Genomic DNA, 56,899 nt, shown 5'->3' on the forward strand with positions numbered 1-56,899 from the left:
CCAAACCGGAGCCCAGCCTCCGGCTTTTTTGTTTTTGATTGATGTACATCAAGCAACATGGGTATGGCGCAATCCGAAAAAAGCGGTATAATCCCGCGATTTTTTTGCGGATGCCACCTCAGAGGAGAAAGAGAATGAAGATTGTGGAAGTGAAACACCCACTCGTTAAACACAAGTTGGGCCTGATGCGTGAGCATGACATCAGCACGAAGCGTTTTCGCGAACTGGCTTCTGAAGTGGGTAGCCTGCTGACCTACGAAGCGACCTCTGATCTGGAAACGGAAAAAGTGACCATCGAAGGCTGGAACGGCCCGGTGCAGGTTGAGCAGATCAAAGGTAAAAAAATTACCGTTGTGCCAATCCTGCGTGCGGGTCTGGGCATGATGGAAGGCGTGCTGGAGCACGTCCCAAGCGCGCGTATCAGCGTGGTAGGTATCTACCGTAACGAAGAGACGCTTGAGCCGGTCCCATACTTCCAGAAGCTGGTCTCTAACATTGATGAGCGTATGGCGCTGGTAGTTGACCCGATGCTGGCGACCGGTGGTTCGATGATCGCCACCATTGACCTGCTGAAACAAGCAGGCTGCAGCAGCATCAAAGTGCTGGTGCTGGTCGCGGCGCCGGAAGGTATCGCGGCGCTGGAAAAAGCGCACCCGGACGTTGAACTCTATACCGCGTCTGTCGACCAGGGACTGAACGAGCACGGGTACATCATCCCGGGGCTCGGCGATGCCGGCGATAAGATTTTTGGGACTAAATAATCGAATAACGATAAAGAAGCCGACTTTGATAGTCGGCTTTTTTTTGAATAAAAACCAACAATGACACTCAGAGGAAAACACTATGACGCGCCGTGCTATCGGGGTGAGTGAAAGACCGCCGCTTTTACAGACAATCCCGCTTAGTTTGCAGCACCTGTTCGCCATGTTTGGCGCAACCGTGCTGGTGCCAATCCTGTTTCACATTAACCCGGCTACCGTGCTGCTGTTTAACGGCATCGGTACGCTGCTTTACCTCTTCATCTGTAAAGGCAAAATCCCGGCCTATCTCGGGTCGAGCTTCGCGTTTATCTCCCCGGTACTGCTGTTGCTGCCGCTGGGTTACGAGGTCGCGCTGGGCGGCTTTATCATGTGCGGCGTGCTGTTCTGCCTGGTCTCCTTCATCGTGAAGAAAGCGGGTACCGGCTGGCTGGACGTGATGTTCCCGCCTGCGGCAATGGGGGCAATCGTTGCCGTCATCGGCCTGGAACTGGCGGGTGTCGCGGCGAACATGGCTGGGCTGCTGCCTGCGGACGGTCAGTCACCGGATTCTAAAACCATTATTATTTCGCTGGTGACGCTGGGCGTGACGGTTTTCGGTTCCGTCCTGTTCCGCGGCTTTATGGCGATTATCCCGATCCTGATCGGCGTGCTGGCGGGTTACGCGCTCTCCTTCGTGATGGGCGTTGTGGATACCACACCGATTGCCGAGGCACACTGGTTCGCGCTGCCGACCTTCTACACCCCACGCTTCGAATGGTTTGCTATCTTCACCATTCTGCCTGCTGCACTGGTGGTGATTGCTGAGCACGTTGGCCACCTGGTGGTGACGGCGAACATCGTGAAGCGTGACCTGATCCGCGACCCGGGCCTGCATCGCTCCATGTTTGCCAACGGTTTCTCCACCATTATCTCCGGTTTCTTCGGCTCCACGCCAAACACGACTTACGGGGAGAACATCGGCGTAATGGCGATCACCCGCGTCTACAGCACCTGGGTTATCGGCGGCGCGGCGATCATCGCTATTCTGCTCTCCTGCGTCGGCAAACTGGCGGCGGCGATCCAGATTATCCCGGTTCCGGTGATGGGCGGCGTTTCCCTGCTGCTTTACGGGGTGATCGGTGCGTCCGGTATTCGCGTGCTGATTGAATCCAAAGTGGATTACAGCAAGGCGCAGAACCTGATCCTGACCTCCGTTATCCTGATCATCGGCGTAAGCGGCGCGAAGGTGCACATCGGCGCGGCAGAGCTGAAGGGGATGGCGCTGGCGACCATCGTCGGCGTGGGCCTAAGCCTGATTTTCAAGCTGATCTCGGTCATTCGTCCGGAAGAAGAAATCCTGGACGCTGACGATAGCGAAAAAGCACCACATTGATCCTTTAACCGGGCGGACGATCCGCCCGGTTCTCTCCTTGCTGGTTCCGTGTTAAACTCCATTCCGATTTTATGTAAGATCTCTGGTTGAGGTATTTCTGAACGGACCGGCACAGCTCTCTCTGCCACTTTATCTCCCTGACGACGAAACTTTCGCGAGTTTCTGGCCGGGTGATAACCCCTCTTTACTGGCTGCACTGCAAAACGTGCTGCGCCAGGAACACAGCGGATACATCTATATCTGGTCACGCGAAGGCGCGGGACGCAGCCACCTGCTGCATGCCGCCTGTGCGGAACTTTCGGCGCGCGGTGACGCGGTAGGCTATGTGCCGCTGGATAAACGCACCTGGTTTGTGCCTGAAGTGCTGGAGGGCATGGAACATCTCTCCCTGGTCTGCATCGATAATATTGAATGCGTGGCGGGAGACGAGCCGTGGGAAATGGCGATCTTTAACCTCTACAACCGCATTCTGGAGTCGGGCAAAACCCGGCTGCTGATCACCGGCGATCGTCCGCCGCGTCAGCTCAATCTGGGGCTGCCGGATCTGGCGTCTCGTCTGGACTGGGGGCAAATCTACAAGCTGCAACCGCTGTCGGATGAAGACAAACTCCAGGCACTTCAGTTGCGCGCCAGACTGCGCGGATTTGAACTGCCGGAAGACGTAGGGCGCTTCCTGCTCAAGCGTCTGGATCGGGAGATGCGCACGCTCTTTGATACGCTCGATCAGCTCGATCGCGCCTCCATCACCGCCCAGCGCAAGCTGACCATTCCGTTTGTGAAAGATATTCTTAAGCTGTAGTTATGCCGGGTGGCGGCTGCGCCTTACCCGGCCTACATATGGCACCCGTAGGCCCGGTAAGCGCAGCGCCACCGGGCTAAAGATCCCCCATCAGGTGCTCAACCAGCAGCGGAATCGGTCTTCCCGACGCCATGCTTCTGCCGTTCTCACGCCACAGCGCCGTCCCGCTGATATCCAGATGTGCCCATGGGATCGCCGGTGGACAGAAGTGATGCAGCAGCCACGCCGCCGAGGCGCTTATCGCCGCATTGTTAGTCGGCGTATTGCACAGATCGGCAATCGCGCTGTCGGTCTGCTTTTTCAGCCGTGCGTCCAGCGGCAGAGACCACACCTCGTCACCGCTCCGTTTACCTGCCTGCGTCAACGCGGCGCGCAGCGGTTCATCCTGGGTCATCAGCCCGCTCAGCTCATACCCCAGCGCTTTCACCACTGCGCCCGTCAAAGTCGCCATATCAATGATGTAGCGGGCCTGCGGGTACCGCTGGCTGGCCCAGGCAATGGCGTCAGCCAGCACCAGCCGGCCCTCGGCATCGGTATTGTTGATTTCCACCGTAATGCCGTTGCAGGCCATCGCCACCGTGCCGGGCTGCATGGCGTCGGGGCCGATGGCGTTTTCCGCCAGCGCCAGCACGCCCATGATGCGCACCGGTAATTTCAGCTCCGCAACGGTCAGCATCAGCCCGAGCACGTTAGCCGCGCCGCACATGTCATATTTCATGGTGTACATGCCCGCGCCTTCCTTCAGCCACAGGCCGCCGGTGTCAAAGGTAATGCCTTTTCCCACGTAGCAGCGCACCGGGCCATCAGACACGCCGTTATAGTGAATAGCCAGCAGGCGCGGCGGGCAGGTCGCCCCTTTGCCAACGGCGTGCAGTAGCCCCAGCCCCTGCTCAACAATTTGCGTTTCATCCAACACTTCGCAGCGCAGGGCAGGGCTGGCGGCACACAGTTTTTGCGCCTCTTCCACCACAAACTGCGGCGTGCAGCGGTCGGACGGCATATCCGCCAGACGTCGCGCCGCAACCATGCCGAGCGCAATGGCCTGCTGCTGGCGGAAGGTCGTCTCCAGCTTCGCCTGCTGTTCCGGCAGGCAGAGGGCAGCGATGCAGGTAAGACGCAGCGCTTCGTCCGTCTTCTTCAGCTTCAGGTCACTGAGCCTGTGCGCCTGATTAAAGAGAAAACGCAGTACCTGCGCCAGCACCACATCGTCAATATCCGTCACGTCCAGCACGAGTTCGGCGCTGGCGGGGGCGGCAAGCAGCGGTCGCAGGGCGGTGAGCAACCCCTCGGTCAGGGCGTCAAGCCAGAGCGCGTCCGGCAACAGGGTGATGCGGGCAAACGGCGCGCAGCCAAAGCGTGCGTCCGCGACGGTGCTCTGCTGGCGCATTTCAGCGACAAGAGCGCTTTCCGGTAACAGGGAACTGTCAGCGCGCGCAATCAAATGGCTCTGCGGCTTCGCGTCTGAAAGCGCGTTGATAAACTGGTACGTGATCATCATAACTCCTCAATCGGTGCGCGGATCCGCGCGGCATAGGCCTGCATCCACTCCTCATCTACCGCGTGATAGTGCGTTTTCTCCCGCAGGCGTTCAGTACGGAAAACGGTGAGGGGCTGGCGAGCCGTCGCCACCACAAACGAGAAGGTTTTTATGTTAGTCGCGGCGCCAAATTCGCCCTGGTTGTTCATGCACACCACGGAGAGATCGCCCGCGCGACCGAAGCGCGACATCAGCTTGTCTTCCAGTTCGAATACGACTGAATCCGCCGCCTGCTGCGGCGTCATCCCTTGCGCCATCCGGCGAACGATTTCGTAGCTGGTACAGCCCTTCATCAGGTCTTCACCGACGCCTGTGGCGGTGGCCGCGCCGGTTTCGCTGTCGCAGTAAAAGCCGGAGCCGATGATGGGTGAGTCACCGAGGCGACCACGTTTTTTCATAAACAGGCCACTGGTGGAGGTGGCGACGCTCATCGAACCCTGTTTATCAAGGCCAATGATGCCGACGGTGTCATGTCCGTCGTAGGGGCTTAACCCCTTATCCAGCGTTTCGCGGCAGCGCTTGCGATAGTGCTGCATGGCGCGATCCGTGAGCATAGTTTTGTCGGCAAAGCCCTGGCTCAGCGCCCATTCGCGCGCGCCCTGGCCGACCAGCAGGCTGTTATAGCGTTGACGGCTGAGCGCGTGCGCCACGCGCACCGGGTTGGCGATATCCACCAGATTCCCCACGGCGCCGAACGCCAGCGTGTCGCCGTCCATATAGGCCGCGTCCAGCTCCACCTCGCCGTTCTCGGTCGGCAGGCCACCGTAGCCGACGGATTTATACAGCGGAAAGTCTTCCACGGCAGCGACGGCATCGACCACCGCCGAAGCGACCGGTTTTCCCGCCGCCAGGGCAGACGCGGATTCCGTTACCCCTTCAAGTGCCATTCGCCAGGTTGCGATAATTCCCCACATGCTTTACTCCTGTTTTGCAAGGGTGGTGTCGGGTTGCGTAGCGGTAGTCAGCTCCGCGGCGCGGTACTGTTTATCCAGGATACGCATAAAAGGCAGGTACAGCATGGCGCCAATCAGCAGGTTGATCAGCTGCATCACGCTGCCGCTCAGGTGCCCGGTGACGATAAAGCCGCTGATAACCGGCGGCAGGGTCCAGGGAATAAACACCCCGGTGGTGACGGCGACCGCGCCAATTTTCATCGCCGTATACTGCACGGTGACCAGCACCAGCGGCACCAGATTAAACGGGATGAGCATGATCGGGTTCATGATCACCGGCAGGCCAAACAGGATCGGTTCGTTGATGTTAAACACTGAGGCTCCTGCGCCGAGGCGCGCCACCTCTCGCATGTTTTTGCTGCGGGCGAAAATCAGCATCGCTATCACCAGCGACAGCGTGGCGCCCGCGCCGCCCATCCAGATCATGTCAAAAAACTGTTCGGTGATGATGTGCGGCGGCGTCGTTCCCGCCTGAATCGCGGCGATGTTGTCGGTCTGGTTTTCCATCCACAGCGGGCGAATAATGCCGTTGATCATCGAACCGGAGTTAATGCCCACTGACCACAGAATGGTGATACTGAATACGGTCATCAGCGCACCGAAATAAGAGGTACCGTAGTGGCGCACCGGGGTGGCAACCACTTCATAAATAAACTGGTGGATGGTGTGGTAGTGGGTGTTTTCAAATATGATGCGGATAATAAGCACCAGAATCATCACCAGCAGGGCCGGGATCAGCGCCGCGAACGACTCCTGCACCGCCGGAGGTACGCCGTCCGGCATTTTGATGACCAGCTTTTTGCGCTTCAGCCAGCAGAACAGTTCCGTCCACAGCAGGGAACCGATCATCGCCACAAACAACCCTTTGCTGCCAATCCACTCCACCGGCATCACGGTAATGCCGCCGTTTTCCGCCACTTTGATAAAGGGCGTCAGGATCAGGAAGGCGACCAGCGCCAGGATGCCGCAGGAGATGCGGTCCTCGCCATAGTGCTCAGCCAGGCGGTAGGCCACCAGGAAGCTGATAAACAGCGACATGGTTGAGAATACCGCGTTGAATGGAATCTCTATAATCGCACTCCAGCTCTCACCAAAGGCCTGAGACATAAACTGCTGATAGGCCTGATTCGGGAAGGAGGAGATCACCAGCAGGATGGAGCCGACGATGATAAACGGCATGAATGAAACGTAGGCCCCACGAATGGCCCCAAGATGACGCTGCTGGGCCGTTTTCGCCGCCAGCGGCATCAGTTTTGCTTCAAGAAATCCCAGAACATTGTTCATTGTGAATTCCGTACAAGATTGAGAGGTGTTGTTTATGTTATGTCTGTGGATTATCAGTGAAGCGCGGCGAGCGAAAGGTGAAATCGGTCACAAAGCATTCGCTGCTCTACTATAAATCTCATAAGATTAGTTTTGGAGAGAGACGCGATGGAAATCAAACTGCATGCTAACGCCACCACCACACCGCGTATCCGTCGCTATCTTCAGCAGTCAGATAAAAGCGACAGAGAGCTAGCTGTTGAACTGGGGATCTCGGTCACCACCGTCAGGCGCTGGCGCAACCGCGACCAGGTTTCGGATAACCACACAACGCCAAAAGTGATACACAAAGCATTGAGACAAGAGCAGGCGGCACTGATAAATGCCCTGCGGGATATCACTGGGGCACCGCTGGATGAACTGCTGCTGCTGGTGAATGACGGACTCGGGATCGCCGTTTCCCGCGCGACCCTGAACCGCTACCTCAAACCGGCTTCGGTAAGACAAAAGGGGGCGTCGTTGCAGGGCAAAAAGGCGCTGAAGGCCGGTATCATGCCGCAGAAGCTACTTCTGCATCATCAGCCGCTATCGCTGCATATGGACGACGGTGGGGAGCAACACCTGCTCTGGGCGCGTGAACCCGTCAGCGGCTGGTGCTACGCCCGGCTTTATGCCGGTGTCTCGCCGCAGTTGCTGACCCGCTGGACGAACGAGGTGCTGGCTGCCTGTCCGGCTGATATTCAATCTATTGAGACTTTTGGGCTAGAAGTGAACTTGCCGGAGCATAACGTCATCGTAAAAGTGCATTCACAGTATTATCTTGCCCTTCAGGTCACCGTGCCGTTACGTGAGATCATTCCGCGCGTGAATAGTGAACCGGCGGGAGAACTGTTGATCCAGTTGTGTGAATTTTTCAACCGGGGAAAAGCGCAGAAAAAGCTGGGGGAGAGTACGCCGCAGGCGTTTCTGGAAGCGCTGCGGCGTAACGATTAGACGATCCCGAGTACGTCTTCCGGCGGACGGCCGATACGCGCCTTGCCGTTCGCCACGACAATCGGGCGCTCAATCAGCTTTGGATTGTCGACCATCGCCTGAATCAGCCGATCTTCAGTGAGACTGGTATCGTTCAGATTGAGCGATTTATACAGATCTTCTTTCTGACGCATCAGCTCGCGTGCGCTGCCCATGTTCAGCATCTTCAGCAACTGGCGGATCGTCTGCGCGTCCGGGGGCGTCTCCAGATACAACACCACTTCCGGATCGATGTCGTTAGACTTCAGCAGATTCAGAGTCTCGCGGCTCTTGGAGCAGCGAGGGTTATGGTAAATTTTTACCGCGTCTGTCATGACTTCTCCTTTATTACATCTTCTCGTACGGCTTAAAGCGTTGTTGCAGGCCACGCAGCTGGTCGATTCGCGCATCGTAGCGGGCCTGTTGCAGGCTGCCGAGCTTCACCTGTGAGCTGGCGCTGCTTAGCAGGGAAATGGCCTGATCGAGGCGCCCCGCCAGCGCCAGACCTTCCGCACGCGCGGCCAGCTCCTGATCGCGATTACCCAGTTGCCCCTGGGCCTGGGCGAGCAGCTCCCAGCCGTTCTGGTCATCTTTATTGTTAAAGGTATAGCGGTTCAGAATGGTCACCGCCTCGCCGGGCTGGCCGCCCTGTAAGTAGGCGTTCGCCAGGTTAAGTTGCAATACCGGATTGTTGCGAATGTCTTTCGCCCCTTTCAGACGGTTGATCGCATCGGTCGCTTTTTTCTGTCCTAAATCGATATCGGTTGCGAGGTCGAGATACCACGGATTGTCAGGCGCCGACGCCAGCAGCGGCTGTAGCGCTTTACGCGCTTCATCGTACTTGCTGGCCTCCATCGCCTGGAGTGCCTGACCATACTGCGCGGCGTTCTTCTCGCGCACGTTGCCTTTCGCCAGCGCGTCCAGCAGATCGCTGGTGAGCTGATTACGTCCGGAGTTGTACATGCCAAGCGTTCTCACTTTGGCCATGTAGAAATCCTGCGAAGACTGCACGACGACCGGACGCATCTGGTTAGCACGGTTACGCGCATCCGAGAGACGACTTTCCGGCAGCGGGTGGGTCAACAGAATTTCAGGCGGGCGCGACGAGTAGCGTGCCTGGTCGAGCAGTTTTTCCAGGAAGCTCGGCATGGCCTGCGGGTCAAAGCCGGAACGCTGTAAAACCTGAATGCCGATGCGGTCTGCTTCCTGCTCGTTCTGCTGGGTAAAGCTGATCATCCCCTGACGCGTCCCCGCCAGCGTCCCGGTAAGCGCCGCCATCCCGGCCTGCGGGCTGGCCATCGCCAGCAGAATAGAGCCCAGCGCGCCCACCCAGGTCAGAGGGGCGTTACGCTTCTGATCTTCCATCGCACGCGCCAGATGGCGCTGGGTGACGTGCGAAATTTCGTGCGCCATGACGGACGCCAGCTGGCTTTCGTTATCGGAATAACGGAACAACGCCGAATGCAGCACCACGTTCCCGCCAAAGAAGGCGAAGGCGTTGATTTCGTCGTTATTGATTAAATAGAAGTGGAAGGGCGTTTTTACCGAGTCTGCGTGCGCCACCAGTCGCATCCCCAGACCGTTGATGTACTGCACCAGCAAAGGGTCGTTAATCAGCGGAGCACTGCCGCGCAGCTGGCGTACGTAATAATCACCCATCTGCATCTCCTGCCCGATGGAGAGCGTGCTTCCTGCCGTGGTGCCCATGTCCGGCAATGAATCGGACGAGTCAGCGAAAGCGGGCAACACCTGACCCACCGTCACGGCGGCAATCAGTGTCGCAACCAGTGTTTTTCTCAACTGCCTGAACATAACCACTGTCCTGTATGTTGGATGTGCTAATTTGACCGATGAACCCGCATAACGTTCATCTCCGCTGCTCTGCGAGTGTAGCCGTGTTAAGAGATGAAGAAAATCCCATTCATCAGGGTTTTGCGAAACCTGACAGTGAAACAAAAAGGAAAGTCTTTTTTGTGACAGTTAGATACAATTCACCGTCTCACTCCCGCCATTCGATTCAGGGAAGGGTTGTATGCTCGAAATGTTAATGCAGTGGTATCGGCGTCGGTTTAGCGATCCGGAAGCCATTGCTTTGCTGGTCATTCTGGTTGCCGGATTCGGTATCCTGTTCTTCTTTAGTGGCCTGTTGGCACCGCTTCTGGTGGCAATTGTGCTGGCGTATCTGCTGGAGTGGCCCACCGCGCGTCTGGAACATATCGGCTGTTCCCGTCGCTGGGCGACCAGCATTGTCCTGGTGCTGTTTGTCGGCATTCTGCTGCTGATGTCCTTCGTGGTGATGCCCATCGCCTGGCAACAGGGGATCTACCTGATCCGCGACATGCCCGGCATGCTGAATAAACTTTCTGATTTTGCCGCCACGCTGCCGCGCCGCTATCCTGCGCTGATGGACGCCGGGATCATCGATGCGATGGCCGAAAACATGCGCGCCCGCATCATGACCATGGGTGACTCGGTGGTGAAATACTCTCTGGCCTCGCTGGTGGGGTTGCTGACGCTGGCGGTTTACCTTGTTCTCGTGCCGTTAATGGTGTTTTTCCTGGTCAAAGATAAAGAGCAGATGCTGAATGCGGTGCGCCGCGTGCTGCCGCGCAATCGCGGTCTCGCCGGTCAGGTCTGGCAGGAGATGAACCAGCAAATCACCAACTACATTCGCGGCAAAGTGCTGGAGATGATTGTGGTGGGCGTGGCGACCTGGATTGGCTTCGTGATTTTCGGGCTGAACTACTCGCTGCTGCTGGCGGTGTTGGTCGGATTCTCGGTTCTGATCCCGTATATCGGCGCGTTTGTGGTGACCATTCCGGTAGTCGGTGTGGCGCTGTTCCAGTTTGGTCTGGGTACGGAGTTCTGGAGCTGTTTCGCCGTATACCTGATTATTCAGGGACTGGACGGGAACCTGCTGGTACCGGTGCTGTTCTCAGAAGCAGTTAACCTGCATCCGCTGGTGATTATCCTGTCAGTGGTGATTTTCGGCGGGCTGTGGGGATTCTGGGGCGTGTTCTTCGCCATTCCACTGGCGACGCTGATTAAAGCCGTGGTCCACGCGTGGCCGGATGTGCCGGCGGTGGAAGAGAAGTAGATTTAGTGCGGGCTGATGCCCTCACCCCAACCCTCTCCCACGGGGCTGAGGGATCCCCAGTAATTTTTTTATGCAGAAGCAATAAAGTTGCTTTCTAAATGACTGAGGGCTGTCAGCGATGCTCTGGTCCGGCTGTAAATCGCTGAGGCGTTTCCTGCAGGCCGGGGCGAGGCGCAGGGATGCGCCGAGAGGGCGGCTTTACAGGGACGTTGCCTCCGCCCGTACCCGATAAGCCGGAAGGAATAAGCCGAGGGCACCGCGAAGCGGCGATTTACCGCCGGGAGCCCGGGTCGCCAGGGTGGTGGCGACTGAGCCACCCTTGCACGTTCACCGGTCATATCGTTACAGAGTAGCAAGGAACATAAAGTGAACGGAATGACCACCACCGCCGTATGTTCCCCTCACCCTAACCCTCTCCCCGTAGGGGCGAGGGGATTGCTCAGTGCTCGCATTAATTTGTGGGGAACCCTCAGCCCACGGGGAGAGGGGGCAAACACTAAAAACGGCAACCTGGGTTGCCGTTTTGCTGTTTATCAGGCGCTTTGTTTCAGCCAGTTCAACACCACGTCGTGGTGGTTGCTGGTTTTGAAATCATCAAACACGTGCTCAACTTTACCGTCAGCGTCAATCAGGAAGCTGATGCGGTGAATACCGTCGTACGTTTTGCCCATAAAGCACTTCTCACCCCAGACGCCAAACTGCTCGCAAACCTGGTGGTCTTCATCGGAAAGCAGCGTGAAGTTCAGCAGCTCTTTTTCCGCAAAACGTGACAGCTTCTCTGGTTTATCGGTGCTGATGCCCAGCACTTCCACACCGACCTTTTTCAACTCATCCATGTTGTCGCGTAAACCGCAGGCCTGTACGGTACAGCCCGGGGTCATGGCTTTCGGGTAGAAATAGACCAGAACACGCTGTCCCTGGAAGTCGGTCAAATTTACTTGCTCGCCGTCTTGATCCGGTAAGCTAAATTTCGGTGCGATATCACCGGCTTTCAGTGGGTTCATTACTCAACTCCATCCTGTTCGTGCTGCGAATAATCGACGACGCTTATACTGCCTTGCGCGTGTAATTCTGTACAGAGGGCTTTGAACGCTTGCTCGATATTTGACGCATCCTGCGAGGCAGGGCTGTGGGCGGTAATTTGAATAAACAGCGTCGGGATGGCGTTTTCATCGCCAGGCTGCGTGCGGGAAACCAGTTCGGCAATGTTCATCTGATGGCTGTCAAACAGTGCCGTAAAACGTTCAATCAGATGAGGTGAATCAGGCACTTCAACCTGTACCCAGACTGTGGCAGGCAGAGCCGGACGCGGGCGCGCGGTGGTGCGCTTCATCACAATCAGTAAATCCAGCTCTGCGCCTTTCAGCGGCAGGGTAGATTCGATGAGGGTAATGGCATTCCATGTTCCGGAAAGCAGCATGATGAACGTGAATTCTTCGCCAAGCATAGCCAGCCGGCTGTCTTCGATATTGCAGCCGCAGCTGCTCACGTTGCGAGTGATGGTATTCACGATACCCGGCCTGTCAGCACCCAGCGCAGTGATAACCAGGTAATGTTGTGATGAGGTTGTCAAACCTGTTCTTCCTTTGCGTGGTTAAGTCTTCCTAAGGAAAGCATAAAAAAAACATGCATACAACCGCCTGAGAGCCTCAGGTCGCTTGCTTTTATTACAGTTCCAAACGTAACATTGAGGCTCTTGTTCGCACAGAGGATGGCTCATGTTCACGGGAAGTATTGTCGCGCTTGTTACACCGATGGATGAAAAAGGTAATGTCTGCCGGTCAAGCATGAAGAAGCTCATTGATTACCATGTCGCCAATGGAACCTCGGCGATCGTTTCGGTAGGGACTACCGGTGAATCCGCCACGCTGAGCCACGAAGAGCACGGCGATGTTGTGATGCTGACCCTGGAACTGGCGGACGGGCGTATTCCGGTCATCGCGGGTACGGGCGCAAACGCAACGGCAGAGGCCATTAGCCTGACTCAGCGTTTTAACGACAGCGGCATTGTTGGCTGTCTGACGGTGACCCCTTACTACAACCGCCCAACTCAGGAAGGTTTGTTCCAGCATTTCAAAGCCATCGCTGAACATACTGACTTGCCACAAATTCTGTATAATGTGCCGTCCCGTACCGGTTGCGATATGCTGCCGGAAACCGTTGGCCGTCTCTCGAAAGTAAAAAATATTATCGGGATTAAAGAGGCGACAGGGAACTTAAGCCGCGTTCATCAGATCAAAGAGCTGGTTTCAGACGACTTTATCCTGTTGAGCGGTGATGATGCGACCGCACTGGACTTTATGCAGCTCGGTGGTAACGGCGTGATTTCCGTGACGGCGAACGTGGCGGCGCGTGATATGGCTGACATGTGCAAACTGGCCGCAGCCGGTCACTTTGATGAAGCTCGCGTGATTAATCAGCGTCTGATGCCGTTGCATAATAAATTATTTGTCGAACCCAATCCGATCCCAGTGAAATGGGCATGTAAGGAGTTGGGGCTTGTAGCAACCGACACGCTGCGTCTGCCAATGACACCGATTACCGACCATGGTCGTGAAATTGTCGCTGGCGCGCTGAAGCATGCCGGTTTGCTGTAAAGTTTAGGGAGATTTGATGGCTTATTCAGTACAGAAGTCGCGCCTGGCCAAGGTTGCGGGTGTTTCGCTTGTTATGCTCCTCGCTGCCTGTAGTTCAGACTCGCGCTACAAGCGCCAGGTGAGCGGTGATGAATCCTATCTGGATGCGCCGCCGCTTGCTGAACTTCACGCGCCTGCCGGCATGATCCTGCCGATCCAGAACGGTGATTATAATATTCCGGTTACCAACGGCAGCGGCCTGGTGGGTAAAGCGCTCGATATTCGTCCGCCAGCTCAGCCTCTGGCGCTGGTGAGTGGCGCGCGCACGCAGTTCACCGGTGATACAGCTTCTCTGCTGGTGGAAAGCGCACGCGGTACCACGCTGTGGCCGCAGGTTGTGAGCGTCATTCAGTCGAAAAACTATACGATTGATAAACGCGACGACGCCAGCCAGACCTTAACCACCGACTGGATTGAGTGGAACCGTCTCGATGAAGACCAGCAGTATCGTGGTCGTTATCAAGTCTCCGTTAAGCCGCAGGGTTATCAGCAGGCGGTTACCGTTAAGCTGTTGAATCTTGAGCAGGCAGGTAAACCGGTTGCCGATCCGTCCGCCATGCAGCGCTACAGTACCGAAATGCTGAACGTGATTGCAGCGGGTCTGGATAAGAACGCTGCTGATGCCGCAAACGCCGCGCAGAACCGTAACGGCTCAACGTTTGACGTGCAGAGCGGTGCAGACGATACCGGCCTGCCAATGCTGGTGGTGCGTGCGCCGTTTAACCAGACCTGGCAGCGTCTGCCAGCCACGCTGGAAAAAGTGGGCATGAAGGTGACCGACAGCACCCGTTCAACGGGCAGCATCACAGCGACCTATAAGCCGCTGTCTGAAAGTGCCTGGCAGGATCTGGGGGCAAGCGATCCACAGCTGCCTTCCGGTGACTACAAAATCCAGGTCGGCGACCTCGATAACCGCAGCAGCCTGCAGTTTATCGATCCGAAAGGACACACGCTGACCCAGGCGCAGAACGATGCGCTGGTCGCTGCCTTCCAGGCCGCATTCAGCAAATAATAGTGAGGGCTGGTTAATCCAGCCCTTTTTATTTTCGTGCCACGCAAACGTGTGCGTGGCATAATATCGCCAGTTTTGAATACAAATCATCACACCAGGAGTAATGAAGATGCAGAAGCAAGCTGAGTTGTATCGTGGCAAAGCGAAAACCGTATACAGCACGGAAAACCCGGATCTGTTGGTGCTCGAATTCCGCAATGATACGTCAGCAGGAGACGGCGCACGCATTGAGCAGTTCGATCGTAAGGGCATGGTGAACAACAAGTTCAACCACTTCATTATGACCAAACTGGCCGAAGCCGGTATCCCGACTCAGATGGAAGCGTTGTTGTCCGATACGGAATGTCTGGTAAAAAAACTGGATATGGTGCCGGTTGAGTGCGTGATCCGTAACCGTGCCGCAGGCTCCCTGGTGAAGCGTCTGGGCATTGAAGAGGGTATCGAACTGAATCCACCGCTGTTCGATCTGTTCCTGAAAAACGACGCCATGCATGACCCGATGGTCAACGAATCCTACTGCGAAACCTTCGGCTGGGTCAGCAAAGAGAACCTGGCGCGCATGCAGGAACTGACCTACAAAGCCAACGACGTGCTGAAAAAGCTGTTTGATGACGCGGGCCTGATTCTGGTCGACTTCAAGCTGGAGTTCGGTCTGTACAAAGGCGAAGTGGTGCTGGGCGACGAATTCTCTCCGGACGGCAGCCGCCTGTGGGACAAAGAGACGCTGGATAAAATGGACAAAGACCGTTTCCGCCAGAGTCTGGGTGGCGTGGTCGAAGCGTACGAAGCGGTTGCTCACCGTTTAGGCGTTAAGCTCGACTAAACTGCGCATTTGCCAAAGGATGTTGGCATCCTTTGGCGTCTTATCCTTGTTTACTATGGTAATCCTTTCATTAACCGCCTACGATCATAGCTATTATAAATGGAATAGTTCGAGGTGTTTATGCGCTGGCAAGGGCGTCGTGAAAGTGACAACGTAGAAGACAGACGCAGCAGTGGTGGCGGTGGTCCGTCTATGGGCGGGCCAGGTTTCCGGTTACCCAGCGGCAAGGGCGGCATTATTCTGCTGGTCGTCGTGCTGGTGGCGGGCTACTACGGCGTCGACCTGACCGGTTTGATGACCGGTGAAACCGGGCAACAGCAGCAGTATTCTCAGCGCTCCATCAGCCCGAATGAAGATGAAGCGGCAAAATTTACTTCCGTTATTCTCGCGACGACTGAAGATACCTGGGGTCAGCAGTTCGAGAAAATGGGGCGGACTTATCAGCCGCCAAAACTGGTGATGTACCGGGGCGCAACCCGCACCGGCTGCGGCACCGGGCAGTCCGTTATGGGGCCGTTCTACTGCCCGGCGGACAGCACCGTCTATATCGATCTCTCCTTCTATGACGACATGAAAAGCAAGCTGGGCGCCGACGGCGATTTTGCCCAGGGCTACGTGATCGCGCATGAAGTCGGCCACCATGTGCAGAAGCTCCTCGGCATTGAACCTAAAGTACGTCAGATGCAGCAGAATGCGTCTCAGGCGGAGGTGAATCATCTCTCCGTACGCATGGAGCTTCAGGCCGACTGCTTCGCTGGCGTCTGGGGACACAGCATGCAGCAGCAGGGCGTGCTGGAAACAGGCGATCTGGAAGAGGCCCTGAATGCCGCACAGGCGATTGGTGACGATCGCTTGCAGCAGCAAAGCCAGGGGCGCGTTGTGCCGGACAGCTTTACCCATGGTACCTCAGAGCAGCGCTACAGCTGGTTTAAGCGTGGCTTTGACAGCGGCAACCCGTCGCAGTGTAATACCTTCGGCAAAGCTATGTGATGTTGGGGGTTGAACAGCTGGTTAACCAGCTTCAGCGTACCGGGCACCGCCGGCTGGTGGTGCTTAGCGGCGATGAAGCGTGGACGTTGAGCCAGGCGACCATCCTGCGCGATACGTTACCAGGAGACTGGCTGTGGCTGGAGGAAAACCCCTCTAAGGCCATCAGCGGCCTGCTGGGACGTGAATATCTGCACGCCGTTTTTGACGCGCGTCGCGGGTTTGACGTCTCGGCCTTCGCCGCCCTCAGCGGGACCCTGCGCGCCGGAAGCCTTCTGGTGCTGCTGGTGCCGCCGTTCTCCGTCTGGGCTAACAGGCCCGACGCGGATTCTCTACGCTGGAGCGACAGCGCAGAGCCGATCGCCACCCCGCACTTTGTTTCCCATTTTTGCCGGACGCTGGCCGCCGATTCAGATGCTATCGTCTGGCATCAACATCGTCCTCTGTGCCTTCCCGTTGCGCCAGATTTACCCGCTTGGCAGCCCGCCAGCGGTGAACCGCAGCGCGAGCAGGCTGCGATCCTCGATGCGCTTCTGACCATGCCTGCTGGCGTGGCTGCCGTGACGGCCCCGCGCGGACGAGGAAAGTCCGCCCTGGCGGGCATGTTGCTCAACGGCATTCAGGATAGTGCTGTAGTGACCGCACCGGCAAAAGGGGCGACGGATGTCATCGCGCGTTTCGCCGGGGAACATTTTCACTTTATGGCCCCGGATGCGCTGCTGGCCTCCACAACAGAAGCTGACTGGCTGATTGTCGATGAGGCGGCCGCCATCCCCGGCCCGCTGCTCGAGAAACTGACGATGCGCTTTTCCCGCGTGTTGTTGACCACTACGGTGCAGGGTTATGAAGGCACGGGCAGGGGATTCCTGCTGAAGTTCTGCGCCCGGTTCAGCGGTCTGCGGCGATATACCTTATCAACCCCTGTACGCTGGGCTGCCGGATGTCCTCTTGAGCGAATCGTGGCGAACGCGCTGCTGTTCTACGATGCGCTTATCGATCGCAAACCGGCAGGGGAGGTAAGTTTAACGTCGCTGGAGCCCGGGGTGTGGGAGAGCGATCCGGCGCGCGGGGCAGGCGTGTATGAACTGCTGTGTGCCGCGCACTACCGGACGTCCCCCCTCGATTTACGCCGGATGATGGACGCGCCGGGACAGCATTTTGCTGTTGCTCAGGCGGGCGCGGAGATCGCTGGCGCGCTCTGGCTGGTGGAGGAGGGCGGCTTATCCCCAGAGCTTAGTCGCGCGGTGTGGGCGGGATTTCGTCGGCCGCGTGGAAATCTGGTGGCACAGTCGCTGGCTGCCCACGGCGGATCGCCTCTCGCGGCGACGCTGAAAGGCCGACGCGTCAGCCGTATTGCGGTTCATCCTCATCGCCAGCGGGAAGGCATCGGCCAGGGGCTGATCCGCAGTGCCAGCGGAGAAGATTATCTCTCGGTCAGCTTTGGCTATACCGACGAGCTGTGGCGTTTCTGGCGGCAGTGCGGGTTTGTGCTGGTGCGAATGGGCAGCCACCGGGAGGCCAGCAGCGGGTGCTATACGGCGATGGCGTTGCTGCCGCTGAGCGAGGCGGGGCATCAGCTCTGCGAAGAGGCGCATCAGCGTTTATGTCGTGATATGCGGGTCCTGTCGGCCTGGAATGGCGAAAAGATCCCGGTGATGGATGCATGGGAAGCTACCCTTAATAGTGACGACTGGCTGGAGCTGGCGGGGTTTGCCTTTGCGCACCGGGCGTTTTCAACCTCGGTTGCGGCGCTAACGCGATTGTTGTTAGCCGTGGATATGCCGCTCCCGGCGCTGCGTGGGAAAATGGAAGGGAATACGCACGATTTCGGGCGCAAAGCGTTGCTGGCGAAGCTACGCGAGGAAACCGCTCACGCGCTTGAAAGGCTTGATTACTCTCGTAGCCAGCGGCTGAAAGCCGACATTTTGCAATGGCAATTTTTTCAATGACTTCTTCAGTAAAGTGGCATGGTCATTACCCCGCAGAGGCGTAAAATCCTGCTTAACAATTAAGGAGATCGCCATGAAACATGACCATTTTGTTGTGCAAAGCCCGGATACACCTGCTAAACAGCTACTGCTTCTGTTTCATGGCGTGGGCGACAATGCCGTCAATATGGGACAGATTGGCAGCTGGTTTGCACCCGTTTTCCCACACGCGCTGATCGTCAGTATCGGCGGCGTGGAGCCCTGCGGTCCGGACGGGCGGCAGTGGTTTTCCGTCGAGGGCGTGACGGAGGAAAATCGTCAGGCACGTATTGATGCCGTTATGCCAGCCTTTATCAATACCGTGCGTTACTGGCAGCAGCAAAGCGGCGTAGGTGCCAATGCAACAGCGCTGATTGGCTTCTCTCAGGGCTCAATCATGTCGCTGGAAAGCGTAAAAGCGCAGCCCGGACTGGTGTCCCGCGTGATTGCCTTCAATGGGCGTTTTGCGACGTTACCGCAAAGCGCGACCACGCAGACCACGATCCATCTCATTCATGGGGGTGAAGACCGGGTAATTGAGCTTTCGCATGCGGTTGCGGCCCAGGACGCGCTGATGCGTGAAGGCGGGGATGTGACGCTGGATATCGTGGACGATCTGGGGCATGCCATTGACGATCGCAGCATGCAGTTCGCGCTCGGTCATCTGCGTTATACCGTACCGAAGCACTACTTTGATGAAGCGCTCAGCGGCGGTAAGCCGAATGACGATGATATCGTCGAGTTTATGTGAGGTTTCCCCTCTCCCTAGGGAGAGGGGAAACAAAGCGATTACTTCTTCTGGTCCTTCTTCGGCCAGTCGTCTTCATCGTCCCACTTGTCGTTAAAATCACGGTGCGGCGGAAGATCCGGTTTGTTGGCAAGGAACTTTTTGTGGTCAACGCGCTTGAGATCTTTAATCACGTTAAGCAGCACGCCTACCAGAAATACCAACACCAGAATCCACCAGTACTTTGAAAGCCAGTCCATTCGCTAATCCTCTTTAAGCACCCGTCAGGCGACGAGCTGCTCCATAATACGTTGATACATGCGGGCCAGCAGTTGTAAATCGGCAGCGTTCACGCATTCATTGATTTTGTGAATCGTCGCGTTAACCGGACCCAGTTCGACAACCTGTGCGCCCATGCGGGCAATAAAGCGTCCGTCAGATGTGCCGCCCGTTGTCAGCAGCTGTGGCTTAATTTCATTATAGTGCGCAATGGCGTTCACTACCGCATCCACCAGTTTACCGCGCTGCGTCAGGAACGGCTGGCCAGACAGCCACCAGTCGAGGGTATAGCGCAGCTGGTATTTCTCTAGCAGCGCAATCACGCGCGCTTTTATCATCTCGTCGGTCAGTTCGGTGCTGAAGCGGAAGTTAAACTGGACGAAGAGATCGCCGGGAATGACGTTGTTGCTGCCGGTGCCGGCCTTGATGTTGGCTATTTGCATGCTGGTTGGCGGGAAAAATTCGTTGCCTTTATCCCATTCAATGCCCACCAGTTCGTTCAGCATCGGCGCGGCGCGGTGTACCGGGTTATCCGCCAGGTGCGGATAGGCAACGTGGCCCTGCACGCCATGAATGGTCAAATTGCAGGTCAGGGATCCACGGCGGCCATTTTTCACCACATCGCCCACCACTTCGGTACTGGACGGTTCGCCCACCAGACAGTAGTCCAGACGTTCATTGCGCGCCATCAGCGCCTCAACGACCTTCACGGTGCCATTGTGGGCGCTGGCTTCTTCATCGGAGGTAATCAAAAACGCAAGACGGTTTTTATGGTTCGGATGCTGGGCGACGAAACGCTCTGCCGCCACGACCATCGCAGCCAGGGAACCTTTCATATCCGCAGCGCCGCGTCCGAAAAGCATGCCGTCGCGGATGGTTGGCTCAAAAGGCGGGTTGATCCAGCGGTCTGCGTCGCCTGCGGGAACTACGTCGGTATGTCCGGCAAACGCCAGCGTCTCCCCCTGACCGCGCCATGCCCAGAAGTTCTGCGTATCGCCAAAATCCATGTGCTCGACGGTAAAACCGATGGCACGCAGGCGCTCAATCATTAATGCCTGACAACCTGCGTCGTCCGGGCTAAGGGAAGGACGGCGAATAAGCTGCTGAGTCAGCTCAATGACCGGGCATGACATAGACTACACCTCAACGAATAAATCTGAATAAAGGGTTTCACTGAAACCCAGCAGCATAGGCTGACCTGGCTTGCAGAGCAATGGGCGTTTGATGATTGCCGGCATTTCAAGCATCAGTTTGGCTGCGCTGTCGGCGTTGTTGATCGTGGCCCGGAGAGATTCATCCAGTTTTCGCCAGGTGGTCCCGCGGGTGTTCAGCAGCGCTTCCCAGCCCAGTTCGTTGATGGCGGAATGGAGAAACGCGGGGTCAAGCCCGTCGGCACGGTAATCATGGAAGCGATAGTCGATGTTGTGTGCTTCCAGCCAGCGGCGGGCTTTTTTAATCGTATCGCAATTCTTAATGCCGTACATCACAACCATAGTGAATCCTTTTGTTCTTGTGTGGATTAAATGTTCAATATTTTCGAAGATATATCCTTAAGTGGAATATAACATATTCGGAATTTTTCGTGATTTACAATTCTCCATAATTTAACGAACAGCTGTACGCTGAATAGTGTTCCATCTTTTAAGCATAGTTGTCCACTCTGTATAAATTGCCAATAAACTCAGGGGGAAATTAAAAATGCTGTCATTTTTCTGACTATTTCAAAATATTGCTGTAGGTCACATAAAATTTACCCGGCAACGCTCATAGTGATCCTAAACCTACCTGCACAGCGAGGCTCAATCACAGCAATCGGTTAAAGTGGCTTCACAATGATGATACGTTTTCGTAGAATGCACATAATAATAAGAGAGGTTGTTATGATTGAACATGAACTGGGGAACTGGAAAGATTTTATCGAAGGCATGCTTCGTAAATGAATTTCCGGTAAGAAATGCAAGAGCACTTAATTAACTAAAATAACCATAGTGTGAAAGAATCACACAATAAAAAGGCGGCCTGTAAAGCCGCCTTTTTTTATTTCAACGGGTTATTCCGGCTTATCCTTCAGCGGGAAACGACGGCGTATCAGCACAAAGAACAGCGGTACGAAATAGATAGCCAGAATCGTCGCGGAAATCATTCCCCCCATAACGCCCGTTCCCACCGCGTGCTGGCTGCTGGAGCCTGCGCCGGAGCTGGTGGCCATCGGCAGGACGCCAAATACAAACGCCAGAGAAGTCATCAGGATCGGGCGCAGGCGCTGACGACAGGCGTGCAGCGTGGCGGCCATCAGTTCGTGACCTTTGGCATTCATCTCATTGGCAAATTCGACGATCAGAATGGCGTTTTTCGCCGACAATCCGATTACGGTGAGGAGTCCGACCTGGAAATAGACATCGTTTTCCAGGCCACGCATCCAGGTTGCCAGCAGCGCGCCGATGACCCCGAGAGGCACCACCAGCATTACCGAGAACGGCACTGACCAGCTTTCATACAGCGCCGCCAGGCAGAGGAACACCACCAGCAGCGACAGGGCATACAGGGCAGGCGCCTGCGCGCCGGAAAGCCGTTCCTGGTAGGACATCGCCGTCCACTCCAGGCCAAAGCCGGTCGGTAACTGCTGAACCAGTTTTTCCATAATGTCCATTGCAGTACCGGTACTGACGCCAGGCGCGGCTTCACCGACAATCTCCAGCGCCGAATAGCCGTTGTAACGCTCCAGACGCGGCGAACCGGTCTCCCAGCGTGACGTCGCAAACGCCGAGAACGGCACCATGCCGCCGGTGTTATTGCGCACATACCAGCGGTTGATATCGTCCGGCAGCATGCGGTATTTGGCAGCAGACTGAACGTAGACCTTTTTCACGCGACCGCGATCCATAAAGTCATTCACGTAGCTTGAGCCCCATGCCGTTTGCAGGGTGTCGTTAATGTCGTCGATGGAGACGCCCAGCGCCTGCGCTTTACGCTGGTCGATATCCACCTGTAGCTGAGGGCTGTCATCCAGACCGTTATGACGAACGCGGGTAAGCTGCGGCTCTTTCCCGGCCAGCTCGAGCAGTTTATCGCGAGCTGCCATCAACGCGTCATGCCCGGCACCCGCGTGATCCTGAAGCTCCATATCAAATCCGGCTGAGCTGCCCAGGCCACTGATAGCGGGCGGGCTGCTGGCGAAAACGCGCGCTTCCTTGATTTTGTTGAACGCTTTAGTTGCACGTTCAATGATGGCAAAGGAGGAGCCGCTATCGCTGTCGCGCTGGTCCCAGTCTTTCAGGCGCACAAACATACGCGCCACGTTCTGCCCGTTACCGCCAGGGCCAGAGCCGACGGTGGAGAAGACGGAGACCACGTTATCCTTCTCCTGAGTATGGAAGTAGTTCTCAACCTTCTGCACCACTTTCAGGGTCTGCTGCTGGGTCGAGCCGCTCGGTAACTGTACGGAGGTGATAAACATGCCGCGATCTTCCAGCGGCAGGAACGAGGTTGGCAGCCGCAGGAATAAGAAGACCATGCCGCCGAGCAGCAGGACATAGACCACCATCCAGCGCACGCTGCGGTGCAGTACTTTACCCACGCCCGCTTCATAGCGCGCCGCATTTCGGTTAAACATGCGGTTAAACCAGCCGAAGAAGCCTTTTTGACCGTGGTGTTCGCCCTTATGCAGCGGTTTGAGCAGCGTCGAGCACAGAGCAGGGGTAAGGATCATCGCCACCAGTACGGAGAGCACCATCGCAGAGACGATGGTGATCGAGAACTGGCGATAAATCGCGCCCGTAGTGCCGCCAAAAAACGCCATCGGGATAAATACCGCCGACAGCACCATGGCGATACCGACCAGCGCACCCTGAATTTGCCCCATCGATTTACGCGTGGCCTCGCGGGGCGAAAGCCCTTCCTCGCTCATGATGCGCTCGACGTTTTCCACCACCACGATGGCATCATCCACCAGCAGGCCGATGGCCAGCACCATGGCGAACATGGTCAGGGTGTTGATGCTGTAACCGAAGGCATACAGCACCGCAAAGGTTCCCAGCAACACCACCGGCACCGCAATGGTGGGGATCAGCGTGGCGCGGAAGTTTTGCAGGAACAGGTACATCACGAGGAACACCAGCGCGATAGCTTCGAGCAGGGTTTTCACCACATCTTCGATGGAGGCTTTTACGAATGAGGTGGTTTCGTAGGCGACTTTGTACTCCAGTCCGTGCGGGAAGTAATGCGACAGCTCATCCAGACGCTCTAACACCCGCTGCGCGGTCGCCATTTCGTTAGCGCCGGAGGCCAGTTTCACCCCCAGGCCGGACGCAGCATTGCCGTTAAAGCGACTCAGGTAGTCATATTTTTCTGCCCCCATTTCCACGGTGGCGACATCCCCCAGACGCACTTCCGAACCGTCCTGATTCACGCGCAGAGTGATATTGCGGAACTGTTCAGGCGTCTGGAGCAGCGACTGGGAGTTGATGGTGGCGTTAAGCGCCTGGTTATCCACGGACGGCGTACCACCGAGCTGCCCCACGGCAATCTGAGCGTTCTGCGATTCGATGGCGTCGGTGACATCTTTGGCGGTCATCTGCACGCTGTTCAGCTTGTTGGGATCCAGCCAGATACGCATGGAATACTGCGAGCCGTAGGCGTCGATATCACCCACGCCGTTGATACGGCTGAGCGGGTCCTGAATATTACTGGCGACGTAGTCCGCGATGTCCTGCTTATCCATCGAGCCATCGGTTGAAACAAACGCGATGGTCAAAATATTGGTGTCACCGGTCTTACGCACGGTCACCCCCTGGTTCTGCACCGCCTGAGGCAGTTTACGCAGGGCCGATTGCAGCTGGTTTTGCACCTGCTGCACCGCTTCGTCCGGATCCGTGCCCGCCGTAAAGCTCAGGGTTACCGTCGCCTGGCCCGTGGCGCTGCTCTGCGAGGACATGTACATCAGGTTATCAAGACCCGTCATGTTCTGCTCGATAACCTGCGTGACGGTATTTTCCAGCGTCTGTGCCGAGGCGCCAGGGTAGTTCGCCGTGATACGCACGTTAGGGGGGGCGAGGTCGGGGTATTGCTCAACAGGAAGGGAAGTAATCGCCAGGACACCCGTCAGACACAACAGGATTGCTAGCACCCAGGCAAAAATGGGGCGATCGATGAAAAAATTCGCCATTAAAATGTGACCTCGTTTTGCTGCACGTCATTATTGTTTATTGCCCGCCTAACTTTAGCGGTAAGGCCCAGGTCAAACGTGGAGAAATAAAGGAGATAATGTAAATTATCATGCGCTTTTTTCAGCGCGCCTTCTTTCCCGCTATTTTTCAGCCTGCGCCGCAGGTGTCCGGAACGTCACGCTGACCTGTGTACCGCCCTGTGGCGGCTGAGAAAAGTGTAATGTTCCGCCGAGCCGTCCCGCGCGTTCGCGCATGATATTCAGCCCGTAATGCCCCGGCGGTTCACTGGCGTCGCCGATACCAATACCGTTGTCGCGGATCGTGACCGTGTGAGTACCGTCCGCGGTGGTGACGCAGCTGACCACAATCTCGCTGGCGTCGGCATGTTTAATCGCATTCAGCACTGCCTCACGCACAATCTGTAAGAGGTGCACCTGTTTTTGCGCGTCCAGCGCAAGCGATGAGAGACGGCAGTCAAGCACCAGCTTCGCGCTGGTCTGGCTTTGCAAACCGTCGAGAGACTCCTGTAGCGCGGCAGGAAGATTGGCGTGGTTGAGCGTCAGGCGGAAGGTGGTGAGCAGCTCGCGTAGCTGATGCCAGGCGTTATTCAGCTCGCGGGAGAAGTCCGTAATGATGGTCTGCGCCGGGGCATTGTCGCCCGGCACGGCATGCTTCAGCAGCGTAAGCTGAATACGCAAATAGGAGAGCACCTGCGCCAAAGAATCATGTAGCTCACGCGCGATGGTGGCGCGCTCTTCCATCAGCAGCAACTGCTGATAATGTTTCTGCGCCTGATTGAAATAGAGCCCCCGGCCCAGCATCGTCGCCACGCTTTCCATGAGCGGCAGCGGAACATCCCCGGTCGCGCTTTGCCAGCGCAGTTCGCCGTACAGGGTGTCCTGCATTAATACCGGTAAATTGTGCATTTTCTCGCCCGGGGACTCCTGTCCTTCGTAAAGCTGCCAGTCGTCACTGGTGCGCAATTGCAGGTAATTCATCTGCGTATAGTCATGCACAATTTGCAAAATATGCCGGAAGCAGTGGCTGTCTATCTGCCCGGTATTCAACGCCTGTGAGCATTTGAACAGCATTTCAAGCTGCTGATGCGCTTCATTCAGGTGGCGGGTTTTTTCGGCAACGGAGTGCCCCAGGGAACGGTACAGGGTGTGTAATTCCGCCGACATATGGTTGAAGGCGCGGGAAAGCTGGCCCAGCTCGTTGGGAAGCATAATATCCGGCGCGGGGGTATCGAACTGCCCCTGTTCGATACGCTCGCTCGCTGCCACCAGATTATTCAGCGGCAGCACAACCTGACGGCGGATGCGCCGCAGGGTCATCACCGCCAGCAGCAGGATGCCCAGGCCGCCCGTCAGCGACATGAAAATCACCAGCTGAATCTTATGTTCGGTGTAGTACTGTAGCGCCAGCACAAAGGCATCTATCCGGCCCACGAAATCCTCTATGTGGCTCTGATACCACCCGGTATCGCCGCTGGCGATATGCGTGTCCATCTCCTGCCAGCCAAGCTGCAACTGCTGGTAACGCTGTTTGACGTCCTCTGGCACATACCAGCGGTTTAGCTTCTGCAACGCAGGCGCGCTCAGCGTTTTCTGCCAGACCGCGCGGTGCTCTGCCAGTGACGGGCTGGCGCGCTGCATTTCGTAGCCCAGGCGGTAGCTCTGCATGCGCAGCGATCCGGCGATGTTAATCGCCTCGGCGTCGCGCTGGCTGCTGGCGAGTGTAACCAGCGCAATGGCGCTGATCAGAACGGACAAGACAATCATCGAAAAGAAAGCCCGAGCCAGGCTTCCCGATACGGGGCGTTTAACGGTCACTCATCAGCTTCCTGAATTAAATTGATCTGCCACAGGTTCACTGGAAATAGTTCGCCTTCCTGGGCATTTGAACATTGCGTCGCCATGCCACTGTGGGTAAATACGATAACAATATAAAGAATAAGGTTATTGAACCAAAAACAGGTGTTGTTATGAAACGTTTTATTATGGCCAACGCTCAACAGTGTATCGGTTGTCGCGCCTGCGAAGTTGCCTGTGTGATGGCGCACAACGGGGAGCAGCACGCGCTGAGCGAGCGCCATTTTCATCCCCGCATTACGGTCCTTACCTCTGGCTTGCGAAAAAGCCCAGTGACCTGCCACCACTGTGAAAATGCGCCCTGCGCGCAAAGCTGCCCGAACGGAGCCATCACGCAACACAGCGACAGCGTACAGGTCAATCAACAAAAATGCATTGGCTGTAAAGCCTGCGTGGTGGCCTGCCCGTTTGGCACGATGGACATGCTGATCACCCCGCTTGAAAACGACAGCGTAAAGGCCTCGGCGCACAAATGCGACCTCTGCCTGGAAAGGCCGCAAGGCCCGGCCTGCGTTGAAAACTGCCCGGCGGAGGTGCTTACGCTCGCCACCCCAGCCGTGCTGGATAAGCTGGTTAAACAGCGCCGACAGCGCAGCGCAAGGCTGGACGCGCTGCCGTGGCACAGCGAGGTGGTTCAGTCAGTCCCTCCGCAAACCAAACGGCAACAGATGCAAAATACCCCGGCGCGCGGTGAGCCGGATAAGCTCAGCCCCGACGCGCGCGCCGGCCATTTTAACGAGATCTACTTGCCGTTTCGCCCGGAACAGGCGCAGCGCGAAGCATCCCGGTGCCTGAAATGTGGCGACCACAGCATTTGCGAGTGGACCTGCCCGCTGCATAACCATATTCCGCAGTGGATTGAGCGGATCAGGGCGGGGGATATCATCGGTGCGGCTGAGCTTTCTCACCAGACTAACTGTTTACCGGAAATTACCGGCCGCGTCTGTCCACAGGATCGATTATGTGAAGGCGCCTGCACCCTGCGGGATGCGTCAGGGGCGGTAACCATCGGTAATATCGAACGATATATCTCGGATCGGGCGCTGGCGATGGGCTGGACGCCGGACGTCAGCCACGTTACACCGGTCGGTAAGCGCGTCGCCATCATTGGTGCCGGTCCGGCAGGGCTGGCCTGTGCCGACGTACTGGTGCGCAGCGGCATCGGTGTGACGGTCTACGATCGCCATCCGGAAATCGGCGGATTGCTGACCTTTGGTATTCCGGCCTTCAAGCTGGATAAATCCCTGTTAGCGCGGCGCAGAGAGATATTCAGTGCGATGGGCATCCGCTTCGAGCTGAACTGCGAGGTGGGAAAAGACGTGTCGATGGCCCAACTGCAAAACGACTACGATGCCCTGTTCATCGGCGTAGGGACCTATCGTTCCATGAAAGCAGGTATCCCTCATGAAGACGCGCCGGGCGTGTACGACGCGCTGCCGTTTTTAGTGGCAAATACGCGGAACGTGATGGGCCTTGACCCTGCTGCAGACGAGCCGTTTATTGACACGCAGGGGTTAAACGTGGTGGTGCTCGGCGGGGGCGATACGGCGATGGACTGCGTGCGCACCGCGCTGCGACATGGCGCGGCGAAAGTAACCTGCGCCTATCGGCGGGACGAGGCCAACATGCCGGGCTCAAAGAAAGAGGTTAAAAACGCGAAAGAAGAGGGCGCGGCGTTTGAATTTAATGTCCAGCCGGTTGAGCTCACGCTGGATACCGACGGGAAGGTCAAGGGTATCCGGATGCTGCGCACCCGTCTGGGCGAGCCGGATGCGCAGGGGCGGCGTCGTCCTGTCCCGGTGGCGGGCAGTGAGTTTGTCATGCCAGCGGATGCGGTGATCATGGCGTTTGGGTTTAATCCGCACGCCATGCCGTGGCTTCAGGCGCAGGGCGTTGAAACCGACGACTGGGGGCGCATCAGGGCCTCCGTGGAGAGCCGTTACCGCTACCAGACCTCGAATCCGCAGATTTTTGCTGGCGGTGATGCGGTACGTGGTGCGGATCTGGTGGTCACCGCGATGGCGGAAGGGCGCCATGCCGCGCAGGGGATCATGGACTGGCTTGGCGTGCCGCCGCGCAACATGCATTAACGCAGACGGGCGACAAAGCGGGCATCACGGCGTAGTATAAACAGACTCATTTTGCCGTGGAGCCCGTATGTCCCTGAACATTACCGTTATTAAAGACAAAATCCTTTCTGAAAATTACTTTGTCCTGCGTAACATCACTTACGATCTCACCCGTAAGAGCGGGGACGTCATTCGCCATAAACGCGAAGTCTACGACCGGGGCAATGGTGCAACCATTCTGCTGTATAACCGTGAAAAGCAAAGCGTGGTGCTGATCCGCCAGTTTCGCATCGCGACATGGGTCAATGGCAACGCGGACGGACGTCTGATTGAAACCTGTGCAGGTCTGCTGGACGACGATGAGCCGGAAGTGTGTATCCGCAAAGAAGCCATTGAAGAGACGGGCTTTGAGGTGGGGGCGGTGCAGAAAGTCTTTGAGCTGTTTATGTCCCCTGGCGGGGTTACCGAGCTGGTTCACTTCTTCATTGCGGAGTACACCGATGCCCAGCGCACGCACCGGGGCGGTGGCGTGGACGATGAAGACATTGAAGTGCTGGAAATGCCTTTCGCTCAGGCTGTCGACATGGTGAAAAGCGGCGAGATCCGCGACGGTAAAGCGGTGATCCTGTTGCAGTATCTGCAAACCAGCGGTTTGATGAATGCTGCGGCGGTAGCGTGATAAGTTGTATTTCAGATAAATCTATCCGATAAATCCGATTGAGCCAGCCCGCCCAGGGCACGAAGATACGCCCCAGATTGACCTATTCGTTTCCGGGGCTGTGCCGTTCATGCGCTACTGCGTTTTTCTTCTCTTCTTCATTTGCGTGCTTCCCGCGCCTTTGGTGTGGGCTGCGCCTGCGCAGCAGTCTTTTTCAGACTGGCAGGTGACCTGCAATAACCAGAATTTCTGCGTAGCGCGCAACACCGGCGAGCATCGCGGTCTGGTCATGACGCTGAGCCGCAGTGCGGGGGCAAAAACGGACGCCAGCCTGCGCATCGATCTCGGCGGTCTTTCGACGCCTCCGGTGAAAGAGCCTGACATTGCCCCGCGCCTGCTGCTCGACAATGTGCCGCTTCAGCTCACGTCGCAACACTGGCAGTTAACCCCCTGGCATCTTAAAACAGACGATACGGGCACCATCACCACGTTTCTGAAAACCATTCAGGAGGGGCAGGCGCTGACCCTGCGCGGGGGGAAGCAGACAATCTCTCTGGCCGGTCTGAAAGCGGCGCTGCTGTTTATTGATGCCCAGCAAAAACGCGTCGGAAGTGAAACGGCATGGATTAAAAAAGGAGATAGTCCACCGCTGAGCGTGCCGCCTGCGCCGGCATTAAAAAAGGTGGCAGTGGTGAACCCCACGCCAACGCCGCTGACGCATAACGAACTTAACGATCTGCTGGATTACGGTACCTGGCGCATGAACCACAGCCAGTGCTCCCTCGATCCGAACCGGCGTGAAGTGCGCGTGACCGCATTGACCGATGACAAAGCGCTGATGATCATCAGCTGTGAGGCGGGGGCGTACAACACCGTCGATCTGGCGTGGCTGGTGTCGCGTAAAAAACCGTTTGCTGCCAGAAGCGTGAGATTGCGCCTGCCGTTTACCCCTTCCAGCCAGAGTAGCGACATGGAGCTGATGAATGCCAGCTTCGATGAAAAGACGCGCGAGCTGACTACGCTGGCACTGGGACGCGGGATTGGCGACTGTGGGATCCAGACCCGCTGGCGTTTTAACGGCCAGCGCTTCCGCCTGGTGCGCTACGCGGAAGAGCCAAGCTGCGATAACTGGAATGGGCCAGATGCCTGGCCCACGCTGTGGATCACAAGGTAGGGCGCTGTCGCTTACCGGGCCTACGTTTTAGCGATTTGTAGGCCCGGTAAGGCGTAGCCGCCACCGGGCACGAAGACGGCACTACAGCACGCTCAGCGCCTTCTCCACCACGTTCTCAACGGTAAAGCCGAAGTACGGGAACAGCTTATCGGCCGGGGCGGATTCACCGTAACCCTTCATGCCGACAATCGCCCCTTTCAGACCCACATATTTGTACCAGTAGTCGGCAATGCCAGCTTCAACCGCCACGCGCGCCGCGACGTTTGAAGGCAGCACCGATTCGCGGTACGCCTCATCCTGGGCATCAAAGATATCCGTTGAAGGCAGGGAAACCACGCGCACCGCGTGACCCTCGGCGGTCAGTTTCTCGGCCGCTTTTACCGTGATTTCCACCTCTGAACCGGTGGCAATCAGGATCACGTCCGGCTTACCGCCGCTGTCTTTCAGGATGTACCCGCCGCGGGCGATATTTTTCACCTGCTCCGGCGTGCGCTCGATCTGCGCCAGGTTCTGGCGCGACAGGATCAGCGCTGTGGGTCCGTTATGGCGCTCTACGGCCAGCTTCCAGCCCACAGCCGCTTCAACCTGATCGCACGGACGCCAGGTACTGAAGTTTGGCGTCAGGCGCAGGCTCGCCAGCTGCTCTACCGCCTGGTGCGTCGGCCCATCTTCACCCAGTCCGATGGAGTCGTGGGTATACACCATGATTTGCCGCGCCTTCATCAGGGCCGCCATACGCGCCGCGTTACGGGCATATTCAACAAACATCAGGAAGGTGGCGGTGTACGGCACGAAGCCGCCATGGTGGGCGATACCGTTGGCAATGGCGGTCATCCCGAACTCGCGCACGCCGTAGTGGATATAGTTTCCGGCAATGTCTTCCTTCAGGGATTTAGAGCCAGACCAGATGGTGAGGTTACTTGGCGCCAGATCCGCCGAGCCGCCCAGCAGTTCGGGCAGGACAGGGCCAATCGCGTTCAGGGTGTTTTGTGACGCCTTACGGGTGGCAATTTTCGCCGGGTTAGATTGCAGGTTTTCAATCAGCGCCTGAGTTTTCTCTTCCCAGTCTTCCGGCAGGCCACCGCTCATGCGGCGGTTAAATTCGGCCGCCAGCTCTGGATACGCTTTTTTGTAGGCAGCAAACTTCTCGTTCCAGGCCTGCTGCGCTTTTTCACCTGTTTCGCGAGCATCCCAGGCCCTGTAGATCTCTTTTGGGATCTCAAAGGCCGGGTGTTTCCAGCCCAGTTTCTGGCGGGTCAGCGCCACTTCCTCTTCACCCAGCGCCGCGCCGTGCGCCTCTTCTTTACCCGCTTTGTTCGGCGAGCCGAAGCCGATGGTGGTGCGGCAGACGATCAGGGACGGTTTGTCCTTTACGCTCTGCGCTTCCTGAATCGCTTTTTTCACCGCCTCAGGATCGTGACCGTCGATCTCGTGAACCACGTGCCAGTGATAGGCTTCAAAGCGTTTCGCCGTGTCGTCGGTAAACCAGCCCTCGGTTTCCCCGTCAATGGAGATGCCGTTGTGATCGTAGAAGCCAATCAGCTTGCCCAGCCCCAGGGTGCCCGCCAGCGAGCAGACCTCGTGGGAGATCCCCTCCATCAGGCAGCCATCACCCATAAAGACATAGGTGTAGTGATCGACAATCTCGTGGTCGGGCTGGTTGAACTGCGCGGCCAGCGTACGCTCTGCAATCGCCAGGCCGACGGCATTCGCCAGCCCCTGGCCCAGCGGGCCGGTAGTGGTTTCAACACCCGGCGTATAGCCGATCTCCGGGTGGCCCGGCGTTTTGGAGTGCAGCTGGCGGAAGTTTTTTAACTCCTCAAGCGGCAGATCGTAACCGGAGAGGTGCAGCAGGCTGTAGAGCAGCATCGAGGCATGACCGTTGGAGAGAATAAAACGGTCGCGATCGTACCAGGTCGGATCGGTCGGGTTGTGCTTCAGGAAGTCGTTCCACAGCACTTCGGCAATATCAGCCATACCCATGGGGGCGCCAGGGTGGCCGGAATTGGCTTTTTGTACGGCATCCATGCTGAGGGCGCGAATGGCGTTGGCGAGCTCTTTACGGGACATAGTTCACTCCGTGGCAAGGTTAAAGTTTGGCGGCGAGAAGATCTTCGAGTTTGCGCTGGTCGACGGCGAACTGGCGGATGCCATCCGCCAGTTTTTCCACGGCCATTGGATCCTGATTGTGCTCCCAGCGGAATTCCGCTTCGGTCATGGGTTTCGGTTTGGGCAGAACGGTAGAGGTCGGTACCAGCTTGCGGATCACCGTCTCTTCACTCTCCTGAAGCTTTTTCAGCAGGTCAGGAGAGATGGTCAGACGGTCACAGCCCGCGAGCGCCAGGATCTGCTCGGTGCGGCGGAAGCTGGCCCCCATCACGATGGTCTCGTAGCGATGCTGCTTGTAATAATCGTAGATATTACGCACCGATTTTACGCCAGGATCTTCTTCCACCACGTACGGATCCATTGGCTGTTTCGCCTGATACCAGTCGTAGATACGCCCGACAAACGGTGAAATCAGGAACACGCCCGCTTCGGCGCAGGCACGCGCCTGGGCGAAGGAGAACAGTAGCGTCAGGTTGCAGTGGATCCCCTCTTTCTCCAGCACTTCCGCCGCGCGGATGCCTTCCCAGGTAGACGCAAGCTTGATCAGAATGCGTGACTTATCGATCCCCTGCTCCTGGTAGAGTTCCACTATGCGGCGGGCCTTGTTAATGCTTTTTTCCTGGTCGAACGAGAGGCGGGCGTCCACTTCGGTAGAGACGCGCCCCGGTATGCTTTTAAGAATTTCCGCACCGATATTGACCGCCAGCTTGTCGCTGGCTTCGGCGACCTGCTGTTCCTGCGTTTTCCCGCGCTGTTTGCCGTAGGCAAGGGCGTCATCAATCAGATGACTAAAGTGCGCAAGACCGGCCGCCTTGAGCAGCAGAGAGGGATTGGTGGTCGCGTCTTCCGGCTGGTAGTGACGAATCGACTCGATGTCGCCGCTGTCTGCAACCACGGTGGTAAATTGTTTGATGCCGTCTAGCTGGTTCATAATTACTCCTTGGAAATAAAAGAGTTAGTCGAGTGCGTTAGTTCACACTTCTGAGAAAATCATGATGGACTTAACAAAAAAGCATAGCAGACGGGGGAGGCATTGCTTTCTGAGACGGGTAACATGGCTGTTATAAATTGATAACAATTTTTATTCTGCAATGGTGAGAGTTTGGCAGCCTTCAAAGTTTAGGAGCCTGCCTGCGGCGATACTATGCGGCACACCAGGGTGTGCATAGGAACGTCGACATCACCCTTTTTGACCGAAACGTGAAAGGAATAACAAGATGGATGATCAGTTAAAACAAAGCGCTCTCGATTTTCACGAGTTTCCTGTTCCGGGTAAAATCCAGGTATCCCCGACCAAACCGCTGGCGACCCAGCGCGATCTGGCGCTGGCCTACTCGCCGGGCGTGGCTGCTCCGTGTCTGGAAATCGAAAAAGATCCGCTGGCAGCGTACAAATACACTGCGCGCGGCAACCTGGTGGCCGTTATCTCTAACGGTACGGCGGTGCTGGGGTTAGGGAACATCGGTGCGCTGGCTGGTAAGCCGGTGATGGAAGGGAAGGGCGTTCTGTTTAAGAAATTTGCCGGTATCGACGTCTTCGATATCGAAGTGGACGAACTGGATCCGGATAAATTCATCAACGTGGTGGCGGCGCTGGAGCCGACCTTCGGCGGCATCAACCTGGAAGACATCAAAGCGCCGGAATGTTTCTATATCGAGCAGAAGCTGCGCGAGCGTATGAACATTCCCGTGTTCCATGACGACCAGCACGGCACGGCGATTATCAGTACCGCCGCCATTCTGAACGGCCTGCGCGTGGTAGAGAAAAATCTCTCCGACGTGCGCATGGTGGTCTCCGGCGCAGGCGCCGCGGCCATCGCCTGTATGAACCTGCTGGTGGCGCTGGGCATGCAGAAGCACAATATTGTGGTCTGCGACTCCAAGGGCGTGATCTACAAAGACCGCGAGCCAAACATGGCGGAAACCAAGGCGGCCTATGCGGTGGAAGACGACGGCAAGCGCACGCTTGAAGACGTGATTGACGGTGCTGACATTTTCCTCGGCTGTTCAGGCCCGAAAGTGCTGACCCAGGAGATGGTGCAGAAGATGGCGCGCGCGCCAATGATCCTGGCCCTGGCGAACCCGGAGCCGGAAATTCTGCCGCCGCTGGCGAAGGCGGTGCGTGAAGACGCTATCATCTGCACCGGACGTTCGGACTACCCGAACCAGGTGAACAACGTGCTCTGCTTCCCGTTCATCTTCCGCGGGGCGCTGGACGTCGGCGCCACGGCGATCAACGAAGAGATGAAGCTGGCCGCCGTTCATGCTATCGCAGAGCTGGCGCACGCCGAGCAGAGCGAAGTGGTGGCCTCCGCCTACGGCGATCAGGATCTGAGCTTCGGCCCCGACTACATCATCCCTAAACCATTTGACCCGCGTCTGATCGTGAAGATCGCGCCAGCGGTGGCCAAAGCGGCGATGGACTCCGGCGTGGCGACACGGCCGATTGAAGATTTCGATGCCTACGTCGATAAACTCACCGAGTTCGTTTACAAAACCAACCTGTTTATGAAGCCGATCTTCTCCCAGGCGCGCGCCGACGCGAAGCGCGTGGTGCTGGCGGAAGGGGAAGAGGCGCGCGTGCTGCATGCCACGCAGGAGCTGATCACCTTAGGGCTGGCGAAACCGATCCTGATTGGTCGTCCGAGCGTGATCGAGATGCGTATTCAGAAGCTCGGCCTGCAAATAAAGCCGGGCGTGGACTTTGAGATCGTTAACAACGAATCCGATCCGCGCTTCAAAGAGTACTGGAACGAATACTATTCGATCATGAAGCGTCGCGGGATCACCCAGGAGCAGGCGCAGCGGGCGGTGATCAGCAACACCACGGTGATCGGCGCGATCATGGTTCATCGCGGTGAGGCGGATGCGCTGATCTGCGGCACCATCGGCGAGTACCATGAGCATTTCAGCGTGGTACAGGAGATCTTCGGCTATCGCGAGGGCGTCCATACTGCCGGCGCAATGAACGCGCTGCTGCTGCCAAGCGGTAACACCTTTATCGCCGATACCTACGTCAACGACGATCCCTCCCCGGACGAACTGGCGGAAATCACCGTTATGGCGGCGGAAACCGTGCGCCGCTTTGGTATCGAGCCGAAAGTGGCGCTGCTGTCGCACTCAAACTTCGGGTCATCCAAATCCGCGGCGGCGTGCAAAATGCGCCAGACGCTGGACCTGGTGCGCGAGCGTGCGCCGGAGCTGATGATCGACGGCGAGATGCACGGCGACGCCGCGCTGGTGGAGAGTATTCGTAATGAACGTATGCCGGACAGTCCGCTGAAAGGCTCGGCGAACGTGCTGATTATGCCGAACGTTGAAGCGGCGCGTATTAGCTATAACCTGCTGCGCGTGTCGAGTTCTGAAGGTGTGACCGTCGGGCCGGTACTGATGGGGGTGTCAAAACCGGTACATGTGTTAACGCCGATTGCCTCCGTGCGTCGTATCGTCAACATGGTGGCGCTGGCGGTGGTTGAGGCGCAGACGCAGCCGCTGTAATTTATTGCCCTCGCCCCTCACCCTAACCCTCTCCCCATAGGGGAGAGGGGACTGCTCTGAGCCGTCTTTTCACCCTCGCCCCTTTGGGGAGAGGGCCGGGGTGAGGGGTAAGGGTTAAACCCAGTCCCGAACCTTAATAAACTCACTCAAGGCAGCCTCCGGGCTGCCTTCTTTTGGCGCGTAGCTGTATTCCCAGCGCACCAGCGGCGGCATCGACATCAGAATGGACTCCGTGCGCCCGCCGGTTTGCAGGCCAAACAGCGTCCCGCGATCCCACACCAGATTAAACTCCACATAGCGCCCGCGACGGTAGAGCTGGAACTCACGCTCGCGCACGCCGTAGTCGGTGTCTTTGCGGCGTTCGACAATCGGAAGATAGGCGTCGGTAAAGCCTTCACCCACCGCGCGCATAAAGCTGAACGCGGTATCAAAATCCGGCGTGTTGAGATCGTCAAAGAACAGCCCGCCGATGCCGCGCTGCTCGTCGCGATGCTTCAGATAGAAATAATCATCGCACCACTTTTTGTATTTCGGGTAAACGTCTTCGCCAAACGGCAGGCAGAGGTCGCGCGCGGTGGTGTGCCAGTGCACGGCGTCCTCTTTAAAGCCATAGTAAGGCGTTAAGTCGAAACCGCCGCCAAACCACCAGACCGGATCGGCTCCCGGTTTTTCCGCGATGAAAAAGCGCACGTTGGCGTGGCTGGTTGGCACAAACGGGTTATGCGGATGCACCACCAGCGATACGCCCATCGCCTCGAAGCTGCGGCCCGCCAGTTCAGGCCGATGCGCCGTGGCGGACGCTGGCATTGCATCACCGTGGACGTGGGAGAAGTTGACCCCGGCCTGTTCAAAAATACCGCCGTTACGCAGCACGCGGCTGCGCCCGCCGCCGCCCGCTTCGCGCTGCCAGGTGTCTTCCTGGAATTCACCGCCGTCTGCGGCGGTCAGTTTCTGGCAAATCGCGTCCTGGAGCTGCATCAGGAAAGTTTTGACCAGCTGTGCATTCGGTTTCATCAACGTTTCCTGGAGTGCGCTTTTTGATTATCGAACCAGTTGAAATAACTGATGACCCCGGAGGCGATGGCGTTCGCGATCTTCTGACGAAACGCCTTAGTGCCGAGTAAACGCTCTTCTTCCGGGTTGGTAATGAACGAGGTTTCCACCAGCACGGACGGAATAGACGGTGACTTCAGCACCACAAACGCGGCCTGCTCGGTGCTTTTACTGTGCAGACGGTGCACGGGCTTAATCCGTTTGAGGATATGCGAGCCGAGCGTCAGGCTGTTTTTGATGGTATCGGTCTGCACGAGATCGAACAGAACCTGCTGCAACAGATGGTCTTTGTCGGTGGCTTTTTTCCCGGCCACTTCATCCGCCCGGTTTTCGCGATCGGAGAGGTATTTCGCCATGGCGCTACTGGCGCCACGGTTGGAGAGCGCAAATACCGAGGCGCCTGCGGCGGAAGGGTTTGTGAAGCCATCCGCGTGAATGGACATAAACAGGTCTGCGCCGTGCTTGTGGGCAATCTCCACGCGATCGTACAGCGGGATAAACGTGTCGCCTGTGCGCGTCAGGCGGGCGTCAATACCGTTGCTGCGTAAAATTGCGCGTACATTTTTTGCAATTGCCAGCACGACGTGTTTTTCTTTCGACCCGTTTCGGCCAATGGCGCCGGTGTCGATCCCGCCGTGGCCCGGATCGAGCATGACCAGACGCTTTGCGCCAGCTTTTTTGGTTTTCGGCTTGCTGTGTCCGTTACTGGTTTTAAGCGTGCTCTCTTCTTTTGCCTGAGCCTGCTTTGCGATACCCGATAACGTTAAGGCCGCCAGCCCCGCTTTGAGAACCTGACGACGCGATGTGAGTGCTTTTAATGGTTTGAATGTGCTCATGCGGCCTGAATTGTAAAAATTGGGGTCCTGGTGTTATATCGTATCGTGTTTCCCGTTACGACAGTCCTTATTGAGAATTGTTTTACTTTTCATTTCAATACGTGACAAAGTGACATTATGCCAAATTTTGGCGAGTTTTTCCCCGGTTATTGGCTAAACGCCCTGTTCACGCCATAATCACTGTTTTTAAACCCGAAAAGGCGGTTAATACCATGGAGATACGCGTTTTTCGCCAGGAAGATTTCGAAGAGGTGATCACCCTTTGGGAGCGCTGCGATCTGCTGCGTCCGTGGAACGATCCGGAAATGGACATCGAACGGAAGGTGAATCACGACGTCAGTCTTTTTCTGGTCGCTGAGGTCAACGGCGAAGTGGTCGGGACGGTGATGGGTGGGTACGACGGCCACCGCGGCTCGGCCTACTATCTGGGCGTGCACCCGGAATATCGCGCGCGCGGCATCGCCAACGCGTTGCTTAACCGTCTGGAAAAGAAACTGATCGCCCGTGGCTGCCCGAAAATCCAGATTATGGTCCGGGAAGATAACGACGTGGTGCTGGGCATGTATGAACGTCTGGGCTACGAGCACGCGGATGTACTGACGCTGGGTAAGCGCCTGATCGAAGATGAAGAGTACTGAGTTCCACCCTGGCGACTACGACGTTCACGGTCGTCTGCGTCTGCCTTTTTTGTTCTGGTGCGTTCTGCTGTTGCAGGCCCGCACCTGGGTGCTGTTCGTGATGGCTGGCGCGTCGCGCGGGCAGGGCGATACGTTACTGAATCTCTTTTATCCCGATCACGATGCGTTCTGGCTGGGGTTACTGCCGGGCGTACCGGCGGTCCTGGCGTTTCTGTGCAGCGGACGGCGGCAAGCCATTCCGCGCTTCTGGCGCGCGCTTCGCTGGCTGTTAATCCTGGCGCAGTTTGTGCTTCTGGTCTGGCAACCCTTGCTCTGGCTGTACGGCGAGCCGCTTTCGGGTATCGGGACTGCACTGGTGGTGGCGGATATCGTCGCGCTGCTGTGGCTGGTCACGAATCACCGTTTACGCGCCTGTTTTACGCAAGAGCCAGATTAAAACGGCACTTTTTGCCGATACTGCACTCCAACAAGCGTTGATTTACTACGTAAGGACGTCTCAATGAAATCGCTGCGTTTACTTTTATGCGCTCTCCCGCTGGCGTTAACCGGCTGTTCCACGCTCTCATCCATCAACTGGTCTGCGGCCTATCCGTGGAACTGGTTTGGCTCCTCAATGGAAGTGACCGAGCAGGGCGTGGGCAAAATCACCGCCTCGACGGCGCTGGATCAGGATGCCATTCAGGATGCCATCGGCAGTGATTATCGCCTGCGCAGCGGCATGAAAACCGAGAACGGCAACATCGTGCGCTATTTCGAAGCGTTGAAAGATGACAAGGTGGCAATGGTCATCAACGGCGATAAAGGTACGGTCAACCGCATTGCGGTGATGGATGAAGAGATCCCGACCTCAGGTGGCGTGAAGGTGGGAACGCCGTTTGGCGAACTCTATCAGAAAGCGTTTGGCCACTGCGCCAGTGTGCCATCGGAGGAGAGCGTGGCGGTCGAGTGTAAGGCCGACGGCAGCCAGCATATTAGCTATGTGTTCAGCGGCACCTGGAACGGTCCGGAAGGGTTAATGCCGTCTGACGACACCCTGAAAAAGTGGAAAGTGAGCAAAATTATCTGGAAGCAGTAATTTGCGCCTGAGCAAGCCGCCTCGCTGAAATCCAGGTATAATAGCCGCCATCAATGCCACGCTGTCGTGGCATCTTTATTTCAGGAGGAGCGATGTCTCAGGTTCAGAGTGGCATTTTGCCAGAACATTGCCGGGCGGCGATTTGGATTGAAGCCAACGTCAAAGGGGACGTGGATGCCCTGCGCGCGGCCAGCAAAGTTTTCGTTGATAAACTGGCCACCTTCCAGGCCAAATTCCCCGAAGCCCATCTGGGCGCGGTGGTTGCCTTTGGCAGCACCGTCTGGCGTCATCTGAGCGGCGGCGAAGGCGCAGAAGAGCTGAAAGACTTTATTCCTTATGGCAAAGGTCTTGCGCCCGCCACCCAGTATGACGTTCTGATCCATATCCTCTCCCTGCGTCACGACGTGAACTTTTCTGTCGCTCAGGCTGCGATTGAGGCCTTTGGTGACAGTATCGACGTGCAGGAAGAGATCCACGGTTTCCGCTGGGTGGAAGAGCGCGATTTGAGCGGCTTCGTCGACGGCACCGAAAACCCGGCCGGGGAAGAGACGCGTCGCGAGGTGGCTGTAATCCAGGATGGCGTGGACGCGGGCGGCAGCTATGTGTTCGTCCAGCGCTGGGAGCATAACCTCAGGCAGCTTAACCGCATGAGCGTGCATGACCAGGAGATGATGATTGGCCGTACCAAAGATGCCAATGAAGAGATTGACGGCGATGCGCGTCCGGTCACTTCCCACCTGTCCCGCGTTGACCTTAAAGAAGACGGTAAGGGGCTGAAGATTGTTCGCCAGAGCCTGCCGTACGGCACCGCGAGCGGTACGCACGGCCTGTACTTCTGCGCTTACTGCGCACGCCTCTACAACATCGAACAGCAGCTGCTGAGCATGTTTGGCGATACCGACGGTAAGCGTGACGCGATGCTGCGCTTCACCCGCCCGGTGACCGGCGGCTACTACTTTGCGCCGTCCGTTGAGCGCCTGCTGGCGTTGTAAATCGCTCTCCATTCGTAGGCCGGGCAAGCGTGAGCACCACCCGGCAATTTCTCCCGCACCTCTTATTCCCTTTTCTGCTTCTAAATCACCAAACGGTATATAAAACCGTTACTCCTTTAGACTCCGTTATAAATATTATGACTATAAGATAGTCATCACATTTATAAGGGTGCGCAATGGCCGTTACTGTACTGAAAAAAGGATCGCTGGCACTGGCAGGTTTACTGCTGGTGGCGCAGGCGCAGGCAACCGAGTTGCTGAACAGTTCTTATGATGTTTCGCGCGAGCTGTTTGCCGCCCTTAATCCCGCATTTGAACAGCAGTGGGCGAAAGAGAACAACGGCGACAAGCTGACCATCAAGCAGTCGCACGCTGGCTCATCTAAGCAGGCGCTGGCCATTTTGCAGGGGCTGAAAGCGGACGTGGTGACCTACAACCAGGTCACGGACGTGCAGATCCTGCACGACAAAGGCAAACTGATCCCGGCGAACTGGCAAAGCCGCCTGCCGAACAACAGTTCGCCATTTTACTCCACCATGGGCTTCCTGGTGCGCAAGGGCAACCCGAAGAACATCCACGACTGGAACGACCTGGTGCGTTCAGACGTAAAGCTGATCTTCCCGAATCCGAAAACCTCCGGCAACGCACGTTACACCTATCTGGCGGCGTGGGGCGCGGCGGACAAAGCTGACGGTAACGATAAAGCGAAAACCGAACAGTTTATGACCCAGTTCCTGAAAAACGTCGAGGTGTTTGATACCGGCGGTCGTGGCGCAACCACTACCTTCGCCGAGCGCGGGCTGGGCGACGTGCTGATCAGCTTTGAATCCGAAGTGAACAATATTCGTAAACAGTACGAAGCGCAGGGCTTCGAAGTGGTTATCCCGAAAACGAACATTCTGGCCGAGTTCCCGGTGGCGTGGGTGGATAAAAACGTTAAGGCTAACGGCACAGAAAAGGCGGCGAAAGCCTACCTGAACTATCTGTACAGCCCGCAGGCGCAGACCGTTATCACCGACTACTACTACCGTGTCAACAACCCGGACGTGATGAGCAAGCTGAAAGACAAATTCCCGCAGACCGAGCTGTTCCGCGTGGAAGATCATTTTGGCGCCTGGCCTGAGGTCATGAAAACGCATTTTGTCAGCGGCGGTGAGTTGGACAAACTGCTGGCAGCGGGGCGTAAGTAATGTTTGCAGTGTCCTCCAGACGTGTGCTGCCGGGCTTTACCTTAAGCCTCGGGACCAGCCTGCTGTTCGTCTGTCTGATTTTGTTATTACCGCTCAGTGCGCTGGTGATGCAGCTCGCTGAGATGAGCTGGTCCCAGTACTGGGAAGTGATTACTAACCCGCAGGTGGTGGCGGCCTACAAGGTCACCCTGCTGTCTGCGTTCGTGGCCTCGATTTTTAACGGCGTGTTTGGCCTGCTGATGGCGTGGATCTTAACTCGCTATCGCTTCCCTGGCCGCACCCTGCTCGACGCGCTGATGGATCTGCCGTTTGCCCTGCCGACGGCGGTTGCCGGTTTGACGCTGGCGTCGCTCTTCTCCGTGAACGGGTTTTACGGTGAGTGGCTGGCGAAGTTTGATATCAAAGTGACCTATACCTGGCTCGGTATCGCGGTGGCCATGGCCTTTACCAGCATCCCGTTTGTGGTACGTACCGTGCAGCCGGTGCTGGAAGAGTTAGGACCCGAATACGAAGAGGCCGCAGAAACGCTCGGCGCCACGCGCTGGCAGAGTTTTCGCAAGGTCGTGCTGCCGGAACTCTCTCCGGCGTTGCTGGCGGGTATCGCGCTCTCCTTTACCCGCAGCCTCGGTGAATTTGGCGCGGTCATTTTTATCGCCGGGAACATCGCGTGGAAAACCGAAGTGACCTCGCTGATGATTTTTGTCCGTTTGCAGGAGTTTGATTATCCGGCCGCGAGTGCGATTGCCTCGGTGATCCTTGCCGCGTCGCTGCTACTGCTGTTCTCGATTAACACTCTGCAAAGTCGCTTTGGTCGACGTGTGGTAGGTCACTGATGGCGGAAGTTACGCAATTGAAGCGCTATGACGCGCCCCGCATCAACTGGGGCAAATGGTTTCTGATTGGTACCGGCGTGCTGGTCTCCGCATTCATTCTCGTCGTGCCGATGGTGTACATCTTCGTTCAGGCCTTCAGCAAAGGGATTATGCCCGCGCTGCAAAACCTGGCCGATCCGGACATGCTCCACGCCATCTGGCTGACGGTCATGATTGCCCTGATCACCGTCCCGGTGAATCTGGTGTTTGGCGTATTGCTGGCCTGGCTGGTAACGCGCTTTAACTTCCCGGGGCGTCAGCTGCTGCTGACCCTGCTGGATATCCCGTTTGCGGTGTCACCGGTGGTGGCGGGTCTGGTTTATCTGCTCTTCTACGGTTCCAATGGCCCGCTGGGCGGCTGGCTGGATGAACACGACCTGCAGATCATGTTCGCCTGGCCGGGGATGGTGCTGGTGACCGTCTTTGTCACCTGTCCGTTCGTGGTACGCGAGCTGGTGCCGGTGATGCTCAGCCAGGGCAGCCATGAAGATGAAGCCGCGGTGCTGCTCGGCGCTTCCGGCTGGCAGATGTTCCGCCGCGTCACGCTGCCGAATATCCGCTGGGCACTGCTTTACGGCGTGGTGCTGACCAACGCCCGTGCGATCGGTGAGTTTGGCGCGGTGTCGGTGGTATCCGGCTCGATTCGCGGCGAAACCCTGTCGCTGCCGTTACAGATTGAATTACTGGAACAGGACTACAACACCGTCGGTTCCTTTACTGCCGCAGCGTTGCTGACGCTGATGGCGATTTTGACCCTGTTTTTGAAGAGTGTGGTGCAGTGGCGTTTAGAGAATCAGGAAAAACGTCAGCATCAGGAGGGAAATCATGAGCATTGAGATTGCCAATATTAAGAAGTCTTTTGGTCGCACCCAGGTGCTGAATGATATCTCGCTGGATATCCCTTCCGGACAAATGGTGGCGCTGCTGGGGCCGTCTGGCTCCGGTAAAACCACGCTGCTGCGTATTATCGCCGGGCTTGAGCACCAGACCAGCGGACATATCCGCTTCCACGGTACGGACGTAAGCCGTTTGCATGCCCGCGACCGTAAAGTGGGTTTTGTATTCCAGCACTACGCCCTGTTCCGCCACATGACGGTATTCGACAACATCGCGTTTGGTTTGACCGTACTGCCGCGTCGTGAGCGTCCGAATGCGGCCGCCATCAAAGCGAAAGTGACCAAACTGCTGGAGATGGTGCAGCTGGCTCATCTGGCGGACCGCTTCCCGGCACAGCTTTCTGGCGGGCAGAAACAGCGCGTGGCGCTGGCGCGTGCGTTAGCCGTGGAACCGCAAATCCTGCTGCTGGACGAACCGTTTGGCGCGCTGGATGCGCAGGTGCGTAAAGAGCTCCGCCGCTGGCTGCGTCAGCTTCATGAGGAACTCCAGTTCACCAGCGTATTCGTGACCCACGATCAGGAAGAGGCGATGGAAGTAGCCGACCGCGTGGTGGTGATGAGTCAGGGCAACATTGAGCAGGTTGACGAGCCAGAGCAACTCTGGCGTGAACCGGCGACCCGCTTTGTGCTGGAGTTTATGGGGGAAGTAAACCGCCTTCAGGGTACTATTCGCGGCGGTCAGTTCCACGTTGGCGCGCACCGCTGGCCGCTGGGGTATACCTCCGCGCACCAGGGACCGGTGGATCTGTTCCTGCGCCCGTGGGAAGTGGACGTCAGCCGCCGTACCAGCCTGGACTCACCGCTTCCGGTGCAGGTGCTGGAAGCTAGCCCTAAAGGTCACTACACCCAATTAGTGGTACAGCCCCTGGGCTGGTACACCGAGCCGCTGACCGTGGTTATGCGTGACGACGAGCCGCCGCACCGGGGGGAACGCTTGTTTGTGGGGCTGCAACACGCGCGCATTTATCATGGCAACGAGCGCATCGAGACGCGCGAGGATATTGCTCTGGCGGAGTCAGCCTGATAGGTTATTGAGTATGTTTTTCGCCCGGTGGCGTGATGCTTACCGGGCTTTTTATTGAGTAAAAATCGTGAATACACTCGAACACACCATCGGCAACACCCCTCTGGTCAAACTTCAGCGCATGGGGTGTGACAACGGCAGCGAAATCTGGGTCAAACTTGAAGGCAATAACCCGGCGGGGTCGGTGAAAGACCGGGCGGCGCTGTCGATGATTGTTCAGGCCGAAAAGCGCGGCGAAATAAAGCCCGGCGACGTGCTGATCGAAGCCACCAGCGGTAACACCGGTATCGCACTGGCGATGATAGCCGCCCTGAAAGGCTATCGTATGACGCTGCTGATGCCGGATAACATGAGCCAGGAGCGCCGTGCCGCCATGCGTGCCTACGGGGCCGAGCTGATTCTGGTGAGCAAAGAGCAGGGTATGGAAGGGGCGCGAGATTTAGCGTTAGCGATGGCGGAGCGCGGGGAAGGCAAGCTGCTCGACCAGTTTAATAACCCGGACAACCCGTACGCGCACTACACCACCACCGGCCCGGAAATCTGGCAGCAAACCGGCGGGCGCATCACCCACTTTGTCTCCAGCATGGGGACCACGGGCACGATCACCGGTGTGTCACGTTTTCTGCGCGAGCAGGAGCAGCCGGTGACGATTGTCGGCCTCCAGCCGGAAGAGGGAAGCAGTATTCCGGGCATTCGCCGCTGGCCCGCGGAGTATATGCCGGGCATCTTTAATGCGCAGCTTGTGGACCAGGTGCTGGATATTCATCAGCGCGAGGCGGAAAATACCATGCGTGAGCTGGCCGTGCGTGAAGGCATCTTCTGCGGCGTCAGTTCGGGTGGCGCGGTAGCGGGGGCGATTCGGGTGGCTAAGGCAAACCCGGGTGCAGTAGTGGTAGCGATTATTTGCGATCGCGGCGATCGCTACCTGTCGACCGGCGTCTTTGGTGAAGAGAGTTATTCGCAGGGGGCGGGGATTTAAGCGTCATGGAGATGATTTTATTCCGGGATAACACCCGGGCGCAGCAAACCGATATTGTCGCCGTTCAGTCGCAGGTGGTGTACGGCAGTGTGGGAAACAGCATCGCGGTGCCAAATATTCGCACCCATCGACTGAACGTTACCGCCGTGCCGACGGTGCTGTTCAGCAATACGCCGCACTACGACACCTTCTACGGCGGGGTGATCCCGGACGAGTGGTTCAGCGGCTACCTGAAGGCGCTGGAAGAGCGCGAGATCCTGCGCGAGCTAAAAGCGGTCACTACCGGCTATATGGGCAGCGCCAGCCAGATCGTGCTGCTGGCGCAGTGGCTGAAGGCGATCAAAGTGCAACATCCCGATCTGCTGGTGCTGGTCGACCCGGTAATCGGAGACATCGACAGCGGGATGTACGTGAAGCCGGATATTCCTGAAGCCTACCGTGAGCACCTGCTCCCGCTGGCCCAGGGCATTACGCCCAACGTGTTTGAGCTGGAAGTGCTGAGCGGCAAACCGTGCCGTACGCCGGAGAGCGCCATTGCCGCCGCGCAGGGGCTGCTGTCTGACACGCTTAAATGGGTGGCGATCACCAGCGCGCCAGTGGCTGACGATCCGCAAAATATCCACGTCGTGCTGGTGAGCGAGGAGGGCGTTACCGTAAGCGCACACCCGCGCGTTGAGACGGACCTGAAAGGGACGGGGGATCTGTTCTGTTCGGAGCTGGTGAGCGGTATCGTCGGCGGTAAAACCGTGGCCGACGCCATTCGCATGGCGGGCGACAGGGTGACTGACGTGATGATCTATACGCAGTCGAAAGGCTACGACGAGCTTATTCTGCCTGCATAAACAAAAATGGCGCCCGAAGGCGCCATTTTACCGTGCGGCAAGAATTACTTCTTGATGCGGATAACCGGGGTTTCACCCACGGTAACGCTGCCAGACAGTTTGATCAGCTCTTTGATTTCGTCCATGTTGGAGATAACAACCGGAGTCAGGGTAGACTTCGCTTTTTCTTCCAGCAGTGGCAGATCGAATTCAATTACAGGGTCGCCAACTTTAACACGCTGGCCTTCTTCCGCGATACGTTTGAAGCCTTCGCCTTTCAGTTCAACGGTGTCGATACCGAAGTGAACGAACAGTTCGATACCGCTATCGGATTCGATAGAGAACGCATGGTTGGTTTCAAAAATCTTACCAATGGTACCGTCAACTGGAGCAACCATTTTGTTGCCAGTTGGTTTGATAGCAATGCCATCACCAACGATTTTCTCAGCAAACACTACATCCGGCACGTCTTCGATATTGACGATCTCGCCGGAGAGCGGAGCAACAATCTCAATAGTTCCGGAGTCGCTATTGCTTTTGTCACCGAACAGTTTACTAAATAAACCCATTAGACTTATCTCCTAAGCAGTAATTTGGGCCGCATCTCGTGGATTAGCAGATTGTTTTTTCTTCAATGAACTTGTTAACCAGCGTCATTAACTCGTCCGTTGTCGGTTGAGCAAGAGCCTGCTCTGCTAATACCTTCGCATCTTCGAAGTTCGTGTTACGGATAATCTTCTTGATGCGCGGGATGGAAATGGCGCTCATAGAGAATTCGTCCAGACCCATACCCAGCAACAGAAGTGTAGCACGTTCGTCGCCTGCAAGCTCACCACACATGCCAGTCCATTTACCTTCTGCATGAGAAGCATCAATAACTTGCTTGATCAAATTCAGTACAGACGGCGACATTGGCTGGTAGAGATGTGAAATCATATCATTACCACGGTCAACTGCCAGGGTGTACTGCGTTAAATCATTGGTACCGATACTAAAGAAATCAACTTCTTTGGCTAAATGACGTGCAATGGTCGCGGCTGCCGGTGTTTCCACCATCACGCCGATCTCGATTGACTCGTCAAATGCTTTACCTTCGTCACGCAGTTCCTGCTTGTAGATTTCAATCTCTTTCTTCAGTGCACGCACTTCTTCAACAGAGATGATCATCGGGAACATGATGCGCAGCTTACCGAAAGCGGATGCACGCAGGATAGCGCGAACCTGGTCACGCAGGATCTCTTTGCGATCCATGGCGATACGTACGGCACGCCAGCCCAGGAACGGGTTCTCTTCTTTCGGGAAGTTCATGTACGGCAGCTCTTTGTCGCCACCGATATCCATGGTGCGGACGATAACGGCCTGCGAGCCGCACGCTTCCGCAACCGCTTTGTACGCTGCAAACTGCTCTTCTTCCGTTGGCAGGGCGTCGCGGTCCATGAACAGGAATTCAGTACGATACAGACCTACACCTTCCGCACCGTTGCGCTCAGCGCCGTCAACGTCACGTACGGTACCGATGTTAGCGCACACTTCAACCTGATGGCCGTCCAGCGTGATGGCTGGCAGATCTTTCAGTTTAGCGAGTTCCGCTTTCTCGGTAGCAACCTGCTCCTGAACGGAACGCAGCTGCTCGATCACATCGTTAGTTGGGTTGACGTAAACCACGTTGTTTACGGCATCCAGAATCAGATAGTCGTCGTTTTTCACCTGCGAGGTGACGCTACCGGTACCCACGATGGCTGGCAGCTCCAGAGAACGCGCCATGATAGAGGTGTGGGAGGTACGTCCACCTGCATCAGTAATGAAACCCAGCACCTTGTTCAGGTTCAGCTGTGCGGTTTCAGACGGGGTCAGGTCAGCGGCAACCAGGATGACTTCGTCCTGAATCGCGCTCAGATCGATGATGGCCAGACCCAGGATGTTGCGCAGCAGGCGCTTACCGATGTCACGTACGTCAGCCGCACGCTCTTTCAGGTATTCATCGTCCAGTTCTTCCAGGGCAGTTGCCTGACCTTCGATAACTTCATGCGCAGCCGCGTCGGCCGTCATGCCTTTATCTTTAATCAGGGCTATGATTTCCTGCTCCAGCTCCTCATCTTCGAGCAGCATAATGTGCCCTTCGAAGATGGCTTCTTTTTCTTCACCGAAAGTTTCGCCAGCTTTAGTTTTAATCGCTTCCAGTTGCGCAGATGCCTTGGCACGACCGCTCAGAAAACGTTCAACTTCCTGATCAACCTTGTCGGCAGAAATTTTTTTCCGGTCAATGACGATTTCGTCTTCTTTCAGCAGCAATGCTTTGCCGAAAGCGATACCCGGGGATGCTAAAATGCCTGAAATCATAACCCTACCTTACTTGTGACTGATATTGAAAAGAACCCGGTAAACTTACTCGAGTTCAGCCATCAGCTTAACCAGATGCTCAACTGCTTTCTGCTCGTCTTCACCTTCAGCGGAGATGGTAACAACGGTACCCTGAGTCAGACCCAGAGTTTGCAGCTTGAACAGGCTTTTTGCGCTAGCGCTTTTGCCGTTGGAAGTCACAGTGATTTCAGAAGTGAAGCCTTTCGCTTCTTTAACAAACTGAGCAGCAGGGCGGGTGTGCAGACCGTTCGGAGCGGTAATGGTAACTTCTTGCTGGAACATTGTATTTCCCCAACTTATAGGTTTAGTGTTGTGGAACTAAAGTCTAGCCTGGCGACTTAACTTTAGCCTGTATAGTTAGCGCTGACGTTTCAATCGTCATTAAACATTATGCAGTGAAAGCAAGACTTGAACCAAATCATAAAATCGATTCAGCAGCGCTATTTCGTTCACCGATTAATTTCGCGCATCAAAATAATTGCTGGTTTAAATACCAGACCCAACGGGGTGAAGCAATGCCAGGAGGGGTAAAACTTTGAAGCAGGCCACAAAAAAGCACCTGAAAAGGTGCTTTTTTACGCGTTTTTAACATACTGGCATCACTGTTGCAGTTCTTTCTCTGTGAACAGATCGGCAAACAGTGCTGTGCTTAAGTAACGCTCACCCGAAGACGGTAGGATAACCACAATATTCTTGTTGGTAAAGGTTTCGTCTTCCAGCAGTTTGAGAGCTGCAGCAACCGCCGCACCGGAAGAGATACCCGCCAGAATGCCTTCCTCGTCCATCAGGCGACGCGCCGTGGAGATGGCTTCTTCATTGGTGATGGCGACCACTTTATCGATCAGCTTCAGATCGAGGTTGCCTGGAATGAAGCCAGCGCCGATACCCTGTATTTTGTGCGGACCTGGTTTGATCTCTTCGCCTGCCAGCGCCTGAGCGATAACCGGAGAGTCGGTTGGCTCAACGGCAACGGTAATCAGATCTTTTTTACCTTTCGTGCCTTTAATATAGCGAGACACCCCGGTCAGCGTACCGCCGGTGCCTACGCCGGAGATAAACACATCAACCTGACCGTCGGTATCTTCCCAGATTTCCGGGCCGGTGGTTTTCTCATGAATTTCCGGGTTGGCCGGGTTGCTGAACTGCTGGAGCAGCAGATACTTTGCAGGATCGCTGGCGACGATTTCTTCGGCCTTCTGAATCGCGCCCTTCATGCCTTTCGCGCCTTCCGTGAGGACCAGATTCGCACCCAACGCTTTCAGCAGCTTACGGCGCTCAATACTCATGGTTTCAGGCATAGTCAGCGTCAGCTTATAGCCGCGCGCCGCCGCAACATAGGCCAGGGCGATACCGGTATTGCCGCTGGTGGGTTCAACCAGCTCAACGCCAGGTTTCAGCACGCCACGCTTTTCAGCATCCCAAATCATATTCGCACCGATACGGCATTTAACGCTGAAGCTTGGGTTACGAGATTCCACCTTCGCCAGAATGCGTCCATTACCGATACGGTTCAGTCGAACCAGGGGCGTATGACCGATAGTCAGCGAGTTGTCTTCATAAATCTTACTCATGGCCTGTCCTTAACTGTATGAAATTGGGATACCGACCCAGCATACCTGTTGAACAGGTATGGGGAAGTAAGGAAATCGCATATCTATATGCTGCAAGGAAATAATGGGGATCAGTATGGAATAAGGGGCGGCATAAGCCACCCCTCTTTTACACATTTTTGCATTACTTCCATAACGCGTGCTTAGCACGGTAGCAGTCCACCCACATCGCCGTCGCGCCGCAAACGGCAACGGGCATGATGAACAGATTCAGGAAAGGGATCATGGTGAACAGGCTGGTAAGGGCACCAAACTGCATATTGGCAACCTTCTGAGTGCGCAGGGCAGTGCGCATCTCTTTAAACGGCACTTTGTGGTTATCGAACGGATAATCACAGTACTGGATAGCAAGCATCCAGGCGCTGAACAGGAACCACAGCACGGGTGCGACCGTCTGGCCGATCCCGGGTACAAAATAAAGGATGAGCAGCACAATCGCCCGCGGCAGGTACCACGCAAACTTCTGCCATTCGCGCTTCATGATGCGGGGGACATCTTTCACGATCCCCAGTACGCCCGTGTCAGGCGGCGCCGCACCGGTCAGGCGCGCTTCCAGCTGTTCGGCCAGCAGACCGTTGAACGGCGCGGCTATCCAGTTAGCTATCGTCGAAAAGAAATAGCCGAAAACCAGCAGCACGGAGATAACCGCAATCGGCCAGAGCAGGTAGTCCAACCACTGTAACCAGTCCGGCACATAGCTCATCAGGGAAGGGATCCAGCTTTCCAGTCTGGTGAACAGCCACCAGAACGCGCCCCCCATCAGAATAATGTTGATCAGTAACGGCAAAACAACGAAGCGTCGAATGCCCGGCAGGGAGACCAGTTTCCAGCCCTGAGAAAAGTACCAGACCCCGCTACGTGGGGCAGAAGAAGATGTTGAAACCATACCAGGCTGTACTCCTTTTTACACAACCAGTGGAATTGCCCGCCTATATTATCCAGTTACGGGCCAATGACCAGTTCGGAAATGTTCGAAAAACCAGCAAAAAGCACGATTTAGTTCATCTTTATGCTGTGAATGCTCTGCATACACTTGCACTTGACGTAAACGGCAAATACTCTTAGTGAGTAAATGTTTGCCGTGGTGGCAAGGTGTTAGAACAACAGAGAATATAATGATGCAGGATTTGCGTCTGATATTAATCATTGTTGGCGCGATCGCCATAATCGCTTTACTGGTACATGGTTTCTGGACCAGCCGTAAAGAGCGTTCCTCTATGTTTCGCGATCGTCCACTGAAGCGCATGAAGTCCAGTCGCGAAGACGATGACGTTGAAGACGACATCGACGGTCTTGACGACGACGGCGTGGGTGAAGTTCGTGTTCATCGGGTCAATACTGCGCCCGGCGCAGCGCATGGAGAGCATGAAGCTCCCCGCGCTCCGCAGCACCAGTATCAACCACCGTATGCCTCTGCCCAGCCGCGCCAGCCAGCGCCGCCGCCAGTGGAAGAACCTGTTCGTCATCCGTCGCAGCAGCCTGTGCAACAGCAGCCCGTTGCGCCACAGCCTGTACAGCAGCAACCTGTGCAACAGCCTGCACAGCCAGTGCATCAGCCACAGCCAGTGCAACAGCCGCAGCCGGTAGAACAACCGCAGCCTGAATCTGCACCGCCTGCGCCACAGCCCGCTCCGCGCGTTGAGCCAGAGCCTGTTGTTGAGCCAGAACCGGTTGTTGAAAAGCCGCAGCGTAAAGAAGCGGTAATCATCATGAATGTGGCTGCTCATCATGGCACCCATCTGAACGGTGACGTGCTGCTCAACAGCATCCAACAGGCAGGCTTCAAGTTCGGCGACATGAATATTTTCCATCGCCACCTGAGTCCTGACGGCAGCGGTCCGGCGCTGTTCAGCCTGGCCAATATGGTCAATCCAGGCACGTTTGACCCGGAAATGACCGGTGATTTCGTCACGCCTGGGGTTACGATCTTTATGCAGGTGCCGTCCTACGGTGACGAGCTGCAAAACTTTAAGCTGATGCTACAGTCCGCTCAGCACATCGCCGACGAAGTGGGCGGTGTTGTGCTCGACGATCAGCGTCGTATGATGACGCCGCAGAAACTGCGCGAATATCAGGACCGCATCCGCGAAGTTAAGGAAGCTAACGCGTAATCGTCGCGTTTACTTCAACTCCTCCTCAACCCCCGCCTGTCGGGGGTTTTTCTCATTGATGGTGCGATATGGACTCAATCGAACAACAACTTACTGAACTGCGAACCACGCTTCGCCATCATGAATATCTCTATCATGTTATGGACGCACCGGAAGTGCCGGATGCGGAATATGACCGCCTGATGCGTGAACTGCGCGAGCTGGAAGCGCAGCACCCCGAACTGATTACGCCCGATTCCCCAACGCAGCGCGTCGGCGCGGAACCGCTGGGTGCTTTCAGCCAGGTGCGCCACGAAGTGCCGATGCTGTCGCTGGATAACGTGTTTGATGAAGAGAGTTTTCTGGCTTTCAACAAGCGCGTGCAGGATCGCCTGAAGAGCGTCGACAATCTTAGCTGGTGCTGCGAGCTAAAACTGGATGGTCTGGCCGTCAGCATTCTTTATGAGAACGGCGTGATGGTACGTGCCGCAACGCGCGGCGACGGCACCACCGGGGAAGACATCACCACCAATGTGCGCACCATTCGTGCGATCCCGCTGAAGCTGCGTGGCGATAATATTCCTGCGCGGCTGGAAGTGCGCGGGGAAGTTTTCCTTCCGCAGGCGGGGTTTGAGAAGATCAATGAAGAAGCGCGTCGTACCGGGGGTAAAGTGTTTGCAAACCCGCGTAACGCGGCGGCAGGTTCGCTGCGCCAGCTCGATCCGCGTATCACCGCGAAGCGACCGCTTACTTTCTTCTGCTACGGCGTCGGGATCCTGGAAGGCGGTGACCTGCCGGATACCCACCTGGGTCGTTTAATGCAGTTCAAAGAGTGGGGTTTGCCGGTAAGCAACCGCGTGCAGCTTTGCGACTCTCCAGAGGCGGTGCTGGCGTTCTATCACAAGGTTGAAGAAGATCGTCCCACGCTTGGGTTTGATATTGATGGCGTAGTGATCAAGGTTAACTCCCTGGCATTGCAGGAACAGTTGGGTTTTGTTGCCCGGGCGCCACGCTGGGCAGTGGCCTTTAAGTTCCCGGCGCAGGAGCAGATGACCTTCGTTCGCGACGTGGAATTTCAGGTAGGACGTACGGGTGCGATTACGCCTGTGGCGCGTCTGGAGCCTGTGCAGGTGGCTGGCGTGCTGGTCAGTAACGCTACGCTGCATAACGCCGATGAAATTGCCCGTCTGGGGCTGCGAATTGGTGACAAAGTGGTGATTCGCCGCGCGGGCGATGTGATCCCGCAGGTGGTTAACGTAGTGGAATCAGAACGTCCTGCCGATACCCGTGCCATCGAGTTTCCTGCCCATTGTCCGGTATGTGGTTCGGACGTTGAGCGCGTGGAAGGTGAAGCGGTAACGCGCTGTACGGGCGGGTTAATCTGCGGCGCGCAGCGTAAAGAGTCCCTGAAGCACTTTGTCTCCCGCCGGGCGATGGACGTCGACGGAATGGGTGACAAGATCATCGACCAGTTAGTTGAGAAAGAGTATGTCCATACGCCAGCGGACCTCTTTACCCTGACGGCAGGTAAGCTGACCGGTCTTGATCGTATGGGGCCGAAATCTGCCCAGAACGTGGTCAATGCGCTTGAGGCGGCCAAAAATACTACCTTTGCCCGTTTCCTTTACGCGCTAGGCATTCGTGAAGTCGGAGAGGCGACGGCGGCAGGGCTGGCGGCGTATTTCGGCACGCTGGAGGCTCTTGAGAAAGCCACCATCGACGAACTACAGAAAGTCCCTGACGTTGGTATAGTGGTCGCTACCCACGTCTTCAACTTCTTCGCCGAAGAGAGCAACCGTGAAGTGATCGGTAAATTACTGGAACAGGGCATTCACTGGCCCGCACCGGTAGTGGTTAATGCAGAAGAGATCGACAGCCCGTTTGCCGGTAAAACGGTGGTGCTGACCGGCAGTCTGAGTCAGCTTTCACGCGATGACGCGAAAGCGCGCTTGGTGGCGCTTGGGGCAAAAGTGGCGGGAAGCGTGTCAAAGAAAACCGACCTGGTGATCGCCGGGGAAGCGGCCGGTTCGAAGCTGGCAAAAGCGCAGGAGCTCGGCATCGAGGTGATCGATGAAGCGGAAATGATGCGCCTGTTAGGAGAGTGATGTGGAAAAAGAGCAGCTCGTTGAGATCGCCAATACGGAGATGCCGTTCGGTAAATATAAGGGCCGCAGGCTGATTGATTTACCGGAAGAATATCTGCTGTGGTTTGCCCGTAAGGATGAGTTTCCTGCCGGGCGTCTTGGCGAGCTGATGGCTATCACATTACTGATCAAAACAGAGGGGCTGACCCAGCTGGTGCAGCCCCTGAAACGTCCTTAAACTTTCGCGGCGCGGGTCTCTTCCTGCGCCAGCTTTTCAGTCTGTGCCTTGTAACGCCGCGCCAGTACCGCACACACCATCAGCTGGATCTGATGGAAAATCATCAGCGGCAGTACCATCATCCCAATGACCGACGTCGGGAACAGAATATTGGCCATCGGGATCCCGTTGGCCAGGCTCTTTTTCGATCCACAGAATACGATGGTGATTTCATCGGCCTTATTGAAGCCGCATTTGCGGGCCACAAAGACGTTAACCGCGATCACAATTGTCAGCAGAACAATGCTTACCACCACAATAAACAGCAGCGATCCTGCGCCCACCCTGTGCCAGATGCCGTTCACCACGGCTTCGCTGAAGGCCGTGTAAACCACCAGCAGAATGGAGCTTTGGTCCGTTTTCCCGATCCATTTTTTGTGTTTCGCCACAAACGCCCCAATCCAGGGGCGGGATAAGTGTCCGAGCACAAACGGCAGTAGCAGTTGCAGACAAATTTTACCCACCTGCTCCAGATTACCTTCTGCACCATGCATGTTCATCAGCAGACCGACCAGCAGCGGTGAAACAAAGATCCCGAGCAGGCTGGAAGCCGAAGCAGAACATACCGCCGCCGCGACGTTGCCGCCCGCCAGCGAGGTAAAGGCAATAGCAGACTGCACGGTGGCCGGCAAAATGCACAGATAAAGGAAACCGGTATAGAGTGCCGGATCGACATTCACCGGCGCCCACCAGGCAAACAGCACGCCCAGAACAGGGAAGAGGATAAAGGTGCTGCACATTACCCAGAGGTGCAGTCGCCAGTGGCTACCGCCTGCAATAATGGCTTCCCGGGAGAGTTTGGCGCCATGCATAAAGAACAACAGGGCAATGGCTGCCGTGGTCAGCCCTTCAATGACCGGAACGAAACCGCCCCGCGCCGGGAAGAACGAGGCCAGCAAGACGACACCAATCAGGGTCAGCGTAAACGGATCAAGGATACGAAAAAGTTTCATAATCACTCCTGAAAACAGATGCCGCTATTGTGCTTTCTTCCCTTTGAGAAATAAAATTGATTTATTGCATCCATTCATGAATTAAATAGATGAATTATTCACTACGTCAGCTTCGTGTTTTCGTCACCGTCGCGCAGGCCCACAGCTTCAGTCGGGCAGGGGAGATGATTGGCCTCAGCCAGTCGGCGGTGAGCCATAGCGTGAAAGAGCTGGAAACTCAAACCGGCGTGAAACTGCTCGACCGCACGACGCGCGAAGTGGTGCTCACCGAAGCGGGACATCAGCTGGCAACGCGTCTGGAAAGGCTGCTGGATGAACTGAACAGTACGCTGAGGGACGTCGGACGGCTTGGACAACAGCTTTCCGGTACCGTGAGAGTGGCGGCGAGCCAGACGATTTCGGCGCATCTTATTCCCCAATGCATCGCTGAAAGTAATCACCGCTATCCGGATATCGATTTTGTTTTGCACGACAGGCCGCAGCAGTGGGTACTGGAAAGTATTCGTCAGGGGGATGTGGATTTCGGGATTGTTATTGATCCCGGAGCGGTAAGCGACCTGGAATGTGAAGTGGTACTCTCGGAACCCTTTTTATTGCTCTGCCGCGATGATGATCCTCTGGCATCGCTGTCGCAGGTGGCCTGGCAAGCCTTACAGGGGGCAAACCTGGTGTTACAGGATTATGCATCAGGTAGCCGCCCGCTGATAGATGCCGCACTGGCCGCACAGGGCGTAAAGGCAACCATTGTGCAGGAGATTGGGCATCCTGCCACGCTCTTCCCCATGGTCGAAGCGGGGATTGGGATCAGCGTTCTGCCTGCGCTGGCGCTTCCACTGCCGCAGGGAAGTCGTTTAACGGTGAAGCGTTTCCTGCCCTGTATTGAACGCCAGCTGATGCTGGTACGCCGTAAAAACAGGTCTCTTTCCGGAGCGGCACACGCCTGCTGGGATGTGGTGCGTATGCAGGCCAGGCGTCTGATGGAGGCCCGCACGCGCGATCCACTTTTTAACGAAACCAATGATCAGATATAGATATCAATCTGATGTTCTGCGGAGGGTTTATTGACGCCTTCCGCCACGGCCTGACCGCTTTCCTGTTTTGGCATCGCCTCTTCTGCCTGCTGACGCTGCAATTGCGCCAGCTGTGCCTGCAACATGGCCAGCTGAGATTCGAGCAATTCTTGCTGCTTTTGCTTTTCTTCCGCTGTGGCATCACCCATGGCGACTTCTTTGAGTTGCTAAGTGACTTTCGTTATCTGTTTGGTCAGACGGGTGATCTGAGAAGCAATGTCGTTTCCGCCGGAGCTGTTATCTACGCTGCCGATTTCCATCGCCGACAGAGAAACGGGCTTAAGAGTTGTCATATTGAGATCCTTTTC

The 56,899-nt window shown here is 56.5% G+C and carries 52 protein-coding genes and 1 pseudogene; 30 read left to right on the plus strand and 23 right to left on the minus strand.

Going from position 1 to position 56,899, the window contains the following annotated elements; all coding sequences use genetic code 11:
• The first annotated feature begins 134 nt into the window (after window positions 1-134).
• The 3 genes from upp (at window position 135) to ACOTZP_RS09665 (ending at window position 2,932) form a co-directional block, all read left to right on the plus strand.
• Complete coding sequence (upp, locus tag ACOTZP_RS09655; protein ID WP_022648979.1) at window positions 135-761, plus strand: uracil phosphoribosyltransferase; 627 nt, start codon at window positions 135-137, stop codon at window positions 759-761.
• 82 nt (window positions 762-843) lie between these two features.
• Window positions 844-2,133 (plus strand): uracil permease, encoded by a 1,290-nt coding sequence (gene uraA, locus ACOTZP_RS09660; RefSeq protein WP_022648978.1) that lies wholly within the window; start codon window positions 844-846, stop codon window positions 2,131-2,133.
• Between the two features lie 97 nt (window positions 2,134-2,230).
• Window positions 2,231-2,932 carry a DnaA inactivator Hda gene (locus ACOTZP_RS09665; protein WP_211482948.1) on the plus strand — a complete coding sequence of 234 codons (702 nt, stop codon included), beginning with the start codon at window positions 2,231-2,233 and terminating at the stop codon, window positions 2,930-2,932.
• A gap of 76 nt (window positions 2,933-3,008) precedes the next feature.
• Here the strand turns inward: ACOTZP_RS09665 and ACOTZP_RS09670 are convergent, their stop codons facing one another.
• From ACOTZP_RS09670 to celB, 3 genes are read right to left on the minus strand one after another with little or no spacing between them, the layout of a single operon-like run.
• Complete coding sequence (locus ACOTZP_RS09670; RefSeq protein ID WP_271074828.1) at window positions 3,009-4,427, minus strand: leucyl aminopeptidase family protein; 1,419 nt, start codon at window positions 4,425-4,427, stop codon at window positions 3,009-3,011.
• Complete coding sequence (locus tag ACOTZP_RS09675; protein ID WP_271074802.1) at window positions 4,427-5,383, minus strand: N(4)-(beta-N-acetylglucosaminyl)-L-asparaginase; 957 nt, start codon at window positions 5,381-5,383, stop codon at window positions 4,427-4,429. The genes ACOTZP_RS09670 and ACOTZP_RS09675 overlap by 1 nt, the downstream gene beginning before the upstream one ends.
• 3 nt (window positions 5,384-5,386) lie before the next feature.
• Window positions 5,387-6,706, minus strand: a complete 1,320-nt coding sequence (gene celB, locus ACOTZP_RS09680; RefSeq protein ID WP_048966874.1) for a PTS cellobiose transporter subunit IIC — start codon at window positions 6,704-6,706, stop codon at window positions 5,387-5,389.
• Between the two features lie 147 nt (window positions 6,707-6,853).
• Between celB and ACOTZP_RS09685 the strand changes: the two genes are divergently transcribed.
• On the plus strand, window positions 6,854-7,678 hold the full coding sequence (locus ACOTZP_RS09685) for a hypothetical protein (protein WP_023300674.1): 825 nt from the start codon (window positions 6,854-6,856) through the stop codon (window positions 7,676-7,678).
• Here the strand turns inward: ACOTZP_RS09685 and arsC are convergent.
• Both arsC and bepA read right to left on the minus strand, forming a co-directional pair.
• Window positions 7,675-8,031: an arsenate reductase (glutaredoxin) gene (arsC, locus tag ACOTZP_RS09690; RefSeq protein WP_022648973.1), complete on the minus strand. Its 357-nt coding sequence runs from the start codon at window positions 8,029-8,031 to the stop codon at window positions 7,675-7,677. The two genes, ACOTZP_RS09685 and arsC, sit on opposite strands and share 4 nt — an antisense overlap.
• Before the next feature lie 13 nt (window positions 8,032-8,044).
• A complete protein-coding gene (gene bepA / locus ACOTZP_RS09695; RefSeq protein ID WP_003860547.1) occupies window positions 8,045-9,508 on the minus strand; it encodes a beta-barrel assembly-enhancing protease in 1,464 nt (487 codons plus the stop codon).
• A 220-nt stretch (window positions 9,509-9,728) separates the two neighbouring features.
• On the opposite strand from bepA, the gene ACOTZP_RS09700 reads away from it, so the two are divergent.
• Window positions 9,729-10,793, plus strand: coding sequence for an AI-2E family transporter (locus tag ACOTZP_RS09700; protein ID WP_003860546.1), 1,065 nt, complete (start codon window positions 9,729-9,731; stop codon window positions 10,791-10,793).
• Between the two features lie 533 nt (window positions 10,794-11,326).
• On the opposite strand, the gene bcp is transcribed toward ACOTZP_RS09700, so the two are convergent.
• Window positions 11,327-11,797: a thioredoxin-dependent thiol peroxidase gene (bcp, locus tag ACOTZP_RS09705; protein ID WP_193543913.1), complete on the minus strand. Its 471-nt coding sequence runs from the start codon at window positions 11,795-11,797 to the stop codon at window positions 11,327-11,329.
• Window positions 11,797-12,366, minus strand: coding sequence for a glycine cleavage system transcriptional repressor (locus tag ACOTZP_RS09710; RefSeq protein ID WP_271074574.1), 570 nt, complete (start codon window positions 12,364-12,366; stop codon window positions 11,797-11,799). The genes bcp and ACOTZP_RS09710 overlap by 1 nt, the downstream gene beginning before the upstream one ends.
• 145 nt (window positions 12,367-12,511) lie before the next feature.
• Between ACOTZP_RS09710 and dapA the strand changes: the two genes are divergently transcribed.
• From dapA to ypfH, 6 genes are all read left to right on the plus strand, one after another.
• Window positions 12,512-13,390: a 4-hydroxy-tetrahydrodipicolinate synthase gene (dapA, locus tag ACOTZP_RS09715; protein ID WP_003860542.1), complete on the plus strand. Its 879-nt coding sequence runs from the start codon at window positions 12,512-12,514 to the stop codon at window positions 13,388-13,390.
• Between the two features lie 16 nt (window positions 13,391-13,406).
• On the plus strand, window positions 13,407-14,441 hold the full coding sequence (gene bamC / locus ACOTZP_RS09720; RefSeq protein ID WP_161177184.1) for an outer membrane protein assembly factor BamC: 1,035 nt from the start codon (window positions 13,407-13,409) through the stop codon (window positions 14,439-14,441).
• A 109-nt stretch (window positions 14,442-14,550) separates the two neighbouring features.
• Window positions 14,551-15,264 (plus strand): phosphoribosylaminoimidazolesuccinocarboxamide synthase, encoded by a 714-nt coding sequence (purC, locus tag ACOTZP_RS09725; RefSeq protein WP_001171626.1) that lies wholly within the window; start codon window positions 14,551-14,553, stop codon window positions 15,262-15,264.
• 120 nt (window positions 15,265-15,384) lie between these two features.
• Window positions 15,385-16,254: a neutral zinc metallopeptidase gene (locus ACOTZP_RS09730; protein WP_022648970.1), complete on the plus strand. Its 870-nt coding sequence runs from the start codon at window positions 15,385-15,387 to the stop codon at window positions 16,252-16,254.
• Window positions 16,254-18,200: a tRNA(Met) cytidine acetyltransferase TmcA gene (locus tag ACOTZP_RS09735; protein WP_271074575.1), complete on the plus strand. Its 1,947-nt coding sequence runs from the start codon at window positions 16,254-16,256 to the stop codon at window positions 18,198-18,200. Before ACOTZP_RS09730 ends, ACOTZP_RS09735 begins: the two co-directional genes overlap by 1 nt.
• A 73-nt stretch (window positions 18,201-18,273) precedes the next feature.
• Window positions 18,274-18,969: an esterase gene (gene ypfH / locus ACOTZP_RS09740; RefSeq protein ID WP_271074576.1), complete on the plus strand. Its 696-nt coding sequence runs from the start codon at window positions 18,274-18,276 to the stop codon at window positions 18,967-18,969.
• 38 nt (window positions 18,970-19,007) lie between these two features.
• Here the strand turns inward: ypfH and ACOTZP_RS09745 are convergent, their stop codons facing one another.
• From ACOTZP_RS09745 to ACOTZP_RS09755, 3 genes are read right to left on the minus strand one after another with little or no spacing between them, the layout of a single operon-like run.
• Complete coding sequence (locus ACOTZP_RS09745) at window positions 19,008-19,205, minus strand: YpfN family protein (protein WP_000383991.1); 198 nt, start codon at window positions 19,203-19,205, stop codon at window positions 19,008-19,010.
• A 24-nt stretch (window positions 19,206-19,229) separates the two neighbouring features.
• Entirely contained in the window at window positions 19,230-20,357 is a 1,128-nt protein-coding gene (gene dapE / locus ACOTZP_RS09750; protein WP_017383496.1) for a succinyl-diaminopimelate desuccinylase, read from the minus strand.
• A 3-nt stretch (window positions 20,358-20,360) separates the two neighbouring features.
• The gene (locus tag ACOTZP_RS09755) at window positions 20,361-20,717 is read right to left on the minus strand and encodes an ArsC family reductase (RefSeq protein ID WP_045309148.1); all 357 of its coding nucleotides are present in this window, start codon (window positions 20,715-20,717) and stop codon (window positions 20,361-20,363) included.
• A 387-nt stretch (window positions 20,718-21,104) separates the two neighbouring features.
• Here ACOTZP_RS09755 and ypfM point away from each other — a divergent pair, with 387 nt between their 5' ends.
• Window positions 21,105-21,164 carry a protein YpfM gene (ypfM, locus tag ACOTZP_RS09760; protein ID WP_100181659.1) on the plus strand — a complete coding sequence of 20 codons (60 nt, stop codon included), beginning with the start codon at window positions 21,105-21,107 and terminating at the stop codon, window positions 21,162-21,164.
• Window positions 21,165-21,274: 110 nt separating this feature from the next.
• Here ypfM and acrD read toward each other — a convergent pair whose 3' ends face one another.
• Complete coding sequence (gene acrD, locus ACOTZP_RS09765) at window positions 21,275-24,388, minus strand: multidrug efflux RND transporter permease AcrD (RefSeq protein ID WP_045621185.1); 3,114 nt, start codon at window positions 24,386-24,388, stop codon at window positions 21,275-21,277.
• A gap of 141 nt (window positions 24,389-24,529) precedes the next feature.
• Window positions 24,530-26,224: a nitrate/nitrite two-component system sensor histidine kinase NarQ gene (narQ, locus tag ACOTZP_RS09770; protein ID WP_421633702.1), complete on the minus strand. Its 1,695-nt coding sequence runs from the start codon at window positions 26,222-26,224 to the stop codon at window positions 24,530-24,532.
• A gap of 152 nt (window positions 26,225-26,376) precedes the next feature.
• Between narQ and aegA the strand changes: the two genes are divergently transcribed.
• From aegA to ACOTZP_RS09785, 3 genes are all read left to right on the plus strand, one after another.
• The gene (gene aegA / locus ACOTZP_RS09775; protein WP_271074578.1) at window positions 26,377-28,353 is read left to right on the plus strand and encodes a formate-dependent uric acid utilization protein AegA; all 1,977 of its coding nucleotides are present in this window, start codon (window positions 26,377-26,379) and stop codon (window positions 28,351-28,353) included.
• A 67-nt stretch (window positions 28,354-28,420) separates the two neighbouring features.
• Window positions 28,421-29,011: a GDP-mannose pyrophosphatase NudK gene (nudK, locus tag ACOTZP_RS09780; RefSeq protein ID WP_048965538.1), complete on the plus strand. Its 591-nt coding sequence runs from the start codon at window positions 28,421-28,423 to the stop codon at window positions 29,009-29,011.
• A 109-nt stretch (window positions 29,012-29,120) separates the two neighbouring features.
• Window positions 29,121-30,164, plus strand: a complete 1,044-nt coding sequence (locus ACOTZP_RS09785; protein WP_023300667.1) for a DUF1176 domain-containing protein — start codon at window positions 29,121-29,123, stop codon at window positions 30,162-30,164.
• 81 nt (window positions 30,165-30,245) lie between these two features.
• On the opposite strand, the gene tkt is transcribed toward ACOTZP_RS09785, so the two are convergent.
• Both tkt and tal read right to left on the minus strand, forming a co-directional pair.
• Window positions 30,246-32,234 (minus strand): transketolase, encoded by a 1,989-nt coding sequence (gene tkt / locus ACOTZP_RS09790; protein WP_022648960.1) that lies wholly within the window; start codon window positions 32,232-32,234, stop codon window positions 30,246-30,248.
• Between the two features lie 19 nt (window positions 32,235-32,253).
• Window positions 32,254-33,204: a transaldolase gene (tal, locus tag ACOTZP_RS09795; RefSeq protein WP_022648959.1), complete on the minus strand. Its 951-nt coding sequence runs from the start codon at window positions 33,202-33,204 to the stop codon at window positions 32,254-32,256.
• Between the two features lie 286 nt (window positions 33,205-33,490).
• On the opposite strand from tal, the gene maeB reads away from it, so the two are divergent.
• The gene (gene maeB, locus ACOTZP_RS09800) at window positions 33,491-35,770 is read left to right on the plus strand and encodes an NADP-dependent oxaloacetate-decarboxylating malate dehydrogenase (protein ID WP_023300666.1); all 2,280 of its coding nucleotides are present in this window, start codon (window positions 33,491-33,493) and stop codon (window positions 35,768-35,770) included.
• 114 nt (window positions 35,771-35,884) lie between these two features.
• Here the strand turns inward: maeB and hemF are convergent, their stop codons facing one another.
• Window positions 35,885-36,784 (minus strand): oxygen-dependent coproporphyrinogen oxidase, encoded by a 900-nt coding sequence (gene hemF / locus ACOTZP_RS09805; RefSeq protein ID WP_022648957.1) that lies wholly within the window; start codon window positions 36,782-36,784, stop codon window positions 35,885-35,887.
• Window positions 36,784-37,659: an N-acetylmuramoyl-L-alanine amidase AmiA gene (gene amiA, locus ACOTZP_RS09810; RefSeq protein WP_023306670.1), complete on the minus strand. Its 876-nt coding sequence runs from the start codon at window positions 37,657-37,659 to the stop codon at window positions 36,784-36,786. The genes hemF and amiA overlap by 1 nt, the downstream gene beginning before the upstream one ends.
• A 212-nt stretch (window positions 37,660-37,871) precedes the next feature.
• Here amiA and ACOTZP_RS09815 point away from each other — a divergent pair, with 212 nt between their 5' ends.
• The 10 genes from ACOTZP_RS09815 (at window position 37,872) to pdxK (ending at window position 46,167) form a co-directional block, all read left to right on the plus strand.
• On the plus strand, window positions 37,872-38,297 hold the full coding sequence (locus tag ACOTZP_RS09815) for a GNAT family acetyltransferase (protein WP_003861292.1): 426 nt from the start codon (window positions 37,872-37,874) through the stop codon (window positions 38,295-38,297).
• Window positions 38,284-38,733, plus strand: coding sequence for a DUF2919 domain-containing protein (locus ACOTZP_RS09820; protein ID WP_192970372.1), 450 nt, complete (start codon window positions 38,284-38,286; stop codon window positions 38,731-38,733). The genes ACOTZP_RS09815 and ACOTZP_RS09820 overlap by 14 nt, the downstream gene beginning before the upstream one ends.
• Window positions 38,734-38,796: 63 nt before the next feature.
• Entirely contained in the window at window positions 38,797-39,372 is a 576-nt protein-coding gene (locus ACOTZP_RS09825) for an RpoE-regulated lipoprotein (RefSeq protein ID WP_032623819.1), read from the plus strand.
• Window positions 39,373-39,464: 92 nt separating this feature from the next.
• Window positions 39,465-40,364, plus strand: coding sequence for a Dyp-type peroxidase (locus ACOTZP_RS09830; protein ID WP_032676148.1), 900 nt, complete (start codon window positions 39,465-39,467; stop codon window positions 40,362-40,364).
• A 176-nt stretch (window positions 40,365-40,540) separates the two neighbouring features.
• On the plus strand, window positions 40,541-41,554 hold the full coding sequence (locus ACOTZP_RS09835) for a sulfate ABC transporter substrate-binding protein (protein WP_022648952.1): 1,014 nt from the start codon (window positions 40,541-40,543) through the stop codon (window positions 41,552-41,554).
• Complete coding sequence (cysT, locus tag ACOTZP_RS09840) at window positions 41,554-42,387, plus strand: sulfate/thiosulfate ABC transporter permease CysT (RefSeq protein ID WP_022648951.1); 834 nt, start codon at window positions 41,554-41,556, stop codon at window positions 42,385-42,387. The genes ACOTZP_RS09835 and cysT overlap by 1 nt, the downstream gene beginning before the upstream one ends.
• Complete coding sequence (cysW, locus tag ACOTZP_RS09845; RefSeq protein ID WP_003861305.1) at window positions 42,387-43,262, plus strand: sulfate/thiosulfate ABC transporter permease CysW; 876 nt, start codon at window positions 42,387-42,389, stop codon at window positions 43,260-43,262. Before cysT ends, cysW begins: the two co-directional genes overlap by 1 nt.
• Window positions 43,252-44,346 carry a sulfate/thiosulfate ABC transporter ATP-binding protein CysA gene (cysA, locus tag ACOTZP_RS09850; protein WP_022648949.1) on the plus strand — a complete coding sequence of 365 codons (1,095 nt, stop codon included), beginning with the start codon at window positions 43,252-43,254 and terminating at the stop codon, window positions 44,344-44,346. The genes cysW and cysA overlap by 11 nt, the downstream gene beginning before the upstream one ends.
• 67 nt (window positions 44,347-44,413) lie before the next feature.
• Window positions 44,414-45,325, plus strand: coding sequence for a cysteine synthase CysM (gene cysM, locus ACOTZP_RS09855; RefSeq protein WP_193543920.1), 912 nt, complete (start codon window positions 44,414-44,416; stop codon window positions 45,323-45,325).
• Between the two features lie 5 nt (window positions 45,326-45,330).
• A complete protein-coding gene (gene pdxK / locus ACOTZP_RS09860; protein ID WP_022648947.1) occupies window positions 45,331-46,167 on the plus strand; it encodes a pyridoxine/pyridoxal/pyridoxamine kinase in 837 nt (278 codons plus the stop codon).
• Window positions 46,168-46,211: 44 nt separating this feature from the next.
• Here the strand turns inward: pdxK and crr are convergent, their stop codons facing one another.
• From crr to cysZ, 5 genes are all read right to left on the minus strand, one after another.
• Window positions 46,212-46,715 carry a PTS glucose transporter subunit IIA gene (gene crr / locus ACOTZP_RS09865; protein WP_022648946.1) on the minus strand — a complete coding sequence of 168 codons (504 nt, stop codon included), beginning with the start codon at window positions 46,713-46,715 and terminating at the stop codon, window positions 46,212-46,214.
• Window positions 46,716-46,758: 43 nt separating this feature from the next.
• Window positions 46,759-48,486, minus strand: coding sequence for a phosphoenolpyruvate-protein phosphotransferase PtsI (gene ptsI / locus ACOTZP_RS09870; protein WP_022648945.1), 1,728 nt, complete (start codon window positions 48,484-48,486; stop codon window positions 46,759-46,761).
• A 45-nt stretch (window positions 48,487-48,531) separates the two neighbouring features.
• A complete protein-coding gene (gene ptsH, locus ACOTZP_RS09875; protein ID WP_000487600.1) occupies window positions 48,532-48,789 on the minus strand; it encodes a phosphocarrier protein Hpr in 258 nt (85 codons plus the stop codon).
• A 317-nt stretch (window positions 48,790-49,106) separates the two neighbouring features.
• Window positions 49,107-50,078, minus strand: a complete 972-nt coding sequence (cysK, locus tag ACOTZP_RS09880; protein WP_006811453.1) for a cysteine synthase A — start codon at window positions 50,076-50,078, stop codon at window positions 49,107-49,109.
• A 163-nt stretch (window positions 50,079-50,241) separates the two neighbouring features.
• On the minus strand, window positions 50,242-51,003 hold the full coding sequence (gene cysZ / locus ACOTZP_RS09885; RefSeq protein WP_022648944.1) for a sulfate transporter CysZ: 762 nt from the start codon (window positions 51,001-51,003) through the stop codon (window positions 50,242-50,244).
• A 229-nt stretch (window positions 51,004-51,232) separates the two neighbouring features.
• On the opposite strand from cysZ, the gene zipA reads away from it, so the two are divergent.
• The 3 genes from zipA to ACOTZP_RS09900 all read left to right on the plus strand — a co-directional run bounded on the left by zipA (window position 51,233) and on the right by ACOTZP_RS09900 (window position 54,529).
• A complete protein-coding gene (zipA, locus tag ACOTZP_RS09890) occupies window positions 51,233-52,228 on the plus strand; it encodes a cell division protein ZipA (RefSeq protein ID WP_022648943.1) in 996 nt (331 codons plus the stop codon).
• A gap of 68 nt (window positions 52,229-52,296) precedes the next feature.
• A complete protein-coding gene (ligA, locus tag ACOTZP_RS09895) occupies window positions 52,297-54,312 on the plus strand; it encodes an NAD-dependent DNA ligase LigA (RefSeq protein WP_032623825.1) in 2,016 nt (671 codons plus the stop codon).
• 1 nt (window position 54,313) lies between these two features.
• Window positions 54,314-54,529, plus strand: coding sequence for a DUF3820 family protein (locus ACOTZP_RS09900; protein ID WP_003861328.1), 216 nt, complete (start codon window positions 54,314-54,316; stop codon window positions 54,527-54,529).
• Here ACOTZP_RS09900 and ACOTZP_RS09905 read toward each other — a convergent pair.
• The gene (locus ACOTZP_RS09905; protein ID WP_022648941.1) at window positions 54,526-55,521 is read right to left on the minus strand and encodes a bile acid:sodium symporter family protein; all 996 of its coding nucleotides are present in this window, start codon (window positions 55,519-55,521) and stop codon (window positions 54,526-54,528) included. The genes ACOTZP_RS09900 and ACOTZP_RS09905 overlap by 4 nt on opposite strands.
• A gap of 89 nt (window positions 55,522-55,610) precedes the next feature.
• Between ACOTZP_RS09905 and ACOTZP_RS09910 the strand changes: the two genes are divergently transcribed.
• A complete protein-coding gene (locus tag ACOTZP_RS09910) occupies window positions 55,611-56,552 on the plus strand; it encodes a LysR family transcriptional regulator (RefSeq protein ID WP_032676151.1) in 942 nt (313 codons plus the stop codon).
• Here ACOTZP_RS09910 and ACOTZP_RS09915 read toward each other — a convergent pair.
• Window positions 56,543-56,884, minus strand: a pseudogene (locus ACOTZP_RS09915) (FlxA-like family protein). The gene ACOTZP_RS09910 and the pseudogene ACOTZP_RS09915 overlap by 10 nt on opposite strands.
• Between the last annotated feature and the right edge of the window lie 15 nt (window positions 56,885-56,899).

Origin of the sequence: Enterobacter cloacae complex sp. SYL001 (genome assembly GCF_049237025.1) — a bacterium.
In the GTDB taxonomy this organism is placed as follows: domain Bacteria; phylum Pseudomonadota; class Gammaproteobacteria; order Enterobacterales; family Enterobacteriaceae; genus Enterobacter; species Enterobacter intestinihominis.

Excerpts from the sequence above, each read along its gene's own strand:
- upp (WP_022648979.1), top strand. The coding sequence starts at position 135 with ATGAAGATTGTGGAAGTGAAACACCCACTCGTTAAACACAAGTTGGGC.
- uraA (WP_022648978.1), top strand. The coding sequence starts at position 844 with ATGACGCGCCGTGCTATCGGGGTGAGTGAAAGACCGCCGCTTTTACAG.
- ACOTZP_RS09670 (WP_271074828.1), bottom strand. The coding sequence starts at position 4,427 with ATGATCACGTACCAGTTTATCAACGCGCTTTCAGACGCGAAGCCGCAG.
- ACOTZP_RS09675 (WP_271074802.1), bottom strand. The coding sequence starts at position 5,383 with ATGTGGGGAATTATCGCAACCTGGCGAATGGCACTTGAAGGGGTAACG.
- celB (WP_048966874.1), bottom strand. The coding sequence starts at position 6,706 with ATGAACAATGTTCTGGGATTTCTTGAAGCAAAACTGATGCCGCTGGCG.
- ACOTZP_RS09685 (WP_023300674.1), top strand. The coding sequence starts at position 6,854 with ATGGAAATCAAACTGCATGCTAACGCCACCACCACACCGCGTATCCGT.
- arsC (WP_022648973.1), bottom strand. The coding sequence starts at position 8,031 with ATGACAGACGCGGTAAAAATTTACCATAACCCTCGCTGCTCCAAGAGC.
- bepA (WP_003860547.1), bottom strand. The coding sequence starts at position 9,508 with ATGTTCAGGCAGTTGAGAAAAACACTGGTTGCGACACTGATTGCCGCC.
- ACOTZP_RS09700 (WP_003860546.1), top strand. The coding sequence starts at position 9,729 with ATGCTCGAAATGTTAATGCAGTGGTATCGGCGTCGGTTTAGCGATCCG.
- bcp (WP_193543913.1), bottom strand. The coding sequence starts at position 11,797 with ATGAACCCACTGAAAGCCGGTGATATCGCACCGAAATTTAGCTTACCG.
- dapA (WP_003860542.1), top strand. The coding sequence starts at position 12,512 with ATGTTCACGGGAAGTATTGTCGCGCTTGTTACACCGATGGATGAAAAA.
- bamC (WP_161177184.1), top strand. The coding sequence starts at position 13,407 with ATGGCTTATTCAGTACAGAAGTCGCGCCTGGCCAAGGTTGCGGGTGTT.
- purC (WP_001171626.1), top strand. The coding sequence starts at position 14,551 with ATGCAGAAGCAAGCTGAGTTGTATCGTGGCAAAGCGAAAACCGTATAC.
- ACOTZP_RS09730 (WP_022648970.1), top strand. The coding sequence starts at position 15,385 with ATGCGCTGGCAAGGGCGTCGTGAAAGTGACAACGTAGAAGACAGACGC.
- ACOTZP_RS09735 (WP_271074575.1), top strand. The coding sequence starts at position 16,254 with ATGTTGGGGGTTGAACAGCTGGTTAACCAGCTTCAGCGTACCGGGCAC.
- ypfH (WP_271074576.1), top strand. The coding sequence starts at position 18,274 with ATGAAACATGACCATTTTGTTGTGCAAAGCCCGGATACACCTGCTAAA.
- ACOTZP_RS09745 (WP_000383991.1), bottom strand. The coding sequence starts at position 19,205 with ATGGACTGGCTTTCAAAGTACTGGTGGATTCTGGTGTTGGTATTTCTG.
- dapE (WP_017383496.1), bottom strand. The coding sequence starts at position 20,357 with ATGTCATGCCCGGTCATTGAGCTGACTCAGCAGCTTATTCGCCGTCCT.
- ACOTZP_RS09755 (WP_045309148.1), bottom strand. The coding sequence starts at position 20,717 with ATGGTTGTGATGTACGGCATTAAGAATTGCGATACGATTAAAAAAGCC.
- acrD (WP_045621185.1), bottom strand. The coding sequence starts at position 24,388 with ATGGCGAATTTTTTCATCGATCGCCCCATTTTTGCCTGGGTGCTAGCA.
- aegA (WP_271074578.1), top strand. The coding sequence starts at position 26,377 with ATGAAACGTTTTATTATGGCCAACGCTCAACAGTGTATCGGTTGTCGC.
- nudK (WP_048965538.1), top strand. The coding sequence starts at position 28,421 with ATGTCCCTGAACATTACCGTTATTAAAGACAAAATCCTTTCTGAAAAT.
- ACOTZP_RS09785 (WP_023300667.1), top strand. The coding sequence starts at position 29,121 with ATGCGCTACTGCGTTTTTCTTCTCTTCTTCATTTGCGTGCTTCCCGCG.
- tkt (WP_022648960.1), bottom strand. The coding sequence starts at position 32,234 with ATGTCCCGTAAAGAGCTCGCCAACGCCATTCGCGCCCTCAGCATGGAT.
- tal (WP_022648959.1), bottom strand. The coding sequence starts at position 33,204 with ATGAACCAGCTAGACGGCATCAAACAATTTACCACCGTGGTTGCAGAC.
- maeB (WP_023300666.1), top strand. The coding sequence starts at position 33,491 with ATGGATGATCAGTTAAAACAAAGCGCTCTCGATTTTCACGAGTTTCCT.
- hemF (WP_022648957.1), bottom strand. The coding sequence starts at position 36,784 with ATGAAACCGAATGCACAGCTGGTCAAAACTTTCCTGATGCAGCTCCAG.
- amiA (WP_023306670.1), bottom strand. The coding sequence starts at position 37,659 with ATGAGCACATTCAAACCATTAAAAGCACTCACATCGCGTCGTCAGGTT.
- ACOTZP_RS09815 (WP_003861292.1), top strand. The coding sequence starts at position 37,872 with ATGGAGATACGCGTTTTTCGCCAGGAAGATTTCGAAGAGGTGATCACC.
- ACOTZP_RS09820 (WP_192970372.1), top strand. The coding sequence starts at position 38,284 with ATGAAGAGTACTGAGTTCCACCCTGGCGACTACGACGTTCACGGTCGT.
- ACOTZP_RS09825 (WP_032623819.1), top strand. The coding sequence starts at position 38,797 with ATGAAATCGCTGCGTTTACTTTTATGCGCTCTCCCGCTGGCGTTAACC.
- ACOTZP_RS09830 (WP_032676148.1), top strand. The coding sequence starts at position 39,465 with ATGTCTCAGGTTCAGAGTGGCATTTTGCCAGAACATTGCCGGGCGGCG.
- ACOTZP_RS09835 (WP_022648952.1), top strand. The coding sequence starts at position 40,541 with ATGGCCGTTACTGTACTGAAAAAAGGATCGCTGGCACTGGCAGGTTTA.
- cysT (WP_022648951.1), top strand. The coding sequence starts at position 41,554 with ATGTTTGCAGTGTCCTCCAGACGTGTGCTGCCGGGCTTTACCTTAAGC.
- cysW (WP_003861305.1), top strand. The coding sequence starts at position 42,387 with ATGGCGGAAGTTACGCAATTGAAGCGCTATGACGCGCCCCGCATCAAC.
- cysA (WP_022648949.1), top strand. The coding sequence starts at position 43,252 with ATGAGCATTGAGATTGCCAATATTAAGAAGTCTTTTGGTCGCACCCAG.
- pdxK (WP_022648947.1), top strand. The coding sequence starts at position 45,331 with ATGGAGATGATTTTATTCCGGGATAACACCCGGGCGCAGCAAACCGAT.
- crr (WP_022648946.1), bottom strand. The coding sequence starts at position 46,715 with ATGGGTTTATTTAGTAAACTGTTCGGTGACAAAAGCAATAGCGACTCC.
- ptsI (WP_022648945.1), bottom strand. The coding sequence starts at position 48,486 with ATGATTTCAGGCATTTTAGCATCCCCGGGTATCGCTTTCGGCAAAGCA.
- ptsH (WP_000487600.1), bottom strand. The coding sequence starts at position 48,789 with ATGTTCCAGCAAGAAGTTACCATTACCGCTCCGAACGGTCTGCACACC.
- cysK (WP_006811453.1), bottom strand. The coding sequence starts at position 50,078 with ATGAGTAAGATTTATGAAGACAACTCGCTGACTATCGGTCATACGCCC.
- cysZ (WP_022648944.1), bottom strand. The coding sequence starts at position 51,003 with ATGGTTTCAACATCTTCTTCTGCCCCACGTAGCGGGGTCTGGTACTTT.
- zipA (WP_022648943.1), top strand. The coding sequence starts at position 51,233 with ATGATGCAGGATTTGCGTCTGATATTAATCATTGTTGGCGCGATCGCC.
- ligA (WP_032623825.1), top strand. The coding sequence starts at position 52,297 with ATGGACTCAATCGAACAACAACTTACTGAACTGCGAACCACGCTTCGC.
- ACOTZP_RS09905 (WP_022648941.1), bottom strand. The coding sequence starts at position 55,521 with ATGAAACTTTTTCGTATCCTTGATCCGTTTACGCTGACCCTGATTGGT.
- ACOTZP_RS09910 (WP_032676151.1), top strand. The coding sequence starts at position 55,611 with ATGAATTATTCACTACGTCAGCTTCGTGTTTTCGTCACCGTCGCGCAG.